Consider the following 57,671-nt stretch of genomic DNA (forward strand, 5'->3'; position numbering starts at 1 on the left):
TCACCAGCAGCAGGACGACCAAAGCTGACAGAATGCGCTTCCAGCTTTTCTTACCCGCCCCCTCTTCCTTTCCAGCAAAAGGCGCCTTTTGCTTCATTGCCGCCCACAGGCGCTTAGCTCTTGTTTTGATCATGCCCGAAACTCCATAAACTATTGTTATGAGGGTAGCGGGACTTACAGTATTCGCCAATAGCCTTTCTGCCTCTTTTTTTCATAATTCCGGCCCTGCCCGAAGTGGTTAGCCCACCTGCATCTACCAGTGGTCTGAATGAAAAATGAGCCTGCCCTTTTCACACCTTTAAGTAATTTATTCTTTTACACTTTCTCCAGCATTCCGCCTGAGGCGAGAATACGTGTGCTTTGCGTACATTTAGTGACTAAAATTCACAACTAATGTTCATCATTTTGGTTGCGCATGTAAGATAACCGCATTATCTTGCTGCGATGGTTGCAATTTCGATGCTTTTAGCGACAAATTAACTACCTTTATATTTAACCCAAGGTGCTTCATGGCTACTATCTTGTTACTCAATGGACCCAATCTGAACTTATTAGGTACCCGAGAACCAGAAATTTACGGTGCTGATACCCTGAACGACATCGTAAGCCAACTTTCGAATGAAGCTGAGACTATGGGTCACAGCCTCCGTCACCTTCAATCGAATCACGAAGGCGTTCTGATTGATCGCATTCATGAAACACTGACTGACGGGACTGATTTCATTCTGATCAACCCGGGCGCCTATACGCACACCAGTGTTGCTCTCCGAGATGCACTGGCCGGTGTAAGTAAGCCGTTTATCGAGCTACATTTATCCAATGTGCATGCACGGGAAGAATTCAGACACCATTCCTATCTGGCACCACTGGCTTGTGGTGTTATGGCTGGGTTTGGAACTAACAGCTATTCACTGGCTCTTAAAGCCGCAGATCAATTACTCAAATAACAGACGACATAATTAAATTGTTGAGGTCAACACATGGACATTCGCAAAGTCAAAAAACTTATTGAACTTCTTGAAGAATCAAACATTGACGAAATTGAGATTTCTGAGGGAGAAGAAGCAATCCGCATCAGCCGTAATTCCCATTCAGCGGCTGCACAGGCCCCTGTTCACTACGCTGCACCTGTCGCCAGCGCACCTGTTGCTGCACCGGCAGCCGCTTCTGAACCGGAAGCGGCTGCCCCTGCTGCAGAAATAGCGGGTCACGCAGTGAAATCGCCAATGGTCGGCACCTTCTACCGCTCGCCTTCACCCACCAGCCCTAAGTTTGTTGAAGTAGGACAGCAGGTTTCTGCCGGCGACACCATCTGCATCGTTGAAGCGATGAAAATGATGAACCAAATTGAAGCTGACAAGAGCGGCGTTGTTGAAGCCATTCTGGTTGAAGACGGTTCTCCTGTAGAGTTTGACCAGCCGCTGATCACGATCAGCTGATCGGAGGCAAACCCATGTTGAAAAAAGTACTGATCGCCAACCGTGGCGAAATTGCATTACGAATCCTGCGCGCCTGTAAAGAGCTGGGCATTAAAACCGTGGCGGTGCACTCCACTGCCGATCGCGATTTAAAGCATGTCAAACTGGCCGATGAAGCCGTATGTATCGGCCCGGCATCGTCGACCGACAGCTACCTGAACATTCCGGCCATTATTTCGGCTGCTGAAGTCACCCAAGCTGACGGCATCCACCCGGGCTACGGCTTCCTGGCTGAGCGGGCAGACTTTGCTGAGCAGATTGAAAACTCTGGCTTCACCTTTATCGGCCCAAGTGCAGACGTTATTCGCCTGATGGGCGACAAGGTTTCTGCTATTGAAGCGATGAAAAAAGCGGGTGTCCCAACGGTTCCGGGTTCTGATGGTCCGTTGCCTGAAGATGAAGACGAGTGCAAGGCTATTGGCCAGCGCATCGGCTACCCGGTGATCATTAAAGCCGCAGCCGGCGGCGGCGGGCGCGGTATGCGCGTGGTCAAAAAGGAAGAAGAGCTGATCAAGTCTATTCAGGTCACTCAATCTGAAGCCAAAGCAGCCTTCGGTGATGGCACCGTCTACATGGAAAAATTCCTGACCAATCCGCGTCACGTGGAAATTCAGGTTATTTCCGATGGCCAGGGCTCTGCTATTCACCTGGGTGACCGCGATTGCTCACTGCAGCGTCGTCACCAGAAGGTACTGGAAGAAGCACCGGCACCCAATATCGATGAACAGGCTCGCGCCAAAGTTCAGGCAGCGTGTGTCAAAGCCTGTATCGACATTAACTACCGCGGTGCCGGCACCTTCGAGTTCCTCTATGAAGACGGTCATTTCTACTTCATTGAAATGAATACCCGGGTTCAGGTTGAACACCCTGTCTCTGAAATGGTGACCGGTGTGGACATCATTAAAGAGCAGCTGAATGTTGCGTCCGGCAACCCTCTTTCGATCACTCAGGATCAGATCGAAATTTCCGGCCATGCCTTTGAATGCCGTATCAATGCCGAAGACTCCTCAACATTCCTGCCATCACCGGGCCGGATTACCCAATTCCACCCACCCGGTGGTTTAGGTGTTCGTTGGGATTCGCACATTTACGGCGGCTACACGGTTCCACCTTACTACGATTCAATGATCGGCAAGCTGATCACCTTTGCACCCAGCCGTGCTGAGGCTCTGGCGCGAATGAATTCCGCCCTGGATGAATTGGTCGTCGGTGGTATCAAGTCGAACGTTGAACTGCAGAAGAAACTGGTCAACGACGAAGGCTTCAAGAAAGGCGGAGTCAACATCCACTATCTTGAACACAAGCTTGCAGAAGAACAGTAAGCACGGCCTATACAAGCCGCTTTAAAGAGAAGGGTGACATTCACCCTTCTCTTTTTTAGCCTTCGCGCTAAACTCCCCCTCCCCAAACGTCTTGAGAGATCAACCGATGCCCTGGTTACAAATTCGCATTCCTACCCTTCCTGAACACACAGAAATGCTGGAGGATGCGCTGCTGATCGCCGGTTGTCAGGCCGTCACCCTGCTCGACAGCAAAGACCAGCCGGTCTTCGAACCGATTCGCGGAACTACACCACTGTGGCAGCAGACGACGGTTCAGGGGTTGTTTGAGGAAGATGTCGATACCCCGCAGCTGCTTGAGCAGATTTCCACGGTGATCAAAGAAAATCAGCTGCAAACCGGCACCATTACGACCGAGATCCTGGAAGATAAAGACTGGGAGCGCGAGTGGATGAGTAACTTCAAGCCCATTCAGTGCGGTGAAAAACTGTGGATTGTACCCTCCTGGACAGACGCGCCCGATACAAATGCCGTCAACCTGAAGCTCGACCCCGGTCTGGCGTTTGGCACCGGTACCCACCCAACCACCTTTTTGTGTCTTGAGTGGCTGGATAAAAACGTCAACGGCGGCGAATCCGTTCTCGATTATGGCTGCGGCTCCGGCATTCTTGGTCTGGCCGCCATTCTGCTTGGCTCCGCACGCATGGATGGCCTGGATATTGACCCTCAGGCGCTCATTGCCACAAAAAACAACGCACAAGCCAACGGCATCAATGACGATCAGTACCGGGTAACGACGGAACCGGGTGAGCTCGACGCGCAATATGACATCGTTGTCGCCAACATTCTGGCCGGCCCTTTGTGCGATCTAAGTGAGAGCATTTGCCGGCACCTTAAACCAAATGCTCCGATTGTGCTCTCCGGAATTCTCGCCCATCAGGCCGAAACGGTTATGCAGGCCTACCAACCCTGGATCAATTTTGACCCTGTTGCGGAAAAGGAAGGTTGGATTCGGTTAAGTGGTTCACGAAAATAAGCACCCTGTGCAACGCCAGCCTATTTGATTTAAAGTTAGACCTTCCTTAAACTTCGTTGGCTAAGCTATGGTTTTACCGATAAAAAAACCAATCTTGCAAATTAACCTATATGCGTTATAACCGGCATGGATGCAAAGGAACTCACTGGCCATGGCTGAATCATTTATTACTCAATGCCCCCACTGTGGAACATCTTTCAGGGTAAGAACTGAACAGCTTTCTGTTGCCAATGGATCTGTCCGCTGCGGCGCCTGCCTTCAGGTATTTAGCGCTCGCAACCATGTCGTTACCGGCTCCACACCGCCAGCAGCGCCGGTCGCCAAACCGGCACCCGCAGCGGCCGTCAAACCAGCAGCCGTTAAACCTGCGCCCGCTCCGGTAAAAACCAAACCCAAAACACCATTTGACGACAGCCTGGATCTGCCCCCGGCCAAACCAAAACCGGCAGCAGCTGTGCCAACACCTATTAAAGCCGAAGAGCCGGATTTCGAAGAGTTTTTTGCCGCCGAAGAAGATGACGATGCAGAATTCATTTTTGCCGATGGCGATGATGACGACGATCTGGAAGATGAGTTCATATTCAGCGATGGCCCGAATGATAAGCTGTTTGATGAAGACGAACAGGAAGAAGGCCTCGGCGAGCTTTCCGATAGCTTCCTGAACCTGCACTCCGGCCAGAAAACCGCCCCCAAGGCGGATCACTTCCAGCAGGAAATACACCAATCCGAAAACGACGACTTCGATGACGACGATGAAGTCGATGAGAGTTGGGCCGAATCCATCCTGCAGGAGATGGAACAGGAAGAGCAGCAAAAGAAAGCCGTATTTGATACCGAAAAGCCCCGGGAACCAGAAAAGGCGGCTATCGAGGTCGAAAGCGTTCCCATTGAGCCAGAGCCAATTCACTCGATCCTGGATTTCGACGATGACGATTTCTCGATCCCGCAGAGTGCATCACAGATAGTCTCCCAGGCGAGCGAAGAGATTGAACACGACTTTCCGTTTGAAGACCGTTTCCACAAGCTTCGCCCGCTTGGCTGGCTGCTGATTGTTCTGCTAACCGTCGGCCTGGTTGCGCAACTGGCGTGGATGGAACGCGAAACTTACGCGCGCATGGACCAATGGCGCGGCATTTACCAGGCCGTTTGCGACCGTATTGGCTGCACACTGCCGGATCAGGTCGACCTCAACAGCATCCGCACCTCCGTACTGGTACGCGAGCACAAAGATACCAGCCTCTCAGATATCTATGTCGTTGATGTCATTCTCACCAACAAGGCGCCATTTAAGCAGTCTTTCCCGGCTCTGGTTCTGCAATACACCGATGTTAACGGCAAGCTTATTGCCGATCAGATATTCCAACCGAAGCAGTATTTGAAAGGTGAAATGACCGGTGTAGAGCAGATGCCTATCAACACCCGAATCTACGTTGCACTGGCAATTAAGAAACCAAGTGCAAATGCAGTGAATTATCAGTTACTGCTGACTCCGGCCAGTAACTAATCATTATCAACAGATGCGCTATAAGTGACTGAAAACTATAGCGCTTTCCCCCATAAAGCGGGCCTGATACCTAGCACTACCGATTCCGATCATCAAGGCAAATATTTGACTTTATTTAGTCTAACCGACCTTTTAAAACCCCAGCAGACCAGCTATTATTTCGCGCCCTTGAGTTGAGCGTTTTTTGACCTGTTTCGTGTTTAATATTGGCCCCTACACCATCACACAGCCGACCGTGCTGGCGCCAATGGCCGGCGTAACAGACCAGCCGTTTCGTAAGCTGTGCCGTTCGCTGGGTGCCGGTTTAGCAGTCTCTGAAATGGTCACCAGCGAAACCAGGCTGTGGAAAACCAATAAATCCCGTTGGCGTATGAACCATGCTGGCGAGGAAGGCCCAATCAGCGTGCAGATTGCCGGCGGTGACCCACAGGCACTTGCTGTCGCAGCGGCCAATAACGTGAAACTGGGTGCACAGATCATCGATATCAACATGGGTTGCCCGGCCAAGAAGGTCTGTAACCGTGCTGCCGGTTCGGCACTGATGAAAGACGAAGCCCTGGTTTCCGATATTCTCGAAGCTGTTACCCGCGCGGTTTCAGTGCCGGTTACTCTGAAGATTCGCACCGGTTGGGATGAACACAGCAAGAATGCGGTCACTATTGCCAAAATGGCAGAACAGAACGGTATTGCCCTACTCTCTGTTCATGGCCGCACCCGGGCAGATGCCTACAATGGCGAAGCAGAATATGAAACCATCGCCGCAGTAAAGCAGGCCGTCAGCATTCCGGTATTAGCCAACGGCGACATCAACAGCCCGGAAAAAGCCGCCAGCGTATTAAATATCACTGGCGCCGACGGTGTCATGATCGGCCGGGGCGCTCAGGGGAATCCGTGGATTTTCCAGGCCATAAATCAGTACCTGGCGACTGGTCAGCTGATTGCAGAGCCCTCCAAACAGGAGGTGTTCAGCACACTGACCGGACACATAAACGCCCTGCACGAATTTTATGGCGACTATATGGGTGTGCGCATAGCCCGCAAGCACCTGGGCTGGTATCTCAAAGGTCAGGGGATTGCCAAGCACCACTACCAACAATTTAATTCGCTTGAACATTGTCATGAGCAAATTCAGGCGATAGAAAACATTTTTGAACAATTTGAAAGACTGAAGGAAAGCGCCGCATGAAAGCAGAAGCTCTTGTACCAAACACCGAATCATCAGAACCACTCAATATTCACGCTGCGGCTGAAGCACCCCAAACTCTGCGCGACAGCGTTGAGATTGCGATGAGAAACTACTTCTCTCATCTGGAGGGTCAGGACATCACCAACGTACATCAGATGGTGCTGAACGAAGTTGAAGCGCCAATGCTCGAGGCCGTTATGCGTTACTGCCGGGACAACCAGACCAAAGCCAGCAAGGTACTCGGTCTGAACCGAGGCACACTGCGCAAAAAGCTGAAGCAATACGGCTTACTGTAAAATTCAAAAGGCGACTTCGGTCGCCTTTGTTGTTTTTAACGCTTTCTTTTTTTGACCGTTTAATCAATTTTATACTTCCAATCCGAGGAATCCATGAGCCAGTCAGAATCGGTAGTTACCCCTAAAAAAGCACTCATCAGCGTTTCAGATAAATCCGGCATCGTTGAATTTGCCAAGGCCCTCAGTGAACGCAATGTCGACATTATCTCCACCGGCGGTACCTTTAAACTACTTAAAGACAGTGGCATCCCGGTCGAGGAAGTTTCCAGCGTAACCGACTTCCCGGAAATGATGGACGGCCGTGTTAAGACACTGCACCCGAAAATTCATGGAGGTATTCTCGGCCGCCGCGGCACCGACGATGAAGTGATGCAGCAGCACGGTATCGACCCGATCGATCTGGTGGTTGTTAACCTGTACCCGTTCGCCTCAACCATTGCCAAAGACGACTGCATTCTTGCCGATGCCATTGAAAACATCGACATCGGCGGGCCAACCATGGTGCGCTCTGCCGCCAAGAACCATAAAGATGTTGCCATTGTTGTCGACGCCAGCAAGTATGACGACCTGGTGAAAGAACTGGATGAGTTCGGTGGCATTAAGGCCAGCACCCGCTTTGAACTGGCCCGTTCTGCCTTTGAACACACCGCGCAGTACGACGGCATGATTGCCAACTACCTGGGTACTGTTCCGGCGGAAACCCCGGCAGCCGAGGTGCCTGCACGTACCGACTTCCCGAACACCTTCAACAGCCAGTTCGAGCTGAAAGAGGTCATGCGCTATGGTGAGAACCCGCATCAGAAGGCCGCCTTCTATGTTGAACCGGGCGAAAAAGAAGCCGGCATCTCCACCATTACCACGCTTCAGGGCAAGCCGCTGAGCTACAACAACATTGCCGATACCGATGCCGCACTGGAATGCGTCAAGTGTTTTGAAGAGCCGGCCTGCGTTATCGTCAAGCACGCCAACCCTTGTGGCGTTGCAACCGGTGCCAGCCTGAAGGAAGCCTATCAGCGTGCGCTGTCTGCCGACACCAAATCGGCCTTCGGCGGCATTATTGCCTTCAACCGCGAGCTGGATGCTGAAGCAGCCAGTGCCATCATCGGCACCCAGTTTGTGGAAGTCATCATTGCCCCGGCCGTTTCAGCGGCGGCAAAAGAAGTGGTTGCAGCCAAGCCAAACGTCCGCCTGCTGGCATGCGGCCAGTGGGGTGCGGCAAAGCCGGCGCTCGATTTCAAGCGCGTTACCGGTGGCCTGTTGGTACAGGATCGCGATCTGGGCAAGATCACCCCGGCGGATTTCAACGTCGTCACCAAGGTTGCGCCAACCGAACAGCAGATCAAAGACATGCTGTTTGCCTGGAACGTTGCCAAGTTTGTTAAATCCAACGCCATTGTTTACGCCAAAGACGGCCTCTCCACCGGCATCGGTGCAGGTCAGATGAGCCGCGTGTACAGTGCCATTATCGCCAAGATTAAAGCCGCGGATGAAAACATCGAGATCGCCGGTTCCGCGATGGCCTCTGAAGCCTTCCTGCCGTTCCGTGACAGTATTGATCAGGCCGCAGAGACCGGTATTACCGCAGTCATTCAACCGGGTGGCAGCATGCGCGACAACGAAGTAATTGAAGCCGCCGACGAGCATGGCATCGCCATGGTATTCACCGGCATGCGCCACTTCCGCCACTAACAGGAGAGCACACATGAATGTATTGATTATTGGTAACGGTGGCCGTGAGCATGCATTAGCCTGGAAAACCGCTCAGGATGCCAAGGTCGAAAAGGTATTCGTAGCACCCGGCAATGCCGGTACCGATGGTGAAAGCGGCATTACCAATGTTGCGATTGATGCGCTGGATTTCCCAGCCCTGGCAGAGTTTGCCAAAGCCAACCAGATAGAACTGACCATCGTTGGCCCGGAAGCGCCACTGGTCGAAGGCGTGGTGGATTACTTTGAAGCACAGGGTCTGGCGATCTTCGGGCCAACCAAGGCCGCCGCTCAGCTCGAAGGCTCAAAAGCCTTCACCAAAGACTTTCTCGCCCGCCACAACATTCCAACGGCTTTCTACGGTGTATTTACTGAAGAAGACAAAGCCATTGCCTATATCGAAGAAAAGGGTGCGCCCATTGTTGTTAAGGCCGATGGCCTAGCAGCAGGTAAGGGTGTGATTCTGGCGCAGACCAACGAAGAAGCCATCGCAGCGGTCAAAGACATGCTGTCCGGCAACAAATTCGGTGATGCCGGCGCGCGCGTGGTTGTCGAGCAGTTTTTAACCGGTGAAGAAGCCAGCTTTATTGTTATGGTTGATGGTGAAGATGTACTGCCACTGGCCACATCCCAGGATCACAAGGCCCGCGACAACGGCGATACCGGCCCCAACACTGGCGGCATGGGTGCTTACTCTCCGGCACCGGTGGTGACCGGAGAAATTTATGATCGCATCATGAATGAAGTGATCTACCCGACTGTTAAAGGCATGAACGCAGAAGGCAACCGCTACCGTGGCTTCCTTTATGCCGGCATCATGGTTGGCGAAGACAAGACGCCTTTCGTGCTGGAATACAACTGCCGCTTCGGTGATCCGGAAACCCAGCCTATTATGATGCGGCTGCAATCGGATCTCAGCGAACTTTGTCTGGCTGCCATCAACGGCAACCTGGCGACACAGCAAGCCAATTGGACAGAACAGGCCGCCATCGGGGTTGTGCTCGCTGCCGGCGGTTATCCGTTCGATTACCGCAAGGGCGATGTCATTGAAGGCATCGAAGCCGCTGAAGCCACTGGCGCTAAAGTCTTCCAGGCAGGAACGGCGAAGAACGAAGCCGGTCAAATCACCACCAACGGTGGGCGAGTACTGTGTGTCACCGCACTGGGCGACAGCGTTGCCGCGGCGCAGCAGGCTGCTTATCAGGCGGTCGATAAAATTAGCTGGAACGACGTTTACTACCGCACCGATATTGGCCATAAGGCCATCAACCGCTAGGTTTATTCCATTTATTGCGTACACCGGGCTCGACCGGTGTACGCAATAAATCCTCGTTTCACGCCCGCCTGAATAAAGAATCTCTAAAAGTTAAATTTCCCCCTGCGCCAAGCACCGCTATAATTCCTGTTTAGCTCTTAATTCGGGATAGCTGTACACCATGATAAGGATTCTGCTAGTACTGATACTCAGTACTTTTTCATCGGCATTCAGTTATGACACCATCCTGCTCAACAAGGATTTTCTGAGCGAAAACATTGCCCCTTTCAGCAGCTATCTGCACACCGGTAAGCAAAATTATTCCATTGCTCAGATTACCGGCCCAACACTGACACGGCAGTTTTCGCCGGTGCACAGCGATGTCTACAGCTTCAGCAACACACCTGGCTCAACCTGGTTCACCTTCAACATCAACAACCCTACAGGCCAATACCAGCGTCTGTACCTGAAGATTGAAACCCCCTTCATTGAGAGTGCTGAGCTGTATTTTCAGGGGCTGAACAACTCAGGCTACCAGTCTGAACTTACCGGCCAGCAGCTGAGTTTTTCAGAGCGGCCTCACCAGTTTGGTAATCTGGTTATTCCTTTTGATGCCCGCCTGGGCAGCCAGGATCTGTACCTGAAAATCACGCCACTGCATACCTCCAGCATGAAGGTACGCCTGGTTGATGAGCTGACGATTCTCAGCGAAAGCCGAATGCTGTTCCTGCTTTACATACCACTGAACTGTGCGCTGTTTTTTGCTGCGTTGTTTGCCGCCATCAATTACTACCGTTATCGTGATCTCACTTCGGTGTGGACAACAACCGTCATCACCGGCAGCCTGTTAAACCTTTCTGGCTGGAATGGCAGCATCGGCTGGCTGATTTCATTCATCCCCCATATTGAAACCATCGCAATCAACTGCGGCACCTTCTTGACTCTGTTCGGTCTGGCAAAAATATTAATAGCTCAACGTAAACGTCAGAGCAGCTGGACGGCGAATGCCATCAATCTGTTCGCCTGGGTACTGCTCGTGGCCGTGGTAGCGTCGTGCACGCCGCTGTCAAAATATCTGCTGCCACTGCAAATAATGCTGGTGCCGGCTTCCTGGGCGCTGTTTGCCCTGCACTGGTTTGAACGGCGCACCGAAAGCAGCGGTGACCGCCTGATGCTTGCCGGCTACATTCTTTTTGCCGGGCATTTCACCGGCCTGACGCTGACACTGATCGGGCTGATTTCTGCACTGGAAGCCAATCTCATCGTGATACAGGGCCTGTTAATTGCTGCCAATATTCTGGTCGCCTTCAGTAGCTGGCTGTATGCCCGCCAAAATATCACCCTGCCATCGGCCGATAAGCCCAACTTCAGCGGCGCGCTGTGGCCGATCCTGAGAAAGCTGAACCACGATATCCGCGGCCCAATCAACGGTGTACTGGGCATGACTGAACTGCTGCAGGACACCTCATTGTCGGCTCACCAGCAGGAATTCGTGAATACCCTGCAATCAGCCGGATTCTCATTGCTGCGCGAGGCCGACCAATTGCAGAATCTGATCCACCTTGGCCTGAACCGGCTGCCGGAAGGTGAAGAAGAGTTCGACCTCTACGACTTAGCCGAAGATATCGTGCAGCCCTACTCAAAGATTGCGCACAGCAAAAATATCGAGCTGGTGCTGGATATCGCGCCGGAGCTGCCGTCGCGTTACCGAGGTAACGTGAAGATTATTACTCAGATCCTGTCGATCCTGCTCGACAATGGCCTGAAATACACCGAATACGGCGAAGTGATCATTCAGGTAAAACCCTGGCATGGGCAGCGAGTCCGCTTTTCTATCTCTGATACCGGCCCGGGTATGGCTAAAGACACTCAGGAAAGGCTGTTCGATCTGCCCAGCGATAAGAACCCGATGGCCCAGACCCCCAAAGATGTCCACCTGGGCCTGCCCATCTGTAAGTACCTGGTCAACCTGCTCGGCGGACAACTCTCCATGAACAGCGAATTGCGCATGGGTACAACTTTCTGGGTTGATATGCCGCTGCAGTCGACACTGCCGAAAGGCTTCAGCCGCACCTCCACCGATGAAAACGCCCTCAATGGTATTCGGCTGATGGTGGTCGATGACAACATGACCTGCTGTAAGGTTATTGAGCATCTGGCGCAGAACTGGGGCATGAGCGTCATCACCATGAGTAATGCTCAGTCTGCACTGGCGAATCTGCACTACGAGTATCATAAGCATAAGCCGGTCGATGTGCTGGTGCTCGACCAAAACATGCCTTCGATGACAGGCTCAGAAATGGCGATCAGGGTCCGGCAAGACCCGGAACTGAACAGGGATATCGTGATTATTATGCTGACCGGCTCGGATGCCGTCTCTGCAGAGCTGGAAGACGATGACCTGGGCGTGAAGCATATTCTGCGAAAGCCGGTATCCGCACGGACGTTAAAAGAATCACTGCAGCTTTCGCTACCGGAGATACTGCAGAATCGGGAAACCCACCGGGCGAAACAGAATAACTCCTACTTCTTCTGATGCCCTGGTGGCTAGTGGCTAGTGGCTAGTGGGCTATGCGTAAAGTTCGGTCACTAAGGTGCACAGTAGTTCAGTGAAGATCAAGGCGAAAAAACGCAGGAATAGTGGCGCTATTTCAAGGTTTTTCAACGAAGATATTCGCTGAACTACGAAGCGAACCGTTACCTAACTTTGCGAATGGCCCACTAGCGAACATCCGGGGTAACACGAAGGACTTCATCGGGTGTGGTGAAGCCTGCCGCCACTTTACGGGCACCGGATAAACGCAAACTCAGCATGCCCTTCTTGATAGCTTCTCTTCGCAGCGTTTGTGGGTCGCAGCCTTCGTGAATCAGCTCCGCCAGGGAGTCATCCACAATAAAGCTTTCATAGACGCCCGAACGGCCAAGATAACCGGTATTGCGACACTCAAGACACCCTTCTGGCTGATAAACCGTCGCCGGTTTTTTCGCAGACCAGGGCCTCACCAGCTGCTGCCAGGTGGAATCGCTCACTTCACCGGCCTTCTTGCAATGTGGACACAGCACCCTGACCAGACGCTGCGCCATTACACCCAGCACAGTCGATTTAATCAGATAACCCGGCACGCCCAAATCAAGCATACGGGTGATCGCCGAAGGCGCATCATTGGTGTGAACCGTTGACAGCACCAGGTGCCCGGTCAGCGCGGCCTGAATAGCCATTTGCGCGGTCTCAAGGTCACGGATCTCACCGATCATGATGATATCCGGGTCCTGACGCATCAGTGCGCGCACGCCATCGGCAAAATTCAGATCGATATTGGCCTGAATCTGCATTTGGTTAAAGGCCGGCTCGACCATTTCAATCGGGTCTTCAATGGTGCAGACGTTAACCTCGGAGGTTGCCAGGCTCTTCAGCGTGGAATAAAGCGTGGTGGTTTTTCCCGAGCCGGTTGGCCCGGTGACCAGAATGATTCCGTTCGGCTGGCGGATCATCTCATGCCAGTTTTTCAGATCTTCATCGGCCAGACCCAGCTCATCGAATGACTTCAGCAGTACATCCGGGTCAAAAATACGCATGACCAGCTTTTCGCCAAAGGCCGTGGGCAGCGTCGACAGACGTAATTCAATTTCCTGACCTTCCGGCGTTTTGGTTTTTACCCGGCCATCGAGTGGTTTACGCTTTTCGGCGATATTCATCCGGCCAAGAATTTTAATGCGGCTGACCACCGCCTGACCGACCTGAATCGGCATCTGATAAACCGTATGCAGAATGCCATCAATGCGAAAACGGATATGGGCATAGTCGCGGCGCGGCTCTATATGAATATCACTGGCGCGCTGCTCAAAGGCATACTGGAATAGCCAGTCCACGATATTAACAATGTGTTCATCGTTGGCGTCCGGATTGCCCAGGCGGCCCAGTTCAATCAGCTGCTCAAAATTACCTGAGCTGCTGCTTCGACCCTTGCCACTGGCACCGGAAACAGAACGCGAAAGCGAGTAAAACTCCAGGCCAAAGCGTGCAATATCTTCCGGTGAGGAGATCACCTTTTCAATGGTGCGCCGGGTCACCTGCTCAATGGTATCTTCCCAGCCGGTCAGCATGGGTTCGCTCACCGCTATCTGAACGGTGGCATCGGTGACCTTTAACGGCAGCAAACCATAGCGCTTGGCATACTCAAACGACATAATGCTGGACAGCGATTCAACATCGACCTTAAGCGGGTCGATCTGCACATGCTTCATGTGCAGGCCATCGGCAATCCACTGGCAAATCACCGAAGCCGTCAGCTTCTTGCCCGGGTGCAACTGATCGTCGAGCTCAAAGGCCGCCACCTGTGAAATGGCATGGGTATGGCCGGTTCGGTTCAGGCTGCGGGCATGGGAAATTTGCTTTTCAGTAATACGACCGTCTTTTTCCAGTTGAATGAGAAGGTCGTCCGTTCTCAGTTTACCGGGCAGCAGTTTCAAACAAGTTCTCCAAGTAACGCACAGCGGCCCTGAATGAGTTTTTCGGCCAACTGCTTAATATCTCTTAACAAGACCGTTTGCGAACGGGTCCAGCTGTAAATACTGGCCTGCTGCTCCATTGGCAATTCATTGAGCCAGTCTTTCAAACGGGTAACAACCTCGATGGCCGACAGGCGGGAAAGGTTCTCTTCCAATGCCTGCAATGGCGCGCGCAGATCACCTAATTCTTTACCATAGAGGCGATCAAAGTACTGACACAGCATCAACAGCCGGTGCACGGCCGGAAACTGCGAAAGCGCATAGCTGGCATTGCCGGTAAAACGTTCTGTATTAAGCTCGTTAAGGGCCTTATCGAAGCAGTAATCAATACCCTCAGTAATAGAACGGGCACTCAGGCGACGGTGTTCATCGTCCTGGCCCTGTTGCCAGCCCTGAGTGTGCAGCCATGCTGTCAGGCTTAAGATTCTGAAACCCAGTTCGGGGTTATCCTGCAATGCATACAACGCACTCAATGCTTTCTTGGCTTTAGATTGCTGCAAACGGTAGGCAATATCCTGCGACTCTTTTTCAGCATCCCGGGAAAGCGCAAAACAAGCCGGCCACCAGGAGAGGATCGGCAACAACTGCTGCTCAATCCACTGAATATGAGAGGTCGCCATCTGGCTCTGGGCCTCCGGCATCATGCGCTTGAACCAGTCAATTTCGGTTGCCATATTACCCAGCGTGACCAGAAACGACTGCAGGTGACGCCACTGCTGTGTTTGCCAGAAGCTCTGCCAGTGCAAATTAAGCTGTTCCATTTCATAACCGAACAAGGCACAGAAAGCACTTTCAATGCTCTGCTGAGTGACGATCTTGGGAAGTTCGGGCGCCTTGGTGAACGGTCGTCCGCACAAGCGGAACCCTCGCTCGGCCTTGCTGACGTCGGATGGCATCACCGGAATGTGCTTGCTGATCTCCAGCGCCAGCGTGAATAAATCTTCAACATTACCCGCCTTTAGCTCCAGCTCGAGCTCCAGAATGGTATCTTGCTTGCCTTGTGCCTTAACCAGCCCGGAATCCAGAACCAGTTCAATTTCGGAGCTGCCCTGAGTAATGTTCCAGCAGGTGCGCTGAAAATCAGTTGTAAACGCCGGCTGTAATTTATCCTGGTTTATGGTGTCTGGCAGGGCCCCTTGCGGAAACAGGGCGGTATCCAGCTCTGAGCCGTGAATGGGCATTTCCCACTCTTCGCGCTGGTGCAGGCCGCTGACGTTCTGACCCCGGGTTTTCAGGGTCTGTACATAGCCATCATTAACCTTTCTTACGCGCAGCGCGCAACCGGCCTGAGATAATGCAAAGTCTTCGGTGTCGTAATAGGTATTTTCCAGTGAAAAGGTTTGGGCCTGGAAACCGGAAAGCAGGTGAAGTGATAAAAAGCTGTCTGCTGATGCTGCCGATACTGATAGTTTTAATTCAATTTCCTGAGACATGGTATACGCCGAACCTGTAGCCTTGTTTTTTATTTTTCTCGCCTGACGGATGTTTTCAATATCTCGCCTGGCGGAGAAGTTATTATAGCTGATGCCCGAAAACGCCTCTAACATGGGCATTTGCGAGCTACCAGCGTACCAGAGTCTACAGTTTCAAGCGAAAAAAGAAAGCAACCTCTGTCGCATCTAAAATGACGGGCAACTTTCTTTCATTTTCGCCCGTGGTTCATACGCCACCCGTGCTTATTCAGGCAGTGGCCTCAATAATTTCATGGCTATGGGTAATCTCCACGCCACCGCGCTCCAGCATCAACGAGGCGCTGCAGTATTTTTCTGCAGAAAGGCTCACCGCCCTGGCCACCTGTGATTCTTTCAGATTTTCGCCAGTGACAATGAAATGAATATGAATTTTAGTGAAAACAGACGGGACTGAATCGGCCCGTTCAGCCTTGAGCTCAGTCTTGCAGTCCAACACTTTCTGCCGGGATTTCTCCAGAATGCTGACCACATCATAGGAGGTACAGCCACCCAGGCCGACCAGCACCAGCTCCATCGGGCTTGGGCCTTTGGCATCGTCAGAGTCCTTAGCTGCACCATCTACAAAACCCTTAAAACCACTGTTAGATGTATAACTGAAGGCCTTGCCGGAATCCCAATTAATCGTTGCTTTCACCTGTTTACCTCAACTTATAAATATAAAAATAACTTTCAAAAACGCTGCTAGCCCATTATTTTATCAATGATCGAAACGTAAAAAATCTCTGAAAAAACCAGTCTAAAATGAATAACTTAGCGGTTCTAACGCATCATTAAAACGGGACTCACGTCAAACTACAAAACATTCCCCGTAGCCTCAACCGGTTATATACCGCATAATGAAACGATAAAGCTGGCAATTAGTCGTAAAAATCTTATTTACGCGCACTATAAGACACGGAATTTATAAATTATGGTCAACCATACATTAGAACATAAACACTTAGACTATTTTTTATCGCAATGTCATCGGCGACGTTACCCTTCAAAAACCACACTGATTTATGCCGGCGATAAGAGCGACTCACTTTATTACATTATGAAAGGCACCGTCTCGGTCATCATTGAAGAAGACGATGGTCGCGAAATGATCATGGCGTATCTCAATGCCGGTGATTTCTTTGGTGAAATGGGCTTGTTCGACTCACTGAACTCCCGCTCTGCGTGGATCAAAACCAAAACAGAGTGTGAAGTTGCTGAGATTTCTTACTCCAAGTTCCGTGAAATCACCCAAAACGATGCCCGCATCCTCTACTTTATTGGCGAACAGATGGCGACCCGTCTGCGTAACACCACCCGTAAAGTTGGCGACCTCGCCTTCCTGGATGTGACCGGACGTGTAGCACGCACCCTGCTCGACCTGTGCAAACAGCCAGACGCCATGACCCACCCGGACGGCATGCAGATTAAAATTACCCGCCAGGAAATCGGCCGCATTGTTGGCTGCTCCCGTGAAATGGTCGGCCGGGTATTAAAAGGCCTGGAAGAACAGGGTCTGGTCTCGGTGAAGGGTAAGACTATGGTCGTATATGGTTCTCGTGAGTTTTTCCAGACCGGCGGTTAAGGCTTTCAGCCAACCCGCATGAATTGGGGCTTTCAGGCCCCTTTTTCATTTCTGACGAGTCAAATTTAACAGCTAATCTTTACTTTCATGGGCTGCCGGCTTGCGTAGCCGCCTTGATATAAATCATGTTCAATTAGTCAGCCTTCGTTAAAGTTCCCGCCACATTACTGAAGAGTTCAAACAGATGACACAACCGAGCAAGTGGTATGTGCCATGGGACGACGCATTGATCCGCAAATACGATATCAATGCCCCGCGCTATACATCTTATCCAACGGCCGTGCAGTTTACCGGGCTGCAGGCTATAGAAGTGCAGAGCCATTTAGACAGCCAGCGCAGCAACCAGTCGCCGCTGTCTTTGTATGTGCACATTCCGTTCTGCCAGCATGTTTGCTTTTATTGCGGCTGCAACAAAATAGCCACCAAAGACCGGACCCGGCCTGACAGCTACATTGATATGCTCGAACGGGAAATGGTTCTGCATGCGCGTAACTTTGGCCATCGCCCGATTACCCAGCTGCACCTTGGCGGCGGAACACCCACTTTTTTGTCTTTGAAGCAGATGTCACGCCTGCTCGACCTGCTGGGCATTTACTTTGACTGGGATCCGGAAGTCCACGCCGGTGAGTTTTCAATAGAGCTCGACCCGCGTGAAACCAGTGATGAGATGCTCTGCCTGCTAAAGCGTCGCGGCTTCAATCGCATCAGCTTTGGCGTGCAGGATTTCGACGAACAAACCCAGATAGCCATCAACCGTGTGCAGCCATTTGAGCTGGTACAGCAGAAGGTTGATAAAGCCCGCGCGCTGGGTTTCAAGTCGATCAGTTTCGACCTGATCTGCGGCCTGCCCCATCAGAGCAGCGAATCCTTCGCCCGCACCTGGGCGCAGACCTTACAGCTGAGCCCGGACCGCATCAGCCTGTACAACTATGCGCACCTGCCGGAACGCTTCAAGCCACAGCGCAGAATTGACCCGGCATCGGTACCTACTGCCGATGAAAAGCTGGCCATTATGCGCGACAGCATCGCTCTGCTGCAGCAGTCCGGCTATGTGTATATCGGCATGGATCACTTCGCCAAGCCCGGTGATGAACTGACCCGTGCTTTAGAACAGGGCTCACTGCAGCGCAACTTCCAGGGTTACTCAACCCACGCCGAGGTCGATATGCTGGCGCTGGGCGTTTCCGGCATCAGCCAGATCGATGGCGTCTATCTGCAGAACCACCGCGAGATCGAGCCTTACGAATCCTTCCTCGATAACATGCAGTTGGCAATAAAGCGCGGAATATTCCTCAATGAAGACGATAAGATCCGTCAGTGGGCTATTTTACAACTGGCCTGCCAGGGGCGTTTATCGTTCACGGAGCTTTCGCAGCGCTTCGGCATAAACGCCGGGGAGTATTTCGCTGACGAATGGCAACGCCTGCAGACGCTGGTCGCCGATAACCTGGTGAAACTGGCTGGTGACGAAGTGCATGTTCAGCCACTGGGCAGACTGCTGTTGCGCCCCGTTCTGCTGACATTCGATGCCTACTTCAATGCAGAGGTCGCGAAGCGCTTTTCGAAGGTGCTTTAACGCCGCTACCCGCCAATTAAAGCAGAGCCCAAACGGGCTCTGGCTAGCTGATTTTTCCATTTACCGTTACACTCACGGCCTCCGATCCACCGTTCACTCCTGGAAGCCTAAGCACCTATGGATTTCGTCAGTCTTTTTCGTAACAGTGCGCCTTACATTCATGCTTATCGTGGAAAAACCACCGTCATCTGGCTGCGGGATCAGGCTATAAGTCAGGAACGGTTGCGCTCACTGATCAGCGATTTGGCCTTGCTCAACAGCCTTGGCCTGAAACTGGTTGTACTGTTTGATGCAGACTGTTTTGAGCAGCGGCTGAATCCACAGGACATCATCGACGATGACACGCTTAAACAGCTGACCGAAGAGATTGGCCGCCGCCGCTACATGCTCGAGGCATTGTTCAGTCAGGGCATCGCCAACTCGCCGATGCATGGCTCAAAGATGCGCGTGATCAGCGGCAACTTTGTTATGGCACGACCGGCCGGCGTATTTGAAGGGCAGGATCTGAAAGCTCAGGGACGCGTGCGCCGAATCGATGTTGCCGCCATTCGTGAGCAGCTCGATAAAAAACACCTGGTGCTCATTCCGCCTCTGGGTTACTCAATCACCGGAGACATTCTCTACCTGCCACCGGAACAGTTAGTGATTGAACTTGCCAAGCAAACCTTCGCGGACAAGGTGGTTATTGTTGGCGACAACCCGCTCACATTCAGTCAGGGTCAGAAGGAAATGGATGTATCCACACTGGAAGCACTGATCCATACCACGGCACCGGACCAGCCGGCCTACCTCGAGCTGCTCGTAGCCAGCAAGGTCAGTCGCGCCGGGATTGCCCGCTGCCACGTTGTCGACGGCACTGTCGACGGAACACTGCTGGCAGAGCTGTTCACACGCGATGGTGTTGGCATTCTGATTCCACGAGACCAGTACGATACCTTCCGCCGGGCAAATCTGAATGATATTCAGGGTATTCTGGCACTGCTGAAGCCGCTGGAAATCAAACAGATTCTGGTGAAGCGTGATCCGGAAAAAATCGCCTCGCAGATCGATTCCTTTGTCGTCAATGAACGCGACGGAATGATCATTGGCTGTGCCGCCGTGCATAAACTCTCCGAAAATCAGGCAGAGCTGGCCTGCGTTGCCGTGCACTCTGACTATCAGAACAATGGCCGTGGCGATGCATTGCTGGTCGAGGTAGAAAAACAGGCCCGCAAAGCCGGCATTACTCAGCTGTATGCGCTTACGACCCAAACCGAGCACTGGTTTGTTGAACGCGGCTTTAAACGTGTCGATGTCAGCGCACTGCCGGAAGACCGAATTAAACTCTATAACTTCCAGCGCAACTCTAAGGTTTATACCAAAAGCATTGCCTAGAAAATAACTACTGAGGTGTAACAGATGAATTTCACCAGCATGATCCACAAGCGATGGGCGCAGCAAACTCAGGTTTGCGTGGGTTTAGATCCATTCCCTGAACGCTTTCCTGCCGGCATGACCGATATCTTTGAATTCAACCGCGCCATCATAGACGCCACCGCAAGCCTAGCATGCTGCTTTAAACCGCAGTTTGCGCACTATGCAGCCATTGGTGCCGAAGCCGCGCTTAAAGATACGATCAAACACATTAAAGCCAACTACCCGGATGTACCGGTCATTCTCGACTCCAAGCGCGGCGATATTGGCTCTACGGCAACCATGTACGCCAAAGAAGCCTTTGAGCAATACGGTGCCGATGCCGTAACCATCAACCCCTACATGGGCTCCGATACCGTATTACCGTTCACCGAGTTCGAAAACAAGGGCGTGGTTATTCTTTGCAGAACATCCAACCCTTCGGCGGCAGAGTTCCAGAATCAGCTGATCGACGGAGAGCCGCTTTACATTCATGTTGCCCGCAAAGCCCAGACCGAATGGAATAAAAACGGCAATGTCAGCCTTGTGGTTGGCGCAACCGCGCCGGAAGAAATGGCCGATATTCGTGCTGCTGCGCCCGATTTACCCTTCCTGGTACCGGGCATTGGCGTTCAGGGTGGCGACCTGGCCGGCACCCTCAGGAACGGCAGCTTTAAAAACGGTAATGGCCTGATGATTAATTCATCACGTGGCATTTTATACGCCTCCAACGGGCCAGATTTTGCCGAAGCTGCCTATAAAGAAACACTGAAACTAAAGGATGCCATTAACAGCCTTTGCTGATGATCGTCCAACACTGCTGATCACTGAAACCAGAATGCCGCTTTTTAGCGGCATTTTTTATTCCTGCTTGTAATATAAAACCCCAAAAACACTGTAATCAGTTACATGTTCTAATTAAGAATACGAAAAACACCTACAAGCCACTAAAATTAGACACCTAGTTATAATTTTTTTAATTTTTACGCTTGTTAATTTATTCAGTATATCTACACTGGAACTGTGATTTTGAATCTTTCGCGCGATTGCGCACCTGTTATTCAGGTCACTTACGATCTCGACAACAAAAACAATCAACGAGCAACAGGAACCGATATGAAAACAATAAAAGTACTCCCCCTTTCCATCGCCATGATCAGTGCTGCCGCATCTGGCTTAGTCACCGCTGATGATGATTTTTCATTTACCGGCTATGGCCGCTACGGAATGGCCTATGAGGGTGGCGACAGCACCTTTGTTAGCCCCGACGGTGCCTATAACGGCAGCAGCTCAATGGGCCGCTTAGGGAATGAAGCCTACGGCGGTGAAATTCAGTTCAACAAATTCTTCACCAATGACGCAGGCGCCAAATGGCAGTTAGCCGTCATGGCTGAAGACTGGGTAGACGACAACACGTTCCACATTAAGAAGTTTTACGCCAGTGGCACCAACATCTTTGAAACCCAACCCAACATGACAGTCTGGGGTGGCCGTAACTTCAACCAGCGCCCACAGCAGGGCTTGAACGACTACGCCTGGATGACCCACGATGGCCAGGGTGCGGGTTTCCAGAACATGCAACTGGGTGATCTCAACCTGGATATGGCGGTTGTGGGTGAGGCGGATGGTCGCGGCGACAGCGGCTACTATGCCGTCACTACCAAACTGGCCGGTATTGAAGCAGGCCCGGCCATGGTAGATCTGTACGCCAACTACGGTTTCCAGAATGAAGAAGTTGTGACAGATACATTCAACGCATTTCAGCTGGGCTCACAGGTCAAAGTGGATTTTGGCACCTTCACGCTGCGTTATTCGGTTAACTCTGACAACACCGTGCTCTATTCTTGGAGCGATGGCCTGAAGGAAGACACCACCAACATCTATGTCAGCTATGAGGGCGGTAATACCATTAACGAGAAATTCGCTGTGGATTATCTGCTCGCCTACCACAACCGCAACGATGACAACGACGACAGCAACACCCGTGCGAACTACAACGGCATTGTCCGCCCGATGTTCCAGTGGGATGACGTGAACTCTACCTGGCTTGAAGCCGGTTATGACCTGATCGACTACTACGATGCCGATGCGACAAACAGCGCCTGGAAGCTGACTGCCTCGCAGAACATCGCAATTAATAGTGGTTCAGGCGCGCGTCCAATGCTGCGCTTCTACGCGACCATCGGTGGTGAAGAGAACGAAACCAGCAGCGATGAAGACATCATGACCTTGGGTGCCATGTTTGAAGCATGGTGGTAATAGCTGCGCTGAAAGCAGCAATAACAGAGAGTGTTAAATAGCAGTTGGCTTCCCTAAGCCTTGGGCTGGTGACTCCCCAGCCCTTTTTTGAATACTGCCTGTGAACATCAGCTAACCAGCGTTTGCGCAAGGTTCACTATTGCTGCTTTATCTTCCTGACTGACCGAATCCTCTTCAAGACACTGGTCAACATACTGCCGGTAGCGCTGCTGCCATACCGCTGCAGGCTGAACCTCTTGCGGCCACTCAAGCTCTACCCGCTCCACCAATGGAATTAAATAGCCTATGAAGAACAACTCATCATCGGCACAACGCTGCTCGTATTGCCGCAGCGCCTGAACAGCCTTTTCAGACCATCTCTCACTTGTCAGATCGGACATACCACTCCTGTTCCTTTTAACCCGCAATAACCGGTCGGGTTTTTATGTAAATACTGCTGATGGTATTGCTCGGCATAATAGAAAACACCCATGGGTTTCACTTCGGTTGTAATCACGCAGTAACCATCCGCCTTTAATTGCTGCTGATACACCTGCGCCAGCTTTGTGGCCTCTGCCAGCTGCGCTTCGCTGCCATAAACAGCAGAACGGTATTGGGCACCAATATCGTTACCCTGGCGCAAGCCCTGAGTCGGGTCATGTGCCTGCCAAAACTCGGCCAGCAACTCCGCCAGAGTTATTTCTTCCGGGTTATAAACAATCTGCACCACTTCGGCATGGCCAGTCTGCCCGGAACAGACTTCCTCATAGGTCGGGTTTGGCGTAATTCCACCGGCATAACCCACCGCCGTGCTGTAAACACCCGGAAGCTTCCAGAACAACCGCTCTGCGCCCCAAAAACAGCCAAGCCCCAGCCAAAGGGTCTCGAACCCCTGCGGCACAACCGTCATATCGGTGCCTAACACCGCATGGGTGCTATCCAGTGGCATTGCCTCCGCACGCCCCGGTAACGGGGTTCGGGTTAACTCATACAGATTCATCGCAGTCATGACATACTTCCTCCATGGCAGTTGCAGGTATAAAACCCTCGAACTATATTGAACTGAACATTAAACAACGAGCATCGGTATGACATCTACTGATAAAAGAAGGTTCCAGCGCATTCCCTTTGACGCCGGTGTTTCACTTTCCCTTAAAGATCATCCCGATCAAATCTTTGCAGGCACGCTTCAGGATATCAGCCTGAAAGGCGCGCTCTTCAAACTGAACGAGAAAGACACCCTGCCCACAGTCGGCCAGGCCGGCGAGCTTACCATTCGGCCCATTGAAGCTGGCTTTGAACTGCATTTCACCGTTGAGCTGGCCTATGTGCTATCGGACATTGGTGCAATCGGCGTTAACATCTTAAAACTGGACCTCGACTCAGCCGCTCACTTACGCCGGCTGATCGAAGTCAATCTGGGCAGCGATGAAAGCCTGCAGCGTGAACTGGCCAGCCTGGTCAAAGCCATGGAGCAGGAACACCATGCCGATGAATAATCCGACCCGCTAAACAGCACCAAAGCCTCATTTTTGTGCATTAACGCACCAGTAGAGCGCATAAAATCTTGTACGCCGAACTATTGCAAACCCGCATGGCAGGTCGCTTGCGCCCGATAATTTGACCATTTACACAGCCATTGCACCAGTTCAGCTCAATAAACCTTCATTTTCTGAAAAACAACGTTGAAGTTTTTGACAGTTCGTGGCACTTTTTTGCCCGGCATCAGGCATGTTGGCTAAAGGATGAGCAATTGAGGTCAACAAACTACTCGACACATCAACTTTAGCCGACATTCCAAAAGAAACCGCTTACATTTCAGGAAAATCTCAGTTTTTGGCCTACTTCTTGTTTAACAAAGCCATCAAAAAACACGGGCCCATTTAGGCCGGGTGTTTTTCCCTGAAATAGAAATAAGCGGTTCGGTTTATCCGAGCCAATACAATTAAACCCTGCTGCGCAGGTTTAGAACATAATAAGAGGATCCTTCATGACACCATTCAAGAAAACGCTCGCTGCTGCACTGGTAAGCTCCGCTGTATTTATGGTTGGCTGCTCCAACGATGAAGCGGCTAAGCCAGCGGAAGAAGCGAAAGCACCGGAAGCAGAAGTTAAGACTGGCCCTACTCACCCGGTAACCGGCGAAGTATTGGCGGCAGACCAAACCTTCACTTACTGGGATTTAGACGAAGTATCCTCACACGATCCACAAATTGTTGAAGATGTTGCAGGTAGCTACCGCGTACGCAACCTGTTTGAAGGCCTGTTGAACCAGGATGCAGACGGCAACCTGGTACCTGGCGTGGCAGAAAGCTACGAAGCCTCTGAAGACAAAAAAACGTACACCTTTAACCTGCGTAAAGATGCCAAGTGGAGCAACGGCGACCCTGTCACCGCCGGCGATTTCGTTTACGCATGGCAACGTGCAGTAGACCCTGAAACGGCTTCTCCTTATGCATGGTTCATGGAAATCATGTCGATTGTAAATGGCGCTGAAATTATTGCCGGCGAAGCACCTGTTGATTCTCTGGGTGTTGAAGCCGTAGACGACTACACGCTGAAAGTAGAACTGACTGACTCGCTGCCATACTTCCCAATGATGGTTGTACACACCACAACCTTCCCGGCACATAAGGCAACTATTGAAGAGTTTGGCGCAGACTGGACTAAACCTGAGCACATGGTTTCTAACGGTGCTTACACCCTGGCAGATCACGTTGTAAACGAACGTTCAGAAATGGTTCGCAACCCAATGTACTGGGATAACGACAACACCATTATCGAAAAAATCGTTTCTATTGTCGTACCGGATGAAAACCAGGCTCTGATTCGCTACAAAGCCGATGAGTTCGACTGGCTGGAAACTGTTCCAACTGGCCAGTTCAAATCGTTGAAAGCAGAGTTCCCAACAGAGACTTATGCAACGCCACGTCTGTGTAGCTACTATTACACCTTCAACATGACCGATTCTGGCCCTGAAGCCTTCCAGGACGTTCGCGTTCGCCAGGCACTTTCTTACGCGATCGATCGTGATGTAATCACCGGCCAAATCCTGCAGGGCGGTCAACCGTCTGCCTATACCTTCACCCCTGAAGCAACGGCTGGCTTCCAGGTACCAAGCGTACCTTATGCCACCATGACTCAGGCAGAGCGCGATGCCAAAGCGGTAGAGCTGCTGGCTGAAGCGGGCTATGGCCCTGAAAACCCACTGAAGTTCAACATGCTGTACAACACGTCAGATTCGCACAAGCAGATTGCGACAGCGATGTCTCAAATGTGGAAAGCTAAACTGGGTGTAGAAGCCACCATGAACAACATGGAGTGGAAAACCTTCCTGACCGAGCGTGGCGAGCAAAACTTCGAGCTGGCGCGTGGCGCCTGGTGTGGAGACTACAACGAAGCGTCTACCTTCCTGGATCTGCTGCGCACTTCTTCTGGCTATAACGACGGCAAGTACAGCAACGCCGAAGTTGACCGCCTGATGGACGAAGCCAAAACCATGGCAGACCCAAATGCTAACTATACGGCCATTGAGCAGATCCTTGCTGAAGATATGCCGATCATTCCTATTTACCACTACAGCTTTAACATGATGTTGAAAGACACGGTTAAAGGCTGGCCAGTCAATAACATTGAAGGTAACTGGTACGCGAAAGACCTGTATAAGGTCGCTGAATAATTTCAGCCAGAGATACCGCCGCTGAACAGCGGCGGTATCCTCTTGTAAACCAGAACGACCACTCAAACCCACGAAAAACCTTAACTCAACCAACGTTCGTAAACGAAACATGACAATGTATTCAGACTTGGTTGATATAAGGCGTTTTGCGATTTTTGACTAAAGGTCGCAGCTGATATTTAACCCAGATAAGATGCGCCGTTTTTTTCGGTATAACAGGACTACTGTATGTTCAGTTTTATAGCTAAGCGTTTGCTCACCGCCATACCAACGCTGCTTATTCTCATTGTTGTGTCATTTTTATTAATGCACAGTGCACCCGGCGGCCCCTTCACATCAGAACGAAAACTGCCCCCTCAGGTCGAAGCAAACATCAATGCCAAATACGGCCTTGATAAGCCTTTACCTACACAGATCTTCAACTACGTAAAAGGCATCGTCGTCGATTTCGATTTCGGCCCGTCGTTCCGTTATAAAGATCGCTCAGTGAACGATCTGATCGAAGATGGCTTCCCGGTCACCATTACCTACGGTCTGATTTCAGCGTTGGTTGCTGTACTCGTTGGGGTGAGCCTCGGCGTTGTTGCCGCCCTGAATCAAAATACCTGGAAAGACTATACCGCGCTCAGCTTTACCTTTACCGCGCAGGTACTGCCCAACTTTGTTATGGCGCCGTTACTGGTGCTGTTGTTTACCCTGAAGCTTGGCTGGCTACCCGGTGGTGGCTGGGAAGGCGGCAAGCCGCAATACATCATCATGCCGGTGATCGCGCTTTCAACCAGCTACATGGCGACCATCGCCCGTATTACCCGTTCTTCTATGCTGGAAGTTCTGAACTCCAACTTTATCCGTACCGCCAAAGCCAAAGGCTTGCCGCACAACCGCATCATCTTCAAGCATGCGCTGAAGCCTGCGATGCTGCCGGTGCTTTCCTATTTAGGCCCTGCCATGGTTGGCTTGCTGACCGGCTCGGTTGTGATTGATATGTACTTCAGCACCGGCGGTATCGGCGTGCTGTTTGTTAACGGCGCTCTAAACCGTGACTACTCCACCATTATGGGTATCACCATTCTGGTGGGTGTATTGACCGTTTTGTTGAATTTGCTGGTCGATGTGCTTTACGCCTGGATCGATCCGAAAATCCGTTATTAAGGCAGCAGGTATTAAAAAATGATTGTTAATCAGAAAAAAATAGAAGGCGTTGCAGAAAGCCTGCTCGACTCTGCCGAAGTTAAGGGTCGTTCATTGTGGGCCGATGCCGGTCGCCGTTTCGTGCGCAACAAAGCCGCTGTTGGCGGCGTCATCGCACTGGCGCTTATTGTGCTGTTTACCCTTATTGGCCCGAGTTTCGCGCAGTGGAGCAATGAAGAGATCGACTGGGCCGTGCTGGGCCAGGTTAAAACCATGGGTGCGCCGTCATTTGAATCCGGCCACTACTTTGGTACCGATGATTTAGGCCGTGACCTCTACTCGCGGGTGATTCAGGGCACCGGTGTATCGCTGATGGTGGGTTTCATCGGCTCTATCGTGGCCGTGATTGTTGGCACCCTGTACGGCGCGATCGCCGGTTACGCAGGCGGCCGTTTGGATAACTTTATGATGCGCATGGTCGATATTTTCATGTCAGTGCCCTACATGTTCGTACTCATTCTGCTGCTGGTGATCTTTGGCCGTTCACTGAACATGCTGTTCATCGGTATTGGTTTGATCTCCTGGCTGGATATGTCGCGTATTGTGCGCGGCCAAACGCTGACCATTAAAAACAAGGAATACATCGAAGCGGCCATTGCATCCGGTGTTTCCAACTTCACCATCATTACCCGTCACATTGTGCCAAACCTGCTGGGCATTGTGATTGTTTATGCATCACTGTTGATTCCGGGTTTGATCCTTACCGAATCGTTCATTTCCTTCCTTGGTTTGGGTGTTCAGGAGCCAAATACCTCCTGGGGCGCACTGATCAGCGAAGGCGCGAAATCCATGCAGTACGGCACCCTGTGGCAGATCGGCTTCCCGCTGTTCTTCTTTGTGGTGACGCTGTTCAGCATGTTCTTCATTGGCGATGGTCTGCGCGATGCGCTCGACCCGAAAGACCGGTAACAGGAGCGAATCATGAGTTTATTAGAAGTAACAGACCTGGGCGTTCAGTTCCAAACCGGCGATGGCGTAGTCAGCGCAGTAAACGGTGTGAACTTTACGCTTGAACAGGGTAAAACCCTGGCCATTGTGGGCGAATCCGGCTCGGGTAAAAGCCAGACCGTCTTTTCCATTATGGGCCTGCTGGCACAAAACGGCTGGGCAACCGGCAGCGTTAAGTTCAACGGCCTGGAAATTTTAAACCTGCCGGAACAGGGCCTGAATAAGATCCGTGCAGAAAAGATCGCGATGATCTTCCAGGACCCAATGACCTCGCTGAACCCATACCTGAAAGTCAGCGAGCAGCTGATGGAAGTGCTCATGCTGCACAAAGGCATGGGCAAAGCCGAAGCATTGGAAGAATCGATCAGAATGCTCGATGCGGTGAAAATTCCGGAAGCACGTTCACGCGTGCACCTGTACCCGCATGAATTTTCCGGCGGTATGCGCCAGCGTGTGATGATTGCCATGGCGCTGCTGTGCCGGCCAAAGCTGCTGATTGCCGATGAACCCACCACCGCACTGGACGTGACCGTTCAGGCACAGATTATGGATTTGCTCAGCGACTTACAGCGCGATTTCGGCACCTCCATTATCCTGATCACGCACGACTTGGGTGTTGTCGCAGGCTCCTGTGAAGACACCCTGGTTATGTACGGCGGCCAGGTTATGGAATACTCCCCAACCGAAGAGCTGTTCAAGAACCCGGCGCACCCTTATACCCGTGGTTTGCTGGCGGCCATTCCGCGGCTTGATCACATTGGCGACCGCCTGAATACCATTCCCGGCAACCCGCCGAATATGCTGCACAAGCCCGATGGCTGCCCGTTCGCACCGCGTTGCGATTACGCCACCGATCAATGTAAACAGCAGAAACCTGAACTACTGGCCTTTGATGGCCGTCAACGCGCCTGCCACGTACCTCTGGAGGCACTGAAATGAGCCAGCAAAAAGAAAAAATCCTGTCCGTTGAAGACCTGAAGGTGTATTTCGACGTCTACCCGCCCAACGCCATGCCGTGGACCAAGCCGGCCAAGCTGAAAGCCGTGAATGGCGTCAGTTTTGATCTGTACGCCGGCGAAACGCTGGGTATTGTCGGTGAATCCGGTTGTGGTAAAAGCACACTGGCGCGCGCCGTGATTAAAATGGTGCCTGCCGAGGCTGGCAAGGTGATGTGGTTGGGTAAAGACCTGATCAGCGCTAACAAGAAAGAAATGCAGAACGCCCGCCGCGATTTGCAAATGATCTTTCAGGACCCATTGGCCTCGCTCAACCCACGTATGACCATTGGCGACATCATCGCCGAGCCGCTGAAGACGCACTACCCGCAAATGCCGGCGACCGAGCGCAAGCAGAAGGTCAAGGAAATGCTGGTTAAGGTCGGCTTACTGCCTAACCAGATTAACCGCTACCCGCATGAATTTTCCGGTGGCCAGTGTCAGCGTATCGGTATTGCCCGCGCACTGATCCTTAACCCTAAGCTGATCATCTGTGACGAACCGGTGTCGGCACTGGATGTGTCCATTCAGGCGCAGATTGTGAACCTGCTGATGGACCTGCAGGAAGAAATGGGCCTGTCGCTGATCTTCATCGCACACGATCTTTCCATTGTGCAGCACATCAGCACCCGCGTAATGGTGTTGTACCTGGGCAACGTTTGCGAGATCACCACCAGCGATCAGCTGTACTCAACGCCACGTCACCCTTACACCCAGGCATTGATCTCGGCGGTGCCGATTCCCGATCCGGAAATTGAGAAAGACAAAGAGATCATCCTGCTCGAAGGTGACCTGCCCTCGCCGCTGAACCCGCCTTCCGGCTGTGTGTTCCGCACCCGCTGCCCGAAAGCACAGGTGAAATGCGCCGAGATGAAACCGGAGCTGCACGAAGCCAGCCCCGGTCATGAGGTAGCCTGCTTCTACGCAGACTAACCTGAAAAACGGGCCCGTTTTTTTCGGGCCTTAGACTGATGACAAAGTTGCCACAGTCTTCGAGACGATGAAAAGTTATCGTTTAAATGGACGTCGAAAACATGGCGGTCCGACGACTCGGTGTTTTCGTCGAGCGTATCAGGTGGTCCGGCATTCCGGCGATACTTGCAGCGATCCATTTAAACGATACCTTTTTGTCGGCGGGGTTTATCGAAAACCTAAGGCTCGGTTCTTCCGGGCGTTGTTTATTTTGAGCCAACAATTTCAGGGCAGTGCATGCAAACCTTCGCAAAACTGAACATGCAACTGGGCGAATGCCCACGCTGGAACCCGCACGATGCACACTGGTACTGGGTAGATATTCTCGGTCGCAAACTGTTTCGATCAAACGGCAGCTTGCTAAACCAACGCGAACTCCCCTTTACCCCCGCCTGTTTCTTCTTTACCGAACAAAACCAAATTCTAGTCACGGCGGATAGCGGCATATATCTGCTGGAAAGCTTTAGCGCAGAACCGGTTTGCCTGACAGAAGCCAGCCAGCTACCACAAGGCCACCGTTTTAACGACGGCACCGCGACACCGGATGGCCGCTTCATCGCCGGCACACTGCTCGATGGCACCTCCAAAACAGGCGTCAGCTATGCAGGCCAGCTGACAGGAATGCAAGCGCTGCAGCTGACCGAACGGCTTGAGCGTTACACCATCATCAATGGCCAGTGCTTTTCACCCGATGGCGACCGCTACTACGTTGCAGACTCACCTGAATGCGCCGTATGGCAATACGACTACGACAAAAACAGTGGCACGCTCCACAATAAGCAGCTCTTTTATCAGTTTGAACGCGGGCAGGAATTCCCCGATGGCGCCGCCACCGATGCTAACGGCAACTACTGGGTGGCACTGTACGGTGCCGGAAAGATTGCGGTTATTTCCCCTCAAGGCGAGCGGTTAAAAGAGGTCTGCGTGCCCGTCAGTCAACCCACCATGGTTGCCTTTGGCGGCAGCCAGGGTGATGAGCTGCTGATCACCAGCGCGGCGCAAACACTGAACGATGCCCAGCTGAGTGAACAGCCTTTGGCCGGCAGTGTTTTCCTGCTGAAAACCGACACCACCGGCAGCGCCCAGCCTTTGCTGAAACACCCTACAAATTGACCGATTTACCGGCACCGGAATTCAGCTAAGCTCTATGGATTCAAACCAACGGAGAGTGCCATGTATATTGTAATGAACCGGTTCAAAATTAATCCGGGCTTTGAAGCAGACTTTATTGAAATCTGGAAGAACCGGGATTCTCACCTCAGCAGCGTACCCGGCTTTAAAAGCTTTCATCTGTTAAAGGGTGCCAGCGAAGCAGACCACACTCTGTTTTCCTCGCATGTTATCTGGGAATCTAAGCAGGCGTTTGAAGACTGGACGCAATCCGAAGCCTTCCGCAAAGCCCATGCGAATGCCGGTTCACGCAAAGAAATCTATGCCGGCCCACCCAAGCTTGAGTGCTTTGAGGCGGTGGTTTAGTTTTCTGCACCCAGCAATACATTGATGTTATGCGGACGCCGTAGGCTCAGGTTGCAGCTGTTGCACTAAAAAATCGACCAGCAACCTGACCTTCGCCGGCAAATGCCTGCTGCGCGGGTACAGCGCCCAAATGCCTTCCTCTTCCGGCTGAAAATGCTTCATCAGCTCCACCAGCTTGCCGGATTCTATGTGGTCTCGCACGTAATAATCGGGCAACTGCACCAGCCCAAGCCCCTTCAGGGCGGCATCCACTAAGGCCAAGCCACCATTGGTTCTGAGGTTGCCACTCACCCGCAAAGCCCGCTCCTGACCGCCCTCTCTGAATCGCCAGTAATCGAGTGTGCCCAGCAAACAATTGTGATGCTGCAGTTCACCGAGAGAATGCGGTTGACCATAGGTGTTCAGATACTCAGGGGAAGCACACAGAAAAAGCTGACGGCTCGCCAGGCGGCGCGCCTGCATACTGGAGTCTTCCAACTTACCCAGCCGGATGGCCAGGTCGAAGCCGCCCTCAATTAAATCGAGCTGCTGGTTTGTTAATTGGCATTCCAGTTTTACCTGAGGGTGCAACGCCTGAAAATCATTCAGCAGCGGAGAGATATGCCCCTCACCAAAGGTAAAGGGCGCAGTCAGGCGTATTAGACCTGTGGCCTCAAGGCTCAGTGAGCTTAACGCCAACTCAGCTTCTTCCAACCCATCCAACAGCGGGCGACAGCGCTGATAGTAGATTTGCCCGGCTTCGGTGACGGATATTTTCCGGGTTGTGCGATGCAGCAGCTCGGTTGACAAGCGCTCTTCCAACGCTGCAACCTGACGGCTGATCTTCGCTACCGAGATATGCAGCCGCTCTGCCGCTGCGGTAAAACCCCCGCTTTCCACCACGGCAACAAACTCTCTTACGCCTTCCCATTGAGCCATTATTGCATTCTCGCAAAAATAAATTGCAATTTAACAAGATTATAGTCGAACGTAAAAATATTAGTATGAACAGCACGCTCCACCGGAACCAAACCGGGGTTAAGCCACACACCAGAGGATAAACTCATGACTGAAGCCATTAGCTGTAAAGCGGCGGTTGCCTGGAAAGCAGGTGAACCACTCTCTATCGAAGAGGTGGTCGTTGCGCCACCCAAAGCAGGGGAAGTTCGCGTTAAAATTGTTGCCACCGGCGTTTGCCACACCGATGCCTTTACGCTTTCCGGCGATGACCCGGAAGGTGTGTTTCCCGCCATTCTGGGCCACGAAGGCGGCGGCATTGTTGAGTCGGTGGGTGAAGGTGTCACCAGCGTTAAGGTGGGCGACCATGTGATTCCCCTGTACACCGCTGAATGCGGTGAATGTAAATTCTGCAAATCCGGTAAAACCAATTTATGCCAGGCAGTTCGCGCCACTCAGGGCAAGGGCCTGATGCCGGACGGCACCACCCGCTTTACCTGCAAAGGCGAACCCATCTATCACTACATGGGTTGCTCCACGTTTTCTGAATACACTGTTTTGCCGGAAATTTCGTTAGCGAAAGTAAACACGCAAGCACCGCTGGAAGAGGTCTGCCTGCTGGGTTGCGGTGTTACCACCGGCATGGGCGCGGTGATGAATACCGCCAAGGTGGAAGAAGGCGCATCGGTCGCAATCTTCGGTTTAGGTGGCATCGGCCTTTCTGCCATTATTGGCGCCACTATGGCAAAAGCCAGCCGCATTATTGCCATCGATATTAACGATTCAAAATTTGAGCTGGCGAAAAAACTGGGTGCCACGGAGTGCATCAACCCGAAAGAGTACGACAAACCGATTCAGGACGTGATTGTTGAACTGACCGACGGCGGCGTTGACTATTCGTTTGAATGCATCGGCAATGTCGATGTGATGCGCTCGGCGCTGGAATGCTGCCATAAAGGCTGGGGCGAATCGGTGATTATCGGCGTCGCCGGTGCCGGGCAGGAAATTTCCACCCGCCCCTTCCAGCTGGTGACAGGCCGGGTCTGGCGCGGTTCGGCATTTGGCGGCGTTAAAGGCCGTTCAGAGCTGCCGGGCATTGTAGAAGATTACCTGGCCGGTAAGTTTGCGCTGAGTGATTTCATTACCCACACCATGAGCCTGGAAGACATCAACGAAGCATTCGATCTGATGCACGAAGGCAAATCGATACGCTCAGTCATTCATTATTAACAGCGCGAGGTTAGCAGACGTGGAACTGATCAGTCAGAACAAGGTGTTCGACGGTTGGCATAAGCAGTACCAACATCCATCCGAAGTATTGAGTTGCCCCATGCGATTTGCCATCTACCTGCCGCCCAATGCGGCGCAAGGGGAAAGGGTGCCGGTGCTGTACTGGCTTTCCGGTTTAACCTGCAGCGATGAAAACTTTATGCAGAAGGCTGGCGCTCAGCGCATTGCGGCGCAACTGGGCATCGCCATTGTTGCGCCCGATACCAGCCCCCGTGGGGACGACGTTGCCGATGAAGATCGATACGACCTGGGCAAAGGGGCCGGCTTTTATGTCAACGCAACCCAGGCGCCCTGGAGCACGCACTACCGCATGTACGATTACATAGTGCAGGAACTACCCGCGCTGATTGAGGCAAACTTTCCCGTCTCTGCCAGCAAGGCGATTTCCGGTCATTCGATGGGTGGCCACGGAGCACTGACCATCGCGCTGAAAAACCCGGGCATGTTTAGCTCAGTTTCGGCGTTCAGCCCCATTTGCAATCCGCTTCATTGCCCCTGGGGGCAAACGGCTTTTAGTGCTTATTTGGGTAACGATCGCGAGCTGTGGAAACAGCATGACGCCAGTGAGTTGATGAAAATTGCCCACGGTGAGCAAACGGTTGCGCTGGTCGATCAGGGCGAGGCAGATACCTTCTTAGCCGAGCAATTAAAGCCTGAAGCACTGCAGGCGGCGGCACAGCAAAGTCAGTACCCGCTGACACTGCGCATGCACAGTGGTTATGATCACAGCTACTACTTTATTGCTTCATTCATTGAGGAGCACCTGCACTTTCATGCCGAAAGGCTGTTCGCTTAACGTTGCCCTACTTGCCCGCATAAGCGGGCTTCTTAATGCCCGCCAGCTTAACCAAACCCTTAACGCGCTTGGGGCGCAATATCCTTCAGGCTGTCGCTGAACGCCTTCAACTCTGCCAGTGTATAGGGTGTATGTACCCTTTTTGTGGAGGCCGGCTGATGCTGCAGCGAGGTATTTTGCCGGTGCGCAGTAGCAGGCCGCACCGGGCGACTGGTAAAACCACCACCGCAATTCGGACAGACGTTATTCAATACGTTTTCAACGCAACTTCGGCAAAAGGTACATTCATAGCTGCAGATGCAGGCTTCGGTGGCGCTGGGTGGCAGGTCTTTATCGCAGGCTTCGCAGTTGGGTCGCAGTTCTAACATAAGGTGTAGTAGCTCAGACTAAATCTGACAGTTTTAGCCATGAAGCTAGACCAAGCCATACAGGTCTAGTTTCCGAGCTGTAACTCATTCCTGGACAAAAGCGCGTTATCTACCTTCGTTCAAAAATAGGCTACATGATGCAACGCTTTTGTAAACGGCGAGCGACGCAGGAGTGAGTCCAGCGGAACACCAAAGGTGTGTAGCGGTGTTTGACAAACTTGTTATGTGATGCGATCTGCCGGGTGATTGACACCATCATAAGTTGGTATACCTTTCAGTTTCAGTGGATTAATGCCCTCTAAACAGGCGATATTAAACCCATATTGACTTGGATTAGAGCGCCGCTGATGATGAGTATAAACCCCGCAATTACTACAAAAATAGTGCTTTGCCGTTTTAGTATTAAATTGATAAAGCTTAAGTTTATCTTTACCTTTTAATATGTTTATTCCACTAAGAGGAACAGAAGCCACAATAGCGCCTCTTCGCCTACAGAGAGAGCAATCACATCTTCGAAGATCAATTAGTCCATCTGGTAAATCTAACTCAATCATCACCGCCCCACAGTGGCAAGAAGCCTTATGGACAGGGTTAATTTTTACTCCATCTATTTCATTAACATCATATGACATTGTTCAAATCCATTTTTCACATAACAGAGGAATGTACGGACCGAGCCGGCAAAGCCGGGTCCGTACATTACTTTTTATATTGTTCAAAATTTCACCTAATATTGCCTAAATTCAGAATCTTAGCAATAGGAGTTAAAGCAATTCCTTGTTAATAATACGGATCCTCGGGTCTGTATATCACAAACAATAAAGATCGGATTAGGTGAGAAGTTGAACAGTGGTATATCCGTTGTTTTGGGGCAGAAATGAGGTAAGCGAACTGTCAAATCAGGTCGCAACCTGTTTTAAATCTTGTCAAATAGAGTCTGAGCTACTGCACATAAGGGTATCTTCTGGGTTTGGGCCTGGGCTTGGGCTTAAACCTTATCGCTCATCGCTAGCTTAAGTCCTAGCGCAGCAAAACTGGAGGCAAAAAAACGCTGAACAATAATGCTTGTCTTTTCAGACTTTACGATCAATGCACTGAAAGACCCAGAAAGAAAACCGTACACAATAAACACCAAAAACGTCATTAACATGAATACACCGCCCAGCAGGATCATATTAATCAATACACCTTCGGCTGCGTCGGGTAAAAACTGCGGTAAAAAAGCCAGAAAGAAAATAGATAACTTCGGGTTCAAAATATTTAAAAGAAAACCCTTCGATACAATGCCGGAGTAGGTGATATTTGATTGCCCTTCATTAAATGAAAGCGCAGCAGATGAACGCCACATTTGCCATGCTAAAAACAGCAGATATACCGCGCCCGCATATTTAACAATCTGGAATAACAGTGCACTGGTATGAAAAATAGCGGCCAGTCCTAATGCACTGGCCAGCAAGGCTGGAACAATACCCAATGTACAGCCCAGCGCTGCAAAAAAACTGGCTCTTTTACCGACAAACAAGCCTGTCGTCACGGTATATAAAACGCCCGCGCCCGGTATTAAAACCACCACCAGGGAAGTAACTAAAAACTCTATAGAAATCATTTGGTCATCCTTTGGTTAGAGCAAATGACGAAGCCTTTCCATTTAGGCTATCGCAATATAAAACCTTTTCAATAACAACTCGGAAGTACAGTTCATCCTTGCTTTTTCACTCAGAACCGTAACAAAAAAATCCAATAACATCTCTGTTATTGGATTTAAAGTTTCCCGCCCTAACCAGGCACCTGGGCATAAGTACCAGACTACAGGCGGGTATCTGCTTTCAATACAACTCGGTTCCGGCTATTACAAACCTGTACAAACGGGGCTTACGTAAGCAGAGCTATAAGCGCCCTGCAAACCAAAGCTCGCGCTGGCACCTGCGGCCAAACTACCGTTGTAAGTCAGGTTGCTCACAGTAAGTGTTGAACCGCCGTCTTCAAAGCTGGCGTTCCAGCCGCTGGAGTACGACATGCCGTCACCCAGTTCTATCTCAACACCCCAACTACTAACCGCTTCGGCGCTGTCGTTAGTCACCGTCACCTGTACCACAAAGCCGCTATCCCAGATGTTTTCACTGTCGATGCTGCAGCTGAAGCTGGTGACGTACGGCTCAACCACGTTCAGTTCAACGCTGTCGGTTGCATCCAGAGCTTCGTCTGTGTCATCCAGGGCGGTCACTTCCAGGGTATAGGTTCCTGCAACCGATGGCGCGGTGACCGTTGCCGAGGTGCTGTTCGAAACCACTGCGCTGATGCCATCCAGCTGATATTCAAAACCCGTGGCGTTTTCCAGTGCTACGCTGATTTCAAATTCTGCGCCGGTTTCAATTTCATCGCTGGCAGAAGGTGAAGAAATCGAAATTTCAGGATAGGCGGTTAACGCGTAAACCGATTCCAGTGTTAAAGAAGCGGCAACATCCAGCTCATTACCATCGGAGTCGATCGTTTCCAGCGTTACCGTAAAGGCACCTTCGGATGACGGTGCTGCCACTGTCACTGAACTCGCATCGGTTTCTGTAGCGGTATAGACACCCTCTACATAAACGTTCACGCCGGCAGCCTTGGTGGTTGAAAAGCTGATGGTAAACGCTTCACCCGCCAACACTTCATCGTTATTGTCAGGCGAAGAAATTGAAATAGAGGTGCTCTGTGCCGCCAGGTATTCATTCAGGCTGACACCCGTGTCGCTGCTACCCAGCGCCACTTCATGGTCAAGAGAAACAAACATGCCATCGTCATCCTGCCACAAAGCAGACTTCAACAGCTCATATTTATCTTCATCCCAGGTTGACCAGTCATAGTTCCACAAACCGCCCGTGTCACCCGAGTTCGGGTTCATACACCAGAAGGTGTGGTGCAAACCGTATTCAATAATGGTGTCGCGCAGGGCATACATCCAGGCCAGGTTGTCCTCATCATCCATGTAGCCGCCCCACTCGCCAATCAACAGCGGAGAGATGCCTTCTTCATGAATGTACAACCAGTTGTCGTGCCAAACGTCGTCGTACAGCGTGTCTTTATCGAAGCCATCATAGAACCAGCTTTGCTTGTAAACGCTTGGGCCGTAATCGTGCGGGGAATACATAAACTGCGCCTGATAGGCATCGTTTTCCAGTTCAACCGGCAATGTAGCCACACCGCGCAGGTTACCGCCCCACCAGTTGTTGTAATAACCGTCTTCAGAGTCGGTACTCCAGGTCACGCCATCGGTTGGGAAGGACTCAATACCTTCACACATAACCAGCATATTTGGGTTTTGATCCAGAACGCGGTTAGCTGCGGTTTCGCAGGCGTATTTCCAGTTGTTTTCATCGGTAGACTCATCCCACTTGGCCCAGCCGTCGTCAGTCCAGGGCTTGCCGTGTGGTTCATTTTCTAAATCCATTGCGATGATCGTATCGTCATCGGCATAACGCGCCGTAATCCACTCCCAGGTATCGTAGAAGTCATCACTGGTGAATTCGTCGTCGTACCATAGTTCTTCAAAATGGCCGGAGTTATCGGCCTGAGCACTGTGCACATCGAGCAGGATTTTCAGACCAATCTGGCGCGAATAATCGAGCATGGCGTCAAACACTTCCAGCGAGGTTGCACCATCCAAATCCGGGTTAACAGCGCCATTAATGCTCGGGTAAAAATCGGTGCCGTTTTTCCATTCATAAATGAGCTCGGTAGAAATCGGGATACGCAGAATGTTAATACCGCGGTCAGCAATTTCTTGCAGGCTCTCTTCCAAATTAACCGACCATAAGCCATGCAGAACGCGTTCAGTACAGTTAAAGCCAAACCAGTTTGCACCCGTCAACCAAACAGAGTTGCCATCGGCATCGACAATCTGGTTGCCTTCAACATGCAGCCAGTCATCACCCGGCTGAGCATCGGCAGCAAATGCCAGCGAGCCGGCAACAGCGAACGCACAGGCGACAACGAGTTTTTTCTTTGAAAACATCATCAGAAGGTTCCTTGTAAAAAAAAGGAGCAAGCACAGATGTGCTTGCTCAAACCATTGTTAAAGGGGATTAACAACAATTACTCGACTGAGCAGGTCGGCGTGGTAATTTCACCGTCGTAGCTGCCTTGCATACCAAAGCTGGTGTTGCCACCGTTGGCAGAAAGGTAGCCGTTGTAGGAAACGTTAGACGCGGTTAACGAATAACCATCGCTGGAAACCGTCACGTCTGAACTCCAGCTGCTAACGATCGAAACCGATTCGTTAAACTCAATGGAGACTTCCCACTCTTCAATGTCTGTAGAACCGTTATTGGTCACAGTAATGCCATTCAGTACGAAGCCAGAATTCCAGGTATCTACCGATGTAATTTCACAAGTGATGTCGTCGGTGCTTGGAACCGGCTCAACCACTTCTTCCACAACGGTCAGCGTTACAGAGTCTTCTGCAGAATATTCAACGTCATATTCATCGGTTGCCACAACCGTGATTACAACCGTTGTTGCATAGTCTGGCATGGTCACGTAGGCAGTGCCGTCACCAGAAAGCGAATCAACCAGCTCGCCATCCAGGTAAACATTGGCACCTTCAGCGTTTTCAACATCCACGGAAACAGCCACAGAAGAGCTGACTTCCACTTCGTCGTAATCGCTCAAACCACTGATGGAAACCGCCGGTACGATAGGCGCATCCACACTGACAGAAACCGTTGCAGGTGAAGAGACTTCGCCTTCGTTATCGGTCGCAGTGTAAGTAAAGCTGTCGTCACCGTAGAAGCTGTCATCCGGTGTGTAGATTGCCGTGTTGCCGGAAATACTGACGCTGCCATCACTTGGCTCCGATGCAATGGCATAAGAAGCGATAGAGCCGTCTAAGTCTTCCGCTGACAGCGTAATGCTGACAGAAGTGCCGTAGGCCGTCGTTGCGTCGACATCATCAGCGGATGGTGCGCAGTTTTCATCGGTATCTAAGCAGCCGCCGTCTGGCTCTTCACCCCAAACCAGCTCGTCACCGTCATACAGCGCAATAGCTGTGGCTTCGGTGTAACCGTTGCTGTAGTCAGAATCCCAGCTTGGGTCATCGGTGTTATCCCACTCGGCATCGTTAGAGGTGGTAGGCAGAGACATACGGAACTGAACTTCTTTCTGCGAATCGCTGGCGCTGATCGGCGAAATTTCAACACCGTCGAAATCAACTTCTACGTAGTAGATGTTATCGCTCCAAAGCGTGAGATCACTCACTGAAGAAGCCTGGCTGTATGCTGCGGATACGGTAATGTCATCCAGAGAATAGCCCGCATCAAATTCCGATGTTAAATCTACGAAGTAACGGAACTTCAGATCATCGGTCATGCGTGAAGGCCACGCCGTGTGGTTATAGGTAATGGCAGCAATTTCAACGTAGCGGTTGCCGCTGGAGTTTACCTTCGCTTCAATGTACAACTCGTTGTCGCGCTCTTCTACAGCCGGGAATTCATCGTCTGAAATCGCATCGCCGCCGAAATCGAGCCATAAACGGGCCGCAGCACCGGTGAACCCGGCGTTATAGTCGGTTGCCACTTCGTTGAGGACGTAGTCGGTACGATCGTTTTCAAAACCATCGCTGGAATCCGGACCACCCACCAAAGCACCGACCAGCGTGTGACGGTTATCCGTTGGGTTGGTTGAGCTGTTCGCCCAGGAACCGTGCGCAGTACGGTGGTGAGGTGAAGTTGGGTAGGTATCACCGTAACCGATCTGGTAAGACATGTTCATCGGGTTATCGCCGAGGATATATTCCATCTGTGACACGGCGAAATCGTAATAGGTAGCCGCATTATCGAGATCATCGCTGTCAGCATCGGCCTTGCTGTTCAAAAAGTCAGAATAGATCAATGCCAGGAAAGATGTGTTAGCTGCGTAACGTGCCGCACCCCAGGTATCAAGATAGGCCAGGCCGCCATCGGTATAGGAAACCTGCGCGCCGTCGTAGCCGACTGTCCAGTAATCCAGCCAGCGCTCGGCATCGGCTTCGTATTCTGAAGAGTCGTAACCATCCAGTTCACTGGTTAATTTAGCCAGCAACACGTAAGAGCCATAACCTTTGTCATCCCAGGCGTGGGTCCAGGTGTAGGATTTCAGCGTTGTTTGGCCTTCAGTGTTCAGACTGTCATAAGCGCTGATGGCTTTTTGCAGATAGCTCTCATCGCCGGTAGCGCGGTACAGCCAGATGGCACCCCAGACCAGTTCGTCCTGATAGCCACTCCAGGAATTATAGTAAGCAGACGCATCGGTGATCGAATCAGAATATTCGCCTAAATAGGTTTCAGCGAATGAGTACAGCTCTTCGGCGTGTTGCAGAAGCTCTGCGGCGTAATCCGCATCATCATCGGCAAACACCATTGAAATCGCTGCCAGCGCTGCGGCGGTTTCACCGGCTAAATCAGAACCCGGATTGCTGGCATCAATTTTGTAACTTGGGCGATCCATCGTCATCACTTCAGCAGAACCCCACCAGGCGTGATCGTAAGACCCATTACCCACCTGCCCGTACAATTCATTGGTGCCGGTATGCGCCTTAACGAAATAGTCGGCGACGAATTTCAGGTTGTTCTTGATATGTTCCAGCTGACCGGTACCAGCGTAGGCATCACGGTATTCAACCACACCCATCGCCAGCATGGTGGCTGAAGAGGCCATGGGGAAACCAAACTTAACGTGGTCACCGGCATCGAACCAGCCACCTTCCAGGTCAACACTGTTGTCCGAGCCATCGTCTGTTGCAGCATCACCGCGCCACTCTACACGGTTCCAGTCCGGCAAGGTGCCGCTCTGTTGTGCTTCGTAAAAATAAATAGACTTCTGGAGCACTTCACCATAGTTATAGGCCAGAGCAGACATCGATGTGGCAAGACCCACCGCTACGACCAGGCCCTTCTTCAGGCACCTTTTAATATTCACTGTTTCTTTCCGTTTCATGTTTATAAACCCCGATCGGTTAAAGTGTGTGAACTGTACGGCACAAAGTAACTTCGTCTTTTAACTGTAAAGCCAACAATTACACCAAATAAAATTTAAGTGACTTATTACTTTGAATAGTTTGATTTGCGAATTTCAAGAATTGCAGAGCTATAAAAACATCAAACGCTATATATTCCATATTGGATTTATTTAGAATTCAACAACAGGTCACACTATCGGGGTCATAAGTCATAGAAACCGACTGTGGTTCACTGTTTTAATTTGAATCACGTCAAAAATTAAAAATATCTGAAAAACCTATAAAAACCGGATATTTCGCATATTAATGGCTAAAATCAAGGGAAATATAAAATCTTTAAAATCCAACAACATGAAGTTGAAATAATCATATCAACTTGCGTATAACGATCCCGAACGATTGGTCATTTTTACAAAAAACATAGAAAAACCAGCGACCACCACGCACAATCGTTTTGACAAACCTCACACATTCAGACTTATTCCTAAATAATTCAGAATTAATACCAACTGGTTCAACCTATCAAACACGATTCATCTCTAACCTGAAAATGAACTGCAATAAATCCGTATACATGAGCCTCATTGCTTTAGTGGCTTACGCAATTGATGTGCGCTCTTAATTTTTAAAATCCGGTTCTAGCGACAAAAACGAAATGGAGATTTAACCGTGAACAAACCCATTAAAATGCAACCACTGGCGTTCAGCATTGCACTGATCTCTGGTGCTGCGCTGAATCCACTGATTGCGTCCGATACGCTGCCCTACCAGTTTGTGGTCAGCCCCTACTCTGAGTACAGCGCCGATGAAATTTATGTTGCCGTCGTTGGCTATCAGGACGGTGGCTACGCATTCATGGATTTCGATAACGATTTCGAGATTAATCAGATGGATGCCAGCGACAACACCCTTTCCGGGGGTGATGGCTATAGCTACATAGATATGTTCAAACCACTGAGCGAGATTGAAGACCAGACCATCCCTATGCCGGAGCTTTCTTCGGTGCGCATGTACATTGGTTTTGGCAGTCCGCTCTATATTCGCTACGACACCATTGCGGACTCCGGCGGTTACGTTGCGCCGACCATCAATAACGAGGGTGATGCCAACTATGGCCTGCGCTTTGAAATAGTAGAGCTGACTTACAATGATTACGGTCTTTGGACCAACACCACCCGGGTTGATTCGTACCAGTACCCGATGGGCATCGAGGTTTGGGGCAACAACGGCTTCTATAAACGGGTGGGCGAGTTGCTCACGCACGATGAAATTGTCACCGCCTGGCAAAGCATGACCAATGAAGAGTATCAGTTTGAAAATCTGTACCTGGTCGACGGTGATTACGACATTATTCTGAACCCATCTCACCATGAAGATTTCAGCACTAACGGCCAGTACGAAGACTATTTCGACGACTATGTGAATGCCGTCTGGACACGTTACAGCAGCGAAAACCTGTGTCTGAGCATCGGTGAAGCCGGCAAGTGGGTCGGTAAAGTGAACAGCGACAACGAGTTTGTATTTACCGAGTACACCGACAGCTACACCGATGAAAACAGCGGTTGCAGCAATGTTTCTGTCACAGCTGACGCGATGATTTCCGATGCGCCCAGTACCTATGAAATTTTATCTGCCAGCGGCGTACTGGCCGAAGACGTTTCCGAAACGTCGGATACCGACAACGATAAAAATATTCAAAAGCACTTCTCCGCTGGCTTTAACCGGGGCGTGATTGATCTCGATGCAGGCTACGATGAGTGGATTAGCTGGGACGACGCCGAGAGCTTCTTCAATAACAGCTACTACGGCGACAATAACTACGTTGAGTTCTGGCACAACGAAGACATCAGCTTTGAAGGCGAAACTTACGCCTTTGCTTATGACGATGTGTTCGATTACTCATCAACCATTCACACCACCGACCCGGAAGAGATTCAGATAACACTCGGTGGTTTTGCCGCCGATGAATACGTTGCAGCCACCGCCATTGAGCTTTCGTGCGAGTCACTCACGCTCACCACCGGCAGCAGCACCACACTGACTGCCGAAGTAGAACCCGGCGATGCCAGCAACAGCACCGTGGTGTGGTCGAGCTCTAACAGCAGTATTGTTTCCGTTGACGACGGCGAAATTACCGGCATCGACACCGGCAGTGCAACCATCACCGCCAGCTCTTACACAGAAGATGTCAGTGCCAGCTGCGTGGTCACCATCGCTGATGAGGTGGATGAGAACTTCATTGAGCGCATTGAAGCTGAAGACTACACCGATATGTACGGCGTACAAACGGAAACCACATCGGATACTGATGGCGGCGAAAACGTCGGCTGGATTGACCCTGATGACTGGATGGAATACAGCATTGATGTTCCGGCCAGCGGCACCTATCAGCTGAATTTCCGCTTGGCATCACCGTACAGCATTGGCTCGTTCAATGTCCTGACAGGCGATGAGGTTCTGGCTTCGGTCAGTGTCGATTACACCGGCAGCTACCAAAGCTGGGTAACTCAAAGTACAGAGGTATACCTGAGCGAAGGTGAACAAACGCTGACGATTTATGTCACTGGCGATGGCTGGAACATTAACTGGTTTGAAATTTATTCGACTGATGATTCCGGCTCATCTGCTGACGACTCAGCAAGCGATAGTACCACTGAGGAGAGCGTAGATTCTGGTGAACCCACTGACGAAACCACAGAGGAGGATTCTTCAGTTGATGACTCCGCAACAGACAGCGCGCTCGATGATGCCGATTCTGTGCAAGATACCGAAACAACGGGAAGCTGCAGCTTCGAATACAGTGTGGTAAACGCCTGGAACAGCGGTTACGTTGCCACAGTGACGGTCACCAACAACAGCACCAGTGCTGCGACCGGCTGGAACATGTCTTTGAATTACAGCGACGATACAAGCATCAATAGCAGCTGGAATGCTGACGTTACCGGTACTGCGCCTGACTATAGTGCCAGCAACCTTTCATGGAATGGTGCTATCGGCGCTGGCGAAAGTATTTCCTGGGGGCTACAGACCAGCAGCAGTACTGACTACGTTTTGCCGTCGGTCAGCGGCAGTTGTGAAGGTATTGAAACAGACAGCAACGATGACGTCACGAACGATGACAACTCTACGGATGATGGCTCTACGGATGATGGCACCACTGACGATGGAGCCACTGACGACAGCACTGAATCCAGCGGCGACTGGTCGTTAATCTGGCAAGACGAATTCGATACCGATGAAATCGATACCAGCAAGTGGGATTTAGAAGAAAACTGCTGGGGTGGCGGTAACAACGAGCAGCAGTGTTATACCGATCAGGAATCGAACGCCTACATAGACGACAGTATTCTGTACATCACCGCAATTAACGAAAGCTACACCGGTGCTTCAGCAAACGAAGACGATGCCAGCTACGATGCCAGCAACACCACGACCCTGCCATACACCTCTGCCCGGTTGCGCACTAAAAACCTGGCCGATTTCAAATACGGCCGATTTGAAATCCGCGCCAAGCTGCCTTCCGGTCAGGGCACCTGGCCAGCCATCTGGATGCTGCCAACCGACTATGTTTACGGTACCTGGGCAGCCTCCGGTGAAATCGACATCATGGAAGCGGTCAACCTTGGCACCGAGTCGGATGCCAGTGACGCAGAAGACGGAGAACTGGAGCGCCGCGTATACGGCACCCTGCACTACGGTGAAACCTGGCCAGACAACGTCTATTCCGGCACCAACTATGAACTACCAGACGGCGAAAGCCCGGCCGATGACTTCCACGTTTATGCGATTGAATGGGAAGAAGGCGCCATTCGCTGGTATGTCGATGGCGTTCATTATGCCACCCAAACTTCAGACAGCTGGTACACCCAGTATGAAGATGAAAACGGCGATACCGTTAACGGCGAGGGTGCAGCACCCTTCGATGAATACTTCCACATCATCATGAACCTGGCCGTTGGTGGCGATTGGGCTGCTAACGTTAACGAAACCGGTATTGACTCTACGGCTTTCCCGGCGCAAATGGCGGTTGACTATGTGCGCGTTTACGAGTGCAGCGCCGATCCGGACACTGGCCTGGGCTGCGCCACAGAGAGCGACGATGCCGAACTGGTAGAGGGTTACACCGCACCGGAAATCATCACACTGGACGAGGACTTTTTAAGCACACCTCTGACGATGATTTATGAAGACTCCCTGGATGACAACCTCTACTTCCAGAGCTACAACCCGGATGGCACGATCAGTTACAGCGAAGTGGCAGCCGATGATCACGGCACGGTATTACAGATCGACAAAACCGGCACCACGGGCAATGTTTATCTGGCAACAGGTACGGATGCTGACTTCAGCGATTGGGTCGAAAATGGTGCTATCGTCTTTGATATGCGCGTACTGAGCAAAGCCGATGACGCTGAGTTTTTAATTAAGCTAGACAGCGGCTGGCCTTATGTCAGTGACTACAGCGTCGCGTTACCATCCGATACCGAATGGGTGGAAACCACCATCATGATCAGCGACATTCTGGCAAACGATAACAGCTACTCTGCAGGCAACTACGCAGACATTACATCGATCATCAACCTGTTAGTACTGGAGCCCACGGATGAAATGAGTATTCAGCTGGATAACATTCGTCTGGAGGAGCAGTAAGAGCAGTCTAACACTTCATTAACAGACTGATCGTCAACTCACTTACTTAAACCGATGCCGCAAGCGACATCGGTTTCAGACTGCTGACAAAGCTATCGCAGTCTTCGAGACGGTGAAAAGGTAGCTCCTAAATAGACGTCGAAAACATGGCGGTCCGACGACTCGGTGTTTTCGTCGAGCGTATCAGGTGGTCCGGCATTCCGGCGATACTTGCAGCGGTCTATTTAGGAGCTACCTTTTTGTCGGCGGGGTTTATCGACAACCTGAACCGGTCACAAGCCCATCCAAAGCATTCTGCCTTCAGGCAAATGAGCATCGCGGTCGGTGTAATAACGAGGGCCAAAAAAAAGGTGAGCACCGTTGCCAGTTACTCACCTGAGGAAAGAAGGGTAAAACTATTCGCAGCTTACGCTCACCGAGGGCAGTTCATAGTCACCGGAAGTCGTTGCCTGTACACCCCAGGAAACACTGCCGCCTGAGCTGACTTCGCCATTCCAGGAATAGTTGGTTGCCAGATAACTGGGTGCTGTTCCGGATAGCAACGCATTCCAAACATTATTGACCTCTGTACTGTCGCTGTATTCCAGATTGACTTCCCAACTGCTGATCGCACTGTCGCTGTTGTTAGTAACAGTGACTGTGGCAACGTAACCGCTGTTCCATTCGCTTGTTACATCGTAATCCACTGAGCAACTGGCATCGGTTGCCGTTTCAGTTGTTTCCGTCGTCACTGTTGATTCTGTACTTTCTTCCTGCTCAGAGCTTTCCTCCTGCTCAGAAGCAGTATCATCGGATGCAACATCATGAACGCAACGAACATAGTTGTAACCACGCTCTTCATCGCAGGCAAAATCTGAACAGCCGGTACCATCATTCGCATCTTCAGGGTATTTAGGGTCACTTCGCTGAGCACCCGCGCCGTGGTAGTCATAATAAATGCCATCACCCGTATCGCTGTTTGCATAAGAGTACGCCCGGCCGAATGCGATGTAACTGCCATTCATTGGGAAATCACCAATGGTTGTGCTGGACCAGAACCAACCGTAGTCACCACCATCGCCATAGATGTTATCGATGTCATAGTCTTTATCGAATGTGATCTCAAAGTAGTCGGTATCGATAGCCGGAACTTCCGTTGTACCGTACTTAACAATGCTTTGAAGCTCTTTATTATTGGGCAGGCGCCATTCGGTATAACCCTCTAGCTCCAAATTTTCACAATAATCCAGCGCATCCGGCCAACTGTAAGTTTCGCCACCGTCGCTTTGCTGCCACATCAGGTCTGTTGCGTTATCAGTGACAATCGTTCCGTTATCATTGACAGAAAAATCATTCTCACCATAGTCATCGCCCCTTACGCAGCGAACATATAAACCACTGGGGCTTGAATCTTCAGAATAAGATTTAATATGGCCATCAGCAAAGTTAAAACCTAAAGCAGCCCAATAACCGGCTTCGCTGTCGCTTGCATCATTAGAGCCTGCAACCATATTGATCAGATACTCAGTACTCGACCAAAACTGAGTGGCAAATGGCTGAGCTGAATCGTAATCAAAACCAAAATAGTCTTCATCGATATAAGGCACGCTATCCACATCCGGGTCTGTAGACATCGCGCCATCAAAATCTGAAATGGAATACAACTCTTTAATAGATGGAAGTCGCCAATCGTCATAGCCGCCGGTCGTCTGCGACTCGCAATAGGCAATTGCTTCATCGAAATCGTACTGATCATCCGCCTGATCATATTGCCACATTAGGCCGGTATTATTATCGGTAACCACGGTAAGATCAGAGCTTGTTGTGTAGTCAGCCTGAACCGTCTCGTATTCAGCATCCTGGCCTACATATTCAGACCCACAAGTGATCTCTTCTCCATCAAGGTCGAAACAGCTCGACTGCATGGTATCTACCACAACATAATCTGAAGTCGTTGCCGTTGTATCTGCAGCAACCACCACACTCGTTGAACCAACTGCACCAGCCAACGCGAGCAAACGCATTGAACTAATGAGAGGTGACATAATATTTTTACTCATTACTAAATCCTTCGTTTATAAAGCAATATATAGAAATAAGATCACTGCATAAGATCAAAATTTTTTTGCCAGTGGATAGTAACGAGCGATTGAGAACTAAAGGCGCATATAAAAAGAACTCTTCAAGCAGTGCGTATTTGTATGAATCTTCTCTCAAAAATTTTGGGCTTCGTTCAGGTTTCACCTGTAAGAAAGCACTAAAAAAAATAGGGGTCAGTGCCTCAGGTCACACCAAACTGGTTTAGCTGATCGCAACGCCCAAAAGATACTTCGTAGAAGAAGTGCGTTGATTCAGCTTCGTTAAACGGCAGACAGCCGATGCCTGCTTATTATTCCAACCTGCAACTACGCAGACAGAGAACGCTTTCCCCCTTGCCGATCCAAACAATGCTCGATTAACAACCCCTAAGGTGGCAGAATCAAAAAAAACTGACCAACGAGATAAGTATGGATCTGCAAAAGCAAATTGACTGGCAATTCACCCATATGCCGCGCACCCGCGCAGCGGTGGAAAGCCTGGGTGACTGCAGCGGCAAGCGTCTGGCCGCCTGCACCCACCTGGATCAAAAAATGATCACCTTCTACGAAGGCTACCTGAAAAAGGGTGGCGAGCTGTTTTTAACCACCTGCAACCCAACGACGGTGCGCGATGAAGTGGTTGAATACCTGGTGGAGCGCGGTGCCGAGGCCTGTGCCTGGAAAGACATGAGCGATGCCGACTGGAAATTCTCGTTTCAGAAAGCACTGCAATGGAAGCCAGACTACATTTGCGAATTCGGTGGCGACCTGACCACCGCCTACCACGAGAGCGAAACCAGCGCGCCACTCATTGCCGGGCTGGAAGGCACCGGCTCGGGTGTTTCCCGTTTACAAAAGCTAAGCCTGCAATACCCGGTGTTCAACTGGGATGATCTGGCCGCCAAAGAGGGCCTGCACAACCGCCACATGGTTGGCTTAACCACCTGGCAGGCGTTTATGGAGCGCACTCACCTTTCGCTGCATGAAAAGAAGGTACTGGTCATTGGTGCCGGCTTGGTGGGTCAGGGTGTGGCCGCTTCAGCACGCGCCTTTGGCGGTACAGTGAGCATTGCCGAGATCGACCCGTCGCGTCGCCTGCTCGCCAGCTACGATGGCTGGCCAATGGTCAACCTGGAAGACGCCATTGGCAGCGCCGATATTGTGGTCACCGCTACCGGTGTAGCCAATGTGGTTACGGCGCAGCACCTGCAAAAGCTGAAGCACGGCGCCTTTGTTTTAAACGTGGGCCATGTTGCTGATGAGATCAATACCAGTGAGCTGGATAAAGACAGCGCTATTGAGCCGGTACCCGAGGTCTTTGAATACCCCTGCGCCAACGGCACCTTCTACCTGCTTTCTAACGGCGCTATGTTCAACCTGACCGCCGGTTATGGCGATTCAATCAATGCCTTTGATGTTTCACTGGCGCTGATGACCGCAGGCGTTGGCCATATTCTGCGTGCCGGCAGCAATTTTCAGCCCGGTTTGCACCTGCTGCCGAAGCCCGCCTGGGAGCCGGTTCTGTAAGGTCTGTCACCAAAGCAATACCAAGTTGCACAAATCTCACTTACGCCCTGCTGCTAAATGGTTAGAATAACCGCTTTAAAATAAGCAGCAGGGATTTTACTCATGCCTCAATATCGCTCAAAAACCTCTACCGCTGGTCGTAATATGGCCGGTGCCCGTTCTCTCTGGCGTGCCACTGGCATGAAAGATGACGACTTCAGCAAACCGATCATCGCCGTAGTAAACAGCTTTACTCAGTTTGTTCCAGGCCACGTTCACCTGAAAGACATGGGCCAGCTGGTCGCACGCGAAATTGAAGCCGCCGGCGGTGTTGCTAAAGAATTCAACACCATTGCAGTCGACGACGGCATCGCCATGGGTCACGACGGCATGCTCTACTCCCTGCCTTCACGCGAAATTATTGCCGACTCTGTTGAATACATGGTTAACGCTCATTGTGCAGACGCCATGGTATGCATCTCTAACTGCGATAAAATTACCCCGGGAATGCTCATGGCCTCTATGCGCCTGAACATTCCGGTTATCTTCGTTTCTGGCGGCCCGATGGAAGCCGGTAAAACCAAGCTGTCTGAAAACAAACTCGACCTGGTCGACGCCATGGTGATTGCAGCCGATGATTCTGCCAGCGATGAAAAAGTAGCGGAATACGAGCGCAGCGCCTGCCCTACCTGTGGCTCCTGCTCTGGCATGTTCACCGCCAACTCCATGAACTGCTTAACCGAAGCCATCGGCCTTTCGCTGCCGGGCAACGGCACCCTGGTTGCAACTCACGCAGACCGTAAAGAACTGTTCCTGCAGGCGGGTCGCCGCATTGTTGAACTGTGCAAGCGTTACTACGAGCAGGAAGACGAATCTGTTCTGCCGCGTTCTATCGCTTCGTTCAAAGCCTTTGAAAACGCCATGTCGCTGGATATCGCCATGGGCGGCTCCACCAACACCATTCTGCACCTGCTGGCAGTGGCGCAGGAAGCCGGCGTCGATTACAACATGGGCCACATGGACGACCTTTCCCGTAAGGTGCCCCAGCTGTGTAAAGTTGCGCCGAACACGCCTAAGTATCACGTTGAAGACGTACACCGCGCGGGCGGCATCTTCGGCATTTTGGCCGAGCTCGACCGCGCCGGTTTGCTGCATACCGATGTACCCACCGTACACACCGCCACCATGAAAGAAGCCCTGCAGCAGTGGGACATCATGACCACCAACGATGCCGCCGTGAACGAATTCTACAAAGCAGGCCCTGCCGGTATTCCTACGCAAACCGCCTTCAGCCAGGCCACCCGCTGGCCAACGCTGGATGGTGACCGCGCTAACGGCTGTATTCGCTCAATTGAACACGCCTTCTCACTGGAAGGCGGCCTGGCGGTACTGAAAGGCAACATCGCTGAAAGCGGCTGTGTGGTTAAAACCGCCGGCGTTGATGAAAGCATTCTGGAATTTAAAGGCCGCGCACGCATCTTTGAAAGCCAGGATTCCGCCGTAAAAGGCATTCTGGACGATCAAATTGAAGCAGGTGACGTTGTCATCATCCGCTACGAAGGCCCTAAAGGCGGCCCAGGCATGCAGGAAATGCTCTACCCAACCAGCTACCTGAAATCTAAAGGCTTGGGCAAAGCCTGTGCCCTGCTCACCGACGGCCGCTTCTCTGGCGGCACCAGTGGCTTGTCTATCGGCCACTGCTCACCGGAAGCAGCCGCAGGCGGCGCGATTGGCTTAATCGAGGAAGGCGACACCATCCTGATCAACATTCCAAAGCGCTCCATCGATGTCGACCTAACAGCCGAGCAACTGGCCGAACGCCGCGCCGCTATGGAAGCCAAAGGCAAAGCCGCCTGGAAACCTGCGGAAAAACGCGAACGTAAAGTGACCAGCGCATTGAAAGCCTATGCCCTGCTGGCCACCAGTGCCGATAAAGGCGCAGTGCGTAACACCGAGATGCTGGAAGATTAAAGCCAGACGGTTTAGCTACTCACCGAGCATTTAACGAAGCTTGGTTTGTAGCAGTATTCATAACGGGAATTCCTGAGAGGGGGTTCCCTTTTTTTTGCTGGGTCTGTTTAGCGCAGCCTAAACGACAAGCAGGCAATCACTTAAATTCTCACGCCAACCATGACTTGAACTCCTAAATACCCGTTAGTTGAGCCGCAAAACATCAGAATTTCCCGGGTTTTGCCGCATGAGCGGTAAAACATGGCGCGCAGTTCATTTTGTATGCGGTACTGGTACCGGCTAAATATTGAACACTGCATGAACAAAGGCCTGCAGGCGCGGCAGTATTCCGGTAAAAACCGCTGACGCGGCTTTTTGTGGATATTCAAATTGACAGGTTTTGCTCTAAGTTAGAGTATATGGAGAGTGGCTAGAATTTAATCACGGGGAAAAGCCGCTCTGGAAAAAGCCGCTTGAGCGGCAGAATAATCTGTTATAGCTAAAAAACTATGAATAAAGCATGTCCATTAGTCATTAGAAAAAATAATGAGCAATATGAATTTCTTGCTTTCGAGCACCCATTGGCTGGCAACCAAATTGTTAAAGGGACAATTGAAAGTGGAGAGTCACTCGAAGCAGCTTGTGAACGAGAATTGTTTGAGGAATCAGGGCTGGTAGGAAAAGTGGTATCTGATTTGGGCTGTTGGGACGCCAAATTCGAAGGCCAGGTTTGGGGATTCTGTGAAATAGAATTAGATAGCACACCAGCAGAACGATGGGAGCACTCTTGCCTAGATGATAATGGTCATACTTTTAGATTTTATTGGCAGGCATTAGATAGCCAGTTGGACGAGAACTGGCACCCACTTTTCAAGGGCGCAATTGAGTACGTAAAAAGCGCTATAACAAACACAGGCACGCGACTCGTAAACTCGCGCGTGCTGTAGGCGTTATATTTCAAGGAGAGTAAATGGAAATTAATTCAGTACAAGAGCTCCTTGAGCGACTTGAAGAAATACAAAAAGATCAGGTTCAATCTATCTGGTATAGAGGGCAGGGTTCTAAAGATTGGTCGCTCACCCCTTACTACTTGCGTCTCGATGGTAGGCAGTCAGAGTCAACACTACTAAAGCGTTTCAAGCAAAGTGCTGCAATGCTTATAGAAACCAGTCCAAAAGAGTCATTCGATTGGTTGTTTCTCATGCAGCATTACGGTGTTCCGACAAGACTTCTTGATTGGAGTGAAAGCCCTTTAGTAGCGCTTTATTTTGCAGTAGAAAATATAGAAAAACATGGAGAAGAAGATGGTGCACTTTGGTTGCTTTACCCATCTGAACTGAATAAGCATGCAAGAATAAACAATAAAGAAGAAGAAGGCTTTATTCCATCATTTGATGATGAAGAGCTAGAAAGCTATTCAGTCGAGAGTTTGAAAAGCAATTCACGAATTCAACTGTTTCCAGTGGCCACAATTGCCACTAGAAATAATGCCAGAATTCAGGCTCAACTTGGTGTTTTTACAATTCATCATCACGAAAACATTCCAATTGAGGAGGTGGGAGATAGATCGCATACGTTAAAATTTGTTATTCCTGCGAACTCTAAAGAAAGAATTAAAAATCAATTGGCCTTGTTGGGCTACACGAAATTTCAACTATTTCCAGAGCTGTCTAGTATTGGGGATATCATCAAAGAGGGCATCAAATGAGCTACATAGAAACCTCACCTCTAAAAAATACAACCACAATGCTTATATATGCCGAAAAGGATGAAATAAAATTAGATCCTCCATATCAAAGAATGGGTGATGTATGGCCCCTTGAAAAAAGGCAGCTTTTAATTGATTCGATTTTAAATGATTACGATATTCCAAAGATTTATTTCCATATATATGACAGAGATGAAAAGGCAAAAACGGGAATTTCATATTCAGTAATCGATGGCAGGCAGAGGTTAGAAACGATTTGGAAATTCATAGAGGGCTCTTTTACACTCTCTGATGATTTTGAGTATCAAAGAGACCCAGATATCAAGCTATCGGGCTTAAGTTACGAAGATATTGCCAAGGAATACCCACGCATTCGCATTCAATTTGATTCATTTGTGCTCCCTATTGTCGGGGTTAGCACCGATGATGAAGACCTAATAGAAGACATGTTTTCACGACTAAATGAGGCTGTTCCGCTCAATGCGGCAGAGAAACGGAATGCCTTAGGTGGAACAGTTGTTAATGCTATAAGGGGAATAGCTCAACATGAGTTGTTTTTGAACAGGGTAAAGTTTAAAAATAATCGGTATCAGCACATGGAGGTTGCAGGAAGGATTCTATTAACAGAGCATAGTCTTTCCACAACCAATAAACTTGTAGACACGAAGAAAGCATATTTGGACAGCTTTGTTAAAAAGAACCAGGTAGAAAATCAAGAAGTGGATAACGCTCGCGATTCAGTAATGGTTGTACTAGATGCCATGTCTAACCTCTTCGTTGCTTCCGATGATCTACTGAGGGCGCAAGGTAATATGGTCTTGTATTATCTGATTTTCAAGAAGGCTATTGAGCTAGGTGAAGAATCAAAAATAACTAGAAGAAAGCTAATAGATTTCCGAGAAAAGCTTTATGAAAACAGAAGAGTCGCTGAGAGCGAATATTCTGAGTCTAGTTTTGATTTGTTAGAGTACGATCGGTTGTCTCAGCAGGGCACCAATGATGCCTCTAATATTAGAGAGCGATTTAGAACTTTGGCAGCCGTTATCGGATTGAGTCAAGTAGAAATATAACAAGCGTAAGCAGGCATGGAAAAATTTCCGCTAGTGCTCCAAATTTTCGCCTGTTACGAACATTAAGAGTCGTTAATTCATAAGTGAAAGGAATGAAAAATGAGAGAGCGTATTGAAAAACTGGTAGCTTGGGGTGAGAAGAATGGACTCGAAATCGATAAAGATCTATTTGATATCGAGGCATATGAAGCGGATATAAAGAATGGCTATCCGGTAGATCATGTGTTTGAGGAAGATTTAGGCTGCGCGTTAAGGGAAGTCGGAGTTGGGTTTGAACTTGAGCAAGGTGTTTGCCCGAGTGACTATTTGCCTGAAATTGTTAAGTCTTGTTTTTCGTTAGTTAAAGATGCTGAAATACAAAATATTTCTGTAGATTCAAGTGATGATTGGGAGAGCGCAAGCGTTCAGCTAACACTGGAAGGTGCGGCCGAGTCAATCACCATTGAAAATGTAGATAATTCAGATTGGATACCAGATGAATTATGGATTGCTTTAAAGAAGTTCTCGGAAGAAAAGCTCCCCAAAGTATTGTTTCCATTGAGAGCAGGTGAAACAGTCAATGTTATTTATTTGCCTTCTTCAGAAGTTGCAGTACTGAACGAGCTAATCTAACTCTTAACAATCCAAAGCAGTTCATGCCCACCTAAAACCACTCCGCGGCGGGCATTGGACGCAATTCCGCTGGCGCTCCATTGCGCGACTGTTTAGGGGCATTAAAAGTAAAAGATGAAACTTCAGTGCTGTAACAAATTGAGACGTCCAAAAGTCTCCTTTAAAGCTAATAAGGGGGATTTAATAGGGATCGTTTTTCTTGGTGGTTTTTTTGGAGGGATTCTATTCCTAATAGGATGGCTGACTATTGCACTAATGATATCGGCTATAAGTTCAGGAGACTTTGGTGAGCGAACTTGGACTGGGTCTAGAAGCGGAATGGGATATATTTTAGTCATATTTTTAATTTATAAGGCTACACCTTACTTTTTCAAAATTTTAAGTTTCTTTGTAGATTATAAGCTCCGAGTTAGTAGTACTTGTAGTGTATGCGGTGACAAAGCTGAACATGTTAATCTTCCTTCAAAGGCAGACCCATTTTAACAAACCAAAGCTGTTCACGCCCGCCAAAAACCGCGTTCCGCGGCGGGCTTAGGACTCGTTCACTATCGTTCACTCGCCCCAAAAATTGGGCGTTAGGTTTTTTCGAGAATGAGACGAATTGTATTAACCCTCGTATTCGTTATTAGTGCATTGCTTTTAGTAGCGTTTTTTAGTGTAGATGCTTGCTTTGACGCTGGAGGAGTTTGGAACAATTTGGGCTTAGCTTGTGAGGGCGTAAAACCTGATTTTACTCCTCAATACATGCGCGGGTACCCAATGTTTTGGGTGGTAGTTATACTTCTATCAGGAATAATTACTTTATTAGTAAGTAAAGTGGTGCTACGGCCTAAACATTAATAAGCTGCAGCACTGTCGTTGAACTTCGCCCGATAGCTAAACTGCACAATTAACCATTGGCTGGATTTATGTCTGATAGCTAATTATTTAGCCACCCATCTTAAAATTTAACAAGCGCTTCACAGGGGTCATTTTGAGTAAATGGATTGAATGGGCAAAGCAACTTCAAGCATTGAGCCAAGCTGGCAAAGTGTATTCCAAGGATAAATACGATCTTGAGCGCTTTGAAAGCATAGCTGATATATCGCATCAGATGTTTGCCGAACTGGGTGATACTTCTCTGCAAAGAGTACAAAATCTATTTATCCCTGAATCGGGGTATCCAACCCCAAAAATCGATTTGCGAGCTGGTGTCATCAAGAACAATAAAATTCTTCTTGTCCGTGAACGCGAAGATAACTGTTGGACACTACCTGGTGGCTGGGCGGATGTGAGTGAAACACCATCGCAGGGTGTTGTGCGTGAAGTCTTTGAAGAATCCGGCTATACGGTAAATGAACCAAGGCTTATTTCTGTAAAGGATCGCGCCATTCATCCATATGTTCCGACTTATCCATTTCATATCTATAAAATGTTTTTTCTTTGCAACTTCGTATCAGGCGACCCTAAGGTAAATATTGAAATATCTGAAATTGGTTTTTTTGAGTTAAGTAACTTACCAATGCTGTCTATAAGCAGAGTATTACCAGAAGATATAGCGATGATGTTTGAACACCATAAGAATCATAGCTTACAGGTATCAGTCGATTGAATTCGGCCAAGCTAACAAACGCGTCAATGAGCACTTAGACTTACACTCCCATCACTTGTTTAAACAAATACCCGCCCCTATATAGAAAGCTACGTATTTCAACGTGGCGCTAATATGATTCCGTTTTCAATTTTAGATCTTTCTACCGTGGCTGAAGGTTATTCGGTCGCAGACTCTCTGAAGCAAACAGGCAAAATGGCCGTTGAAGCAGAAGCTTTAGACTATAAACGATACTGGTTGGCCGAACATCACGGCATGAAAGGTATCGCAAGTTCTGCGACGTCAGTTATTTTGGCGAATATAGGCGCAGCAACAAAGACCATAAGAATCGGTGCCGGAGGCGTTATGCTGCCAAACCATGCGCCGCTTGTGATTGCCGAACAGTTTGGTACGTTGGCAGAGCTATACCCGAA

47 protein-coding genes (2 of these 47 running past the window's edge) are annotated in these 57,671 nt (G+C 50.4%); 34 read left to right on the forward strand and 13 right to left on the reverse strand.

Features of this window, described 5'->3' with window-relative positions:
• Nucleotides 1-133 carry the 5' end (the start) of a DUF2333 family protein gene (locus BCF53_RS07975; RefSeq protein WP_132701190.1) on the reverse strand. 935 nt of this gene lie to the left of the window's left edge, so only the first 133 of its 1,068 coding nucleotides appear in the window; it begins with the start codon at nucleotides 131-133; the stop codon falls past the left edge of the window.
• Nucleotides 134-509: 376 nt separating this feature from the next.
• Between BCF53_RS07975 and aroQ the strand changes: the two genes are divergently transcribed.
• The 10 genes from aroQ to BCF53_RS08025 all read left to right on the forward strand — a co-directional run bounded on the left by aroQ (nucleotide 510) and on the right by BCF53_RS08025 (nucleotide 12,278).
• Nucleotides 510-947: a type II 3-dehydroquinate dehydratase gene (gene aroQ / locus BCF53_RS07980; RefSeq protein WP_132701191.1), complete on the forward strand. Its 438-nt coding sequence runs from the start codon at nucleotides 510-512 to the stop codon at nucleotides 945-947.
• Between the two features lie 33 nt (nucleotides 948-980).
• A complete protein-coding gene (accB, locus tag BCF53_RS07985; RefSeq protein ID WP_132701192.1) occupies nucleotides 981-1,439 on the forward strand; it encodes an acetyl-CoA carboxylase biotin carboxyl carrier protein in 459 nt (152 codons plus the stop codon).
• A gap of 14 nt (nucleotides 1,440-1,453) precedes the next feature.
• On the forward strand, nucleotides 1,454-2,800 hold the full coding sequence (accC, locus tag BCF53_RS07990; protein WP_132701193.1) for an acetyl-CoA carboxylase biotin carboxylase subunit: 1,347 nt from the start codon (nucleotides 1,454-1,456) through the stop codon (nucleotides 2,798-2,800).
• Nucleotides 2,801-2,906: 106 nt separating this feature from the next.
• The gene (gene prmA / locus BCF53_RS07995) at nucleotides 2,907-3,794 is read left to right on the forward strand and encodes a 50S ribosomal protein L11 methyltransferase (protein ID WP_132701194.1); all 888 of its coding nucleotides are present in this window, start codon (nucleotides 2,907-2,909) and stop codon (nucleotides 3,792-3,794) included.
• A 151-nt stretch (nucleotides 3,795-3,945) separates the two neighbouring features.
• Entirely contained in the window at nucleotides 3,946-5,298 is a 1,353-nt protein-coding gene (locus tag BCF53_RS08000; protein ID WP_165901849.1) for a DUF3426 domain-containing protein, read from the forward strand.
• Between the two features lie 196 nt (nucleotides 5,299-5,494).
• Complete coding sequence (gene dusB, locus BCF53_RS08005; RefSeq protein ID WP_132701246.1) at nucleotides 5,495-6,484, forward strand: tRNA dihydrouridine synthase DusB; 990 nt, start codon at nucleotides 5,495-5,497, stop codon at nucleotides 6,482-6,484.
• Nucleotides 6,481-6,780 carry a DNA-binding transcriptional regulator Fis gene (fis, locus tag BCF53_RS08010; protein ID WP_132701196.1) on the forward strand — a complete coding sequence of 100 codons (300 nt, stop codon included), beginning with the start codon at nucleotides 6,481-6,483 and terminating at the stop codon, nucleotides 6,778-6,780. The genes dusB and fis overlap by 4 nt, the downstream gene beginning before the upstream one ends.
• Nucleotides 6,781-6,873: 93 nt before the next feature.
• A complete protein-coding gene (gene purH / locus BCF53_RS08015) occupies nucleotides 6,874-8,469 on the forward strand; it encodes a bifunctional phosphoribosylaminoimidazolecarboxamide formyltransferase/IMP cyclohydrolase (protein ID WP_132701197.1) in 1,596 nt (531 codons plus the stop codon).
• A gap of 13 nt (nucleotides 8,470-8,482) precedes the next feature.
• Nucleotides 8,483-9,763, forward strand: a complete 1,281-nt coding sequence (gene purD, locus BCF53_RS08020; protein ID WP_132701198.1) for a phosphoribosylamine--glycine ligase — start codon at nucleotides 8,483-8,485, stop codon at nucleotides 9,761-9,763.
• A gap of 160 nt (nucleotides 9,764-9,923) precedes the next feature.
• Nucleotides 9,924-12,278, forward strand: a complete 2,355-nt coding sequence (locus tag BCF53_RS08025) for a hybrid sensor histidine kinase/response regulator (RefSeq protein WP_132701199.1) — start codon at nucleotides 9,924-9,926, stop codon at nucleotides 12,276-12,278.
• Between the two features lie 185 nt (nucleotides 12,279-12,463).
• On the opposite strand, the gene tfpB is transcribed toward BCF53_RS08025, so the two are convergent.
• The 3 genes from tfpB to BCF53_RS08040 form a co-directional block, all read right to left on the reverse strand.
• The gene (tfpB, locus tag BCF53_RS08030) at nucleotides 12,464-14,212 is read right to left on the reverse strand and encodes a type IV pilus assembly ATPase TfpB (RefSeq protein ID WP_132701200.1); all 1,749 of its coding nucleotides are present in this window, start codon (nucleotides 14,210-14,212) and stop codon (nucleotides 12,464-12,466) included.
• Nucleotides 14,209-15,684: a CYTH domain-containing protein gene (locus tag BCF53_RS08035; protein WP_165901850.1), complete on the reverse strand. Its 1,476-nt coding sequence runs from the start codon at nucleotides 15,682-15,684 to the stop codon at nucleotides 14,209-14,211. Before BCF53_RS08035 ends, tfpB begins: the two co-directional genes overlap by 4 nt.
• A 247-nt stretch (nucleotides 15,685-15,931) precedes the next feature.
• Nucleotides 15,932-16,357, reverse strand: a complete 426-nt coding sequence (locus tag BCF53_RS08040) for an OsmC family protein (protein WP_132701202.1) — start codon at nucleotides 16,355-16,357, stop codon at nucleotides 15,932-15,934.
• A 276-nt stretch (nucleotides 16,358-16,633) separates the two neighbouring features.
• Between BCF53_RS08040 and crp the strand changes: the two genes are divergently transcribed.
• From crp to BCF53_RS08065, 5 genes are all read left to right on the forward strand, one after another.
• Nucleotides 16,634-17,284, forward strand: a complete 651-nt coding sequence (gene crp, locus BCF53_RS08045) for a cAMP-activated global transcriptional regulator CRP (RefSeq protein WP_132701203.1) — start codon at nucleotides 16,634-16,636, stop codon at nucleotides 17,282-17,284.
• A gap of 184 nt (nucleotides 17,285-17,468) precedes the next feature.
• Complete coding sequence (gene hemN, locus BCF53_RS08050) at nucleotides 17,469-18,860, forward strand: oxygen-independent coproporphyrinogen III oxidase (RefSeq protein ID WP_132701204.1); 1,392 nt, start codon at nucleotides 17,469-17,471, stop codon at nucleotides 18,858-18,860.
• 117 nt (nucleotides 18,861-18,977) lie between these two features.
• On the forward strand, nucleotides 18,978-20,234 hold the full coding sequence (gene argA / locus BCF53_RS08055) for an amino-acid N-acetyltransferase (RefSeq protein WP_132701205.1): 1,257 nt from the start codon (nucleotides 18,978-18,980) through the stop codon (nucleotides 20,232-20,234).
• Between the two features lie 24 nt (nucleotides 20,235-20,258).
• Nucleotides 20,259-21,056: an orotidine-5'-phosphate decarboxylase gene (pyrF, locus tag BCF53_RS08060; RefSeq protein ID WP_132701206.1), complete on the forward strand. Its 798-nt coding sequence runs from the start codon at nucleotides 20,259-20,261 to the stop codon at nucleotides 21,054-21,056.
• Nucleotides 21,057-21,368: 312 nt separating this feature from the next.
• A complete protein-coding gene (locus BCF53_RS08065; RefSeq protein WP_132701207.1) occupies nucleotides 21,369-22,511 on the forward strand; it encodes a carbohydrate porin in 1,143 nt (380 codons plus the stop codon).
• Nucleotides 22,512-22,618: 107 nt separating this feature from the next.
• Here the strand turns inward: BCF53_RS08065 and BCF53_RS08070 are convergent, their stop codons facing one another.
• Together BCF53_RS08070 and msrA are read right to left on the reverse strand one after the other, a co-directional pair.
• A complete protein-coding gene (locus BCF53_RS08070; RefSeq protein ID WP_132701208.1) occupies nucleotides 22,619-22,891 on the reverse strand; it encodes a hypothetical protein in 273 nt (90 codons plus the stop codon).
• On the reverse strand, nucleotides 22,879-23,490 hold the full coding sequence (gene msrA / locus BCF53_RS08075; protein ID WP_132701247.1) for a peptide-methionine (S)-S-oxide reductase MsrA: 612 nt from the start codon (nucleotides 23,488-23,490) through the stop codon (nucleotides 22,879-22,881). Before msrA ends, BCF53_RS08070 begins: the two co-directional genes overlap by 13 nt.
• An 88-nt stretch (nucleotides 23,491-23,578) precedes the next feature.
• On the opposite strand from msrA, the gene BCF53_RS19550 reads away from it, so the two are divergent.
• From BCF53_RS19550 to hmuQ, 8 genes are all read left to right on the forward strand, one after another.
• On the forward strand, nucleotides 23,579-23,989 hold the full coding sequence (locus BCF53_RS19550) for a PilZ domain-containing protein (protein ID WP_132701209.1): 411 nt from the start codon (nucleotides 23,579-23,581) through the stop codon (nucleotides 23,987-23,989).
• 491 nt (nucleotides 23,990-24,480) lie between these two features.
• Nucleotides 24,481-26,169, forward strand: coding sequence for a peptide ABC transporter substrate-binding protein (locus BCF53_RS08085; protein WP_132701210.1), 1,689 nt, complete (start codon nucleotides 24,481-24,483; stop codon nucleotides 26,167-26,169).
• A 228-nt stretch (nucleotides 26,170-26,397) separates the two neighbouring features.
• Nucleotides 26,398-27,321 (forward strand): oligopeptide ABC transporter permease OppB, encoded by a 924-nt coding sequence (gene oppB, locus BCF53_RS08090; RefSeq protein ID WP_132701211.1) that lies wholly within the window; start codon nucleotides 26,398-26,400, stop codon nucleotides 27,319-27,321.
• 18 nt (nucleotides 27,322-27,339) lie between these two features.
• Nucleotides 27,340-28,269 (forward strand): ABC transporter permease subunit, encoded by a 930-nt coding sequence (locus BCF53_RS08095; protein WP_132701212.1) that lies wholly within the window; start codon nucleotides 27,340-27,342, stop codon nucleotides 28,267-28,269.
• 12 nt (nucleotides 28,270-28,281) lie between these two features.
• The gene (locus tag BCF53_RS08100) at nucleotides 28,282-29,247 is read left to right on the forward strand and encodes an oligopeptide/dipeptide ABC transporter ATP-binding protein (RefSeq protein WP_132701213.1); all 966 of its coding nucleotides are present in this window, start codon (nucleotides 28,282-28,284) and stop codon (nucleotides 29,245-29,247) included.
• Nucleotides 29,244-30,236, forward strand: coding sequence for a murein tripeptide/oligopeptide ABC transporter ATP binding protein OppF (oppF, locus tag BCF53_RS08105; protein WP_132701214.1), 993 nt, complete (start codon nucleotides 29,244-29,246; stop codon nucleotides 30,234-30,236). The genes BCF53_RS08100 and oppF overlap by 4 nt, the downstream gene beginning before the upstream one ends.
• 276 nt (nucleotides 30,237-30,512) lie before the next feature.
• Nucleotides 30,513-31,388 carry an SMP-30/gluconolactonase/LRE family protein gene (locus tag BCF53_RS08110; protein ID WP_132701215.1) on the forward strand — a complete coding sequence of 292 codons (876 nt, stop codon included), beginning with the start codon at nucleotides 30,513-30,515 and terminating at the stop codon, nucleotides 31,386-31,388.
• A 60-nt stretch (nucleotides 31,389-31,448) separates the two neighbouring features.
• Nucleotides 31,449-31,751, forward strand: a complete 303-nt coding sequence (hmuQ, locus tag BCF53_RS08115) for a heme-degrading protein HmuQ (RefSeq protein ID WP_132701216.1) — start codon at nucleotides 31,449-31,451, stop codon at nucleotides 31,749-31,751.
• Between the two features lie 27 nt (nucleotides 31,752-31,778).
• On the opposite strand, the gene BCF53_RS08120 is transcribed toward hmuQ, so the two are convergent.
• Complete coding sequence (locus BCF53_RS08120) at nucleotides 31,779-32,669, reverse strand: LysR substrate-binding domain-containing protein (protein ID WP_132701217.1); 891 nt, start codon at nucleotides 32,667-32,669, stop codon at nucleotides 31,779-31,781.
• A gap of 126 nt (nucleotides 32,670-32,795) precedes the next feature.
• Between BCF53_RS08120 and BCF53_RS08125 the strand changes: the two genes are divergently transcribed.
• A complete protein-coding gene (locus BCF53_RS08125; protein ID WP_132701218.1) occupies nucleotides 32,796-33,917 on the forward strand; it encodes an S-(hydroxymethyl)glutathione dehydrogenase/class III alcohol dehydrogenase in 1,122 nt (373 codons plus the stop codon).
• A gap of 19 nt (nucleotides 33,918-33,936) precedes the next feature.
• On the forward strand, nucleotides 33,937-34,773 hold the full coding sequence (fghA, locus tag BCF53_RS08130) for an S-formylglutathione hydrolase (protein ID WP_132701219.1): 837 nt from the start codon (nucleotides 33,937-33,939) through the stop codon (nucleotides 34,771-34,773).
• Between the two features lie 59 nt (nucleotides 34,774-34,832).
• Here the strand turns inward: fghA and BCF53_RS08135 are convergent, their stop codons facing one another.
• The 5 genes from BCF53_RS08135 to BCF53_RS08155 form a co-directional block, all read right to left on the reverse strand.
• On the reverse strand, nucleotides 34,833-35,141 hold the full coding sequence (locus BCF53_RS08135; RefSeq protein WP_132701220.1) for a DUF1272 domain-containing protein: 309 nt from the start codon (nucleotides 35,139-35,141) through the stop codon (nucleotides 34,833-34,835).
• 221 nt (nucleotides 35,142-35,362) lie between these two features.
• Nucleotides 35,363-35,773 carry a GFA family protein gene (locus tag BCF53_RS08140; RefSeq protein WP_132701221.1) on the reverse strand — a complete coding sequence of 137 codons (411 nt, stop codon included), beginning with the start codon at nucleotides 35,771-35,773 and terminating at the stop codon, nucleotides 35,363-35,365.
• 356 nt (nucleotides 35,774-36,129) lie between these two features.
• Entirely contained in the window at nucleotides 36,130-36,747 is a 618-nt protein-coding gene (locus tag BCF53_RS08145; protein WP_132701222.1) for a LysE family translocator, read from the reverse strand.
• A gap of 243 nt (nucleotides 36,748-36,990) precedes the next feature.
• Nucleotides 36,991-39,138 (reverse strand): cellulase family glycosylhydrolase, encoded by a 2,148-nt coding sequence (locus BCF53_RS08150; RefSeq protein ID WP_132701223.1) that lies wholly within the window; start codon nucleotides 39,136-39,138, stop codon nucleotides 36,991-36,993.
• Nucleotides 39,139-39,215: 77 nt separating this feature from the next.
• The gene (locus BCF53_RS08155; RefSeq protein ID WP_132701224.1) at nucleotides 39,216-42,092 is read right to left on the reverse strand and encodes a glycoside hydrolase family 9 protein; all 2,877 of its coding nucleotides are present in this window, start codon (nucleotides 42,090-42,092) and stop codon (nucleotides 39,216-39,218) included.
• A gap of 691 nt (nucleotides 42,093-42,783) precedes the next feature.
• Here BCF53_RS08155 and BCF53_RS08160 point away from each other — a divergent pair.
• On the forward strand, nucleotides 42,784-46,764 hold the full coding sequence (locus BCF53_RS08160) for a beta-1,3-glucanase family protein (RefSeq protein ID WP_132701225.1): 3,981 nt from the start codon (nucleotides 42,784-42,786) through the stop codon (nucleotides 46,762-46,764).
• A 395-nt stretch (nucleotides 46,765-47,159) separates the two neighbouring features.
• Here the strand turns inward: BCF53_RS08160 and BCF53_RS08165 are convergent, their stop codons facing one another.
• Complete coding sequence (locus tag BCF53_RS08165) at nucleotides 47,160-48,803, reverse strand: Lcl domain-containing protein (RefSeq protein ID WP_132701226.1); 1,644 nt, start codon at nucleotides 48,801-48,803, stop codon at nucleotides 47,160-47,162.
• A 447-nt stretch (nucleotides 48,804-49,250) separates the two neighbouring features.
• Here BCF53_RS08165 and BCF53_RS08170 point away from each other — a divergent pair, with 447 nt between their 5' ends.
• From BCF53_RS08170 to BCF53_RS08205, 8 genes are all read left to right on the forward strand, one after another.
• The gene (locus BCF53_RS08170; RefSeq protein WP_207902674.1) at nucleotides 49,251-50,348 is read left to right on the forward strand and encodes an adenosylhomocysteinase; all 1,098 of its coding nucleotides are present in this window, start codon (nucleotides 49,251-49,253) and stop codon (nucleotides 50,346-50,348) included.
• Nucleotides 50,349-50,450: 102 nt separating this feature from the next.
• Nucleotides 50,451-52,298 (forward strand): dihydroxy-acid dehydratase, encoded by a 1,848-nt coding sequence (gene ilvD, locus BCF53_RS08175; protein ID WP_132701228.1) that lies wholly within the window; start codon nucleotides 50,451-50,453, stop codon nucleotides 52,296-52,298.
• A gap of 488 nt (nucleotides 52,299-52,786) precedes the next feature.
• A complete protein-coding gene (locus BCF53_RS08180; RefSeq protein ID WP_132701229.1) occupies nucleotides 52,787-53,224 on the forward strand; it encodes an NUDIX hydrolase in 438 nt (145 codons plus the stop codon).
• Nucleotides 53,225-53,247: 23 nt separating this feature from the next.
• Nucleotides 53,248-53,985: an FRG domain-containing protein gene (locus BCF53_RS08185; protein ID WP_132701230.1), complete on the forward strand. Its 738-nt coding sequence runs from the start codon at nucleotides 53,248-53,250 to the stop codon at nucleotides 53,983-53,985.
• Complete coding sequence (locus tag BCF53_RS08190) at nucleotides 53,982-55,055, forward strand: DUF262 domain-containing protein (RefSeq protein ID WP_132701231.1); 1,074 nt, start codon at nucleotides 53,982-53,984, stop codon at nucleotides 55,053-55,055. The genes BCF53_RS08185 and BCF53_RS08190 overlap by 4 nt, the downstream gene beginning before the upstream one ends.
• A gap of 99 nt (nucleotides 55,056-55,154) precedes the next feature.
• Nucleotides 55,155-55,667 carry a hypothetical protein gene (locus tag BCF53_RS08195; RefSeq protein WP_132701232.1) on the forward strand — a complete coding sequence of 171 codons (513 nt, stop codon included), beginning with the start codon at nucleotides 55,155-55,157 and terminating at the stop codon, nucleotides 55,665-55,667.
• Nucleotides 55,668-56,640: 973 nt separating this feature from the next.
• Nucleotides 56,641-57,258, forward strand: a complete 618-nt coding sequence (locus BCF53_RS08200) for an NUDIX hydrolase (RefSeq protein WP_132701233.1) — start codon at nucleotides 56,641-56,643, stop codon at nucleotides 57,256-57,258.
• A 114-nt stretch (nucleotides 57,259-57,372) separates the two neighbouring features.
• Nucleotides 57,373-57,671 carry the 5' end (the start) of an LLM class flavin-dependent oxidoreductase gene (locus BCF53_RS08205; RefSeq protein WP_132701234.1) on the forward strand. The gene runs 685 nt beyond the window's last position, so 299 of the gene's 984 nt are visible here — the first part of the coding sequence; it begins with the start codon at nucleotides 57,373-57,375; its stop codon lies beyond the right edge, outside the window.

Source organism: Reinekea marinisedimentorum, assembly GCF_004341165.1.
Classification (GTDB): Bacteria; Pseudomonadota; Gammaproteobacteria; order Pseudomonadales; family Natronospirillaceae; genus Reinekea; species Reinekea marinisedimentorum.

What these genes read in the sequence shown, in the direction of transcription:
- aroQ (WP_132701191.1), top strand. Translation starts at nt 510, where the DNA reads ATGGCTACTATCTTGTTACTCAATGGACCCAATCTGAACTTATTAGGT.
- accB (WP_132701192.1), top strand. Translation starts at nt 981, where the DNA reads ATGGACATTCGCAAAGTCAAAAAACTTATTGAACTTCTTGAAGAATCA.
- accC (WP_132701193.1), top strand. Translation starts at nt 1,454, where the DNA reads ATGTTGAAAAAAGTACTGATCGCCAACCGTGGCGAAATTGCATTACGA.
- prmA (WP_132701194.1), top strand. Translation starts at nt 2,907, where the DNA reads ATGCCCTGGTTACAAATTCGCATTCCTACCCTTCCTGAACACACAGAA.
- BCF53_RS08000 (WP_165901849.1), top strand. Translation starts at nt 3,946, where the DNA reads ATGGCTGAATCATTTATTACTCAATGCCCCCACTGTGGAACATCTTTC.
- fis (WP_132701196.1), top strand. Translation starts at nt 6,481, where the DNA reads ATGAAAGCAGAAGCTCTTGTACCAAACACCGAATCATCAGAACCACTC.
- purH (WP_132701197.1), top strand. Translation starts at nt 6,874, where the DNA reads ATGAGCCAGTCAGAATCGGTAGTTACCCCTAAAAAAGCACTCATCAGC.
- purD (WP_132701198.1), top strand. Translation starts at nt 8,483, where the DNA reads ATGAATGTATTGATTATTGGTAACGGTGGCCGTGAGCATGCATTAGCC.
- BCF53_RS08025 (WP_132701199.1), top strand. Translation starts at nt 9,924, where the DNA reads ATGATAAGGATTCTGCTAGTACTGATACTCAGTACTTTTTCATCGGCA.
- BCF53_RS08035 (WP_165901850.1), bottom strand. Translation starts at nt 15,684, where the DNA reads ATGTCTCAGGAAATTGAATTAAAACTATCAGTATCGGCAGCATCAGCA.
- crp (WP_132701203.1), top strand. Translation starts at nt 16,634, where the DNA reads ATGGTCAACCATACATTAGAACATAAACACTTAGACTATTTTTTATCG.
- hemN (WP_132701204.1), top strand. Translation starts at nt 17,469, where the DNA reads ATGACACAACCGAGCAAGTGGTATGTGCCATGGGACGACGCATTGATC.
- argA (WP_132701205.1), top strand. Translation starts at nt 18,978, where the DNA reads ATGGATTTCGTCAGTCTTTTTCGTAACAGTGCGCCTTACATTCATGCT.
- pyrF (WP_132701206.1), top strand. Translation starts at nt 20,259, where the DNA reads ATGAATTTCACCAGCATGATCCACAAGCGATGGGCGCAGCAAACTCAG.
- BCF53_RS08065 (WP_132701207.1), top strand. Translation starts at nt 21,369, where the DNA reads ATGAAAACAATAAAAGTACTCCCCCTTTCCATCGCCATGATCAGTGCT.
- BCF53_RS08070 (WP_132701208.1), bottom strand. Translation starts at nt 22,891, where the DNA reads ATGTCCGATCTGACAAGTGAGAGATGGTCTGAAAAGGCTGTTCAGGCG.
- msrA (WP_132701247.1), bottom strand. Translation starts at nt 23,490, where the DNA reads ATGAATCTGTATGAGTTAACCCGAACCCCGTTACCGGGGCGTGCGGAG.
- BCF53_RS19550 (WP_132701209.1), top strand. Translation starts at nt 23,579, where the DNA reads ATGACATCTACTGATAAAAGAAGGTTCCAGCGCATTCCCTTTGACGCC.
- BCF53_RS08085 (WP_132701210.1), top strand. Translation starts at nt 24,481, where the DNA reads ATGACACCATTCAAGAAAACGCTCGCTGCTGCACTGGTAAGCTCCGCT.
- oppB (WP_132701211.1), top strand. Translation starts at nt 26,398, where the DNA reads ATGTTCAGTTTTATAGCTAAGCGTTTGCTCACCGCCATACCAACGCTG.
- BCF53_RS08095 (WP_132701212.1), top strand. Translation starts at nt 27,340, where the DNA reads ATGATTGTTAATCAGAAAAAAATAGAAGGCGTTGCAGAAAGCCTGCTC.
- BCF53_RS08100 (WP_132701213.1), top strand. Translation starts at nt 28,282, where the DNA reads ATGAGTTTATTAGAAGTAACAGACCTGGGCGTTCAGTTCCAAACCGGC.
- oppF (WP_132701214.1), top strand. Translation starts at nt 29,244, where the DNA reads ATGAGCCAGCAAAAAGAAAAAATCCTGTCCGTTGAAGACCTGAAGGTG.
- BCF53_RS08110 (WP_132701215.1), top strand. Translation starts at nt 30,513, where the DNA reads ATGCAAACCTTCGCAAAACTGAACATGCAACTGGGCGAATGCCCACGC.
- hmuQ (WP_132701216.1), top strand. Translation starts at nt 31,449, where the DNA reads ATGTATATTGTAATGAACCGGTTCAAAATTAATCCGGGCTTTGAAGCA.
- BCF53_RS08120 (WP_132701217.1), bottom strand. Translation starts at nt 32,669, where the DNA reads ATGGCTCAATGGGAAGGCGTAAGAGAGTTTGTTGCCGTGGTGGAAAGC.
- BCF53_RS08125 (WP_132701218.1), top strand. Translation starts at nt 32,796, where the DNA reads ATGACTGAAGCCATTAGCTGTAAAGCGGCGGTTGCCTGGAAAGCAGGT.
- BCF53_RS08135 (WP_132701220.1), bottom strand. Translation starts at nt 35,141, where the DNA reads ATGTTAGAACTGCGACCCAACTGCGAAGCCTGCGATAAAGACCTGCCA.
- BCF53_RS08140 (WP_132701221.1), bottom strand. Translation starts at nt 35,773, where the DNA reads ATGTCATATGATGTTAATGAAATAGATGGAGTAAAAATTAACCCTGTC.
- BCF53_RS08145 (WP_132701222.1), bottom strand. Translation starts at nt 36,747, where the DNA reads ATGATTTCTATAGAGTTTTTAGTTACTTCCCTGGTGGTGGTTTTAATA.
- BCF53_RS08150 (WP_132701223.1), bottom strand. Translation starts at nt 39,138, where the DNA reads ATGATGTTTTCAAAGAAAAAACTCGTTGTCGCCTGTGCGTTCGCTGTT.
- BCF53_RS08155 (WP_132701224.1), bottom strand. Translation starts at nt 42,092, where the DNA reads ATGAAACGGAAAGAAACAGTGAATATTAAAAGGTGCCTGAAGAAGGGC.
- BCF53_RS08165 (WP_132701226.1), bottom strand. Translation starts at nt 48,803, where the DNA reads ATGAGTAAAAATATTATGTCACCTCTCATTAGTTCAATGCGTTTGCTC.
- BCF53_RS08170 (WP_207902674.1), top strand. Translation starts at nt 49,251, where the DNA reads ATGGATCTGCAAAAGCAAATTGACTGGCAATTCACCCATATGCCGCGC.
- ilvD (WP_132701228.1), top strand. Translation starts at nt 50,451, where the DNA reads ATGCCTCAATATCGCTCAAAAACCTCTACCGCTGGTCGTAATATGGCC.
- BCF53_RS08180 (WP_132701229.1), top strand. Translation starts at nt 52,787, where the DNA reads ATGAATAAAGCATGTCCATTAGTCATTAGAAAAAATAATGAGCAATAT.
- BCF53_RS08185 (WP_132701230.1), top strand. Translation starts at nt 53,248, where the DNA reads ATGGAAATTAATTCAGTACAAGAGCTCCTTGAGCGACTTGAAGAAATA.
- BCF53_RS08190 (WP_132701231.1), top strand. Translation starts at nt 53,982, where the DNA reads ATGAGCTACATAGAAACCTCACCTCTAAAAAATACAACCACAATGCTT.
- BCF53_RS08195 (WP_132701232.1), top strand. Translation starts at nt 55,155, where the DNA reads ATGAGAGAGCGTATTGAAAAACTGGTAGCTTGGGGTGAGAAGAATGGA.